Source organism: Bacillus sp. AFS023182 (genome assembly GCF_002560575.1).
Lineage (GTDB): Bacteria > Bacillota > Bacilli > Bacillales > Bacillaceae_G > Bacillus_A > Bacillus_A arachidis.
Genome location: NZ_NTRO01000075.1, coordinates 1 through 51,749, shown reverse-complemented (window position 1 = coordinate 51,749; position 51,749 = coordinate 1). Strand labels below are relative to the sequence as shown.

General features: G+C 36.2%; 48 protein-coding genes, 7 tRNA genes, 1 pseudogene and 1 riboswitch. Of the genes and pseudogenes, 13 read left to right on the top strand and 43 right to left on the bottom strand.

Annotated elements, in window-relative coordinates; genetic code table 11:
- Nucleotides 1–38 precede the first annotated feature (38 nt).
- The 3 genes from CN288_RS24605 to CN288_RS24595 are packed head-to-tail and all read right to left on the bottom strand — an operon-like array spanning nt 39 to nt 2,435.
- Nucleotides 39–206, bottom strand: coding sequence for a FeoB-associated Cys-rich membrane protein (locus CN288_RS24605; protein WP_026593847.1), 168 nt, complete (start codon nt 204–206; stop codon nt 39–41).
- Between the two features lie 16 nt (nt 207–222).
- Nucleotides 223–2,211, bottom strand: coding sequence for a ferrous iron transport protein B (gene feoB / locus CN288_RS24600; protein ID WP_090688162.1), 1,989 nt, complete (start codon nt 2,209–2,211; stop codon nt 223–225).
- Nucleotides 2,208–2,435 (bottom strand): FeoA family protein, encoded by a 228-nt coding sequence (locus CN288_RS24595; protein WP_026593849.1) that lies wholly within the window; start codon nt 2,433–2,435, stop codon nt 2,208–2,210. The genes feoB and CN288_RS24595 overlap by 4 nt, the downstream gene beginning before the upstream one ends.
- Before the next feature lie 191 nt (nt 2,436–2,626).
- A riboswitch (TPP riboswitch) is annotated at nt 2,627–2,728 on the top strand.
- Between the two features lie 95 nt (nt 2,729–2,823).
- Here CN288_RS24595 and thiT point away from each other — a divergent pair.
- On the top strand, nt 2,824–3,426 hold the full coding sequence (thiT, locus tag CN288_RS24590; protein ID WP_026593850.1) for an energy-coupled thiamine transporter ThiT: 603 nt from the start codon (nt 2,824–2,826) through the stop codon (nt 3,424–3,426).
- 223 nt (nt 3,427–3,649) lie between these two features.
- Here the strand turns inward: thiT and CN288_RS24585 are convergent, their stop codons facing one another.
- The 5 genes from CN288_RS24585 to CN288_RS24565 all read right to left on the bottom strand — a co-directional run bounded on the left by CN288_RS24585 (nt 3,650) and on the right by CN288_RS24565 (nt 7,915).
- On the bottom strand, nt 3,650–5,449 hold the full coding sequence (locus CN288_RS24585; RefSeq protein ID WP_098303313.1) for a sensor histidine kinase: 1,800 nt from the start codon (nt 5,447–5,449) through the stop codon (nt 3,650–3,652).
- Nucleotides 5,446–6,135 (bottom strand): response regulator transcription factor, encoded by a 690-nt coding sequence (locus CN288_RS24580; protein WP_026593852.1) that lies wholly within the window; start codon nt 6,133–6,135, stop codon nt 5,446–5,448. Before CN288_RS24580 ends, CN288_RS24585 begins: the two co-directional genes overlap by 4 nt.
- 52 nt (nt 6,136–6,187) lie before the next feature.
- On the bottom strand, nt 6,188–6,808 hold the full coding sequence (locus CN288_RS24575) for a class D sortase (RefSeq protein ID WP_098303312.1): 621 nt from the start codon (nt 6,806–6,808) through the stop codon (nt 6,188–6,190).
- A 94-nt stretch (nt 6,809–6,902) separates the two neighbouring features.
- Nucleotides 6,903–7,352, bottom strand: coding sequence for an LPXTG cell wall anchor domain-containing protein (locus tag CN288_RS24570; RefSeq protein ID WP_098303311.1), 450 nt, complete (start codon nt 7,350–7,352; stop codon nt 6,903–6,905).
- 230 nt (nt 7,353–7,582) lie between these two features.
- The gene (locus CN288_RS24565) at nt 7,583–7,915 is read right to left on the bottom strand and encodes a hypothetical protein (RefSeq protein WP_098303310.1); all 333 of its coding nucleotides are present in this window, start codon (nt 7,913–7,915) and stop codon (nt 7,583–7,585) included.
- Between the two features lie 247 nt (nt 7,916–8,162).
- Here CN288_RS24565 and hpt point away from each other — a divergent pair, with 247 nt between their 5' ends.
- Nucleotides 8,163–8,693 (top strand): hypoxanthine phosphoribosyltransferase, encoded by a 531-nt coding sequence (gene hpt / locus CN288_RS24560; RefSeq protein ID WP_026593856.1) that lies wholly within the window; start codon nt 8,163–8,165, stop codon nt 8,691–8,693.
- Nucleotides 8,694–8,895: 202 nt separating this feature from the next.
- Here the strand turns inward: hpt and CN288_RS24555 are convergent, their stop codons facing one another.
- From CN288_RS24555 to CN288_RS24520, 8 genes are all read right to left on the bottom strand, one after another.
- Nucleotides 8,896–9,495 carry a DedA family protein gene (locus CN288_RS24555; RefSeq protein ID WP_098303309.1) on the bottom strand — a complete coding sequence of 200 codons (600 nt, stop codon included), beginning with the start codon at nt 9,493–9,495 and terminating at the stop codon, nt 8,896–8,898.
- Entirely contained in the window at nt 9,495–10,061 is a 567-nt protein-coding gene (locus CN288_RS24550) for a class I SAM-dependent methyltransferase (RefSeq protein ID WP_090688176.1), read from the bottom strand. Before CN288_RS24550 ends, CN288_RS24555 begins: the two co-directional genes overlap by 1 nt.
- Before the next feature lie 161 nt (nt 10,062–10,222).
- Nucleotides 10,223–12,172: an ABC transporter permease gene (locus CN288_RS24545; protein ID WP_098303308.1), complete on the bottom strand. Its 1,950-nt coding sequence runs from the start codon at nt 12,170–12,172 to the stop codon at nt 10,223–10,225.
- On the bottom strand, nt 12,159–12,929 hold the full coding sequence (locus CN288_RS24540; protein WP_026593860.1) for an ABC transporter ATP-binding protein: 771 nt from the start codon (nt 12,927–12,929) through the stop codon (nt 12,159–12,161). Before CN288_RS24540 ends, CN288_RS24545 begins: the two co-directional genes overlap by 14 nt.
- Before the next feature lie 266 nt (nt 12,930–13,195).
- Nucleotides 13,196–14,770 (bottom strand): putative ABC transporter permease subunit, encoded by a 1,575-nt coding sequence (locus CN288_RS24535; RefSeq protein WP_098303307.1) that lies wholly within the window; start codon nt 14,768–14,770, stop codon nt 13,196–13,198.
- A complete protein-coding gene (locus CN288_RS24530) occupies nt 14,760–15,476 on the bottom strand; it encodes an ABC transporter ATP-binding protein (RefSeq protein ID WP_026593862.1) in 717 nt (238 codons plus the stop codon). The genes CN288_RS24535 and CN288_RS24530 overlap by 11 nt, the downstream gene beginning before the upstream one ends.
- Before the next feature lie 122 nt (nt 15,477–15,598).
- Entirely contained in the window at nt 15,599–16,231 is a 633-nt protein-coding gene (locus tag CN288_RS24525) for an SdpI family protein (protein ID WP_098303306.1), read from the bottom strand.
- Nucleotides 16,228–16,500, bottom strand: coding sequence for an autorepressor SdpR family transcription factor (locus CN288_RS24520; protein WP_016116817.1), 273 nt, complete (start codon nt 16,498–16,500; stop codon nt 16,228–16,230). The genes CN288_RS24525 and CN288_RS24520 overlap by 4 nt, the downstream gene beginning before the upstream one ends.
- 206 nt (nt 16,501–16,706) lie before the next feature.
- Here CN288_RS24520 and CN288_RS24515 point away from each other — a divergent pair, with 206 nt between their 5' ends.
- The 5 genes from CN288_RS24515 (at nt 16,707) to CN288_RS24495 (ending at nt 23,235) form a co-directional block, all read left to right on the top strand.
- On the top strand, nt 16,707–17,402 hold the full coding sequence (locus tag CN288_RS24515) for a response regulator transcription factor (protein ID WP_026593864.1): 696 nt from the start codon (nt 16,707–16,709) through the stop codon (nt 17,400–17,402).
- Nucleotides 17,403–17,404: 2 nt separating this feature from the next.
- On the top strand, nt 17,405–18,427 hold the full coding sequence (locus CN288_RS24510; protein WP_090688185.1) for a sensor histidine kinase: 1,023 nt from the start codon (nt 17,405–17,407) through the stop codon (nt 18,425–18,427).
- Nucleotides 18,428–18,521: 94 nt separating this feature from the next.
- Nucleotides 18,522–20,492, top strand: coding sequence for an ABC transporter permease (locus tag CN288_RS24505; RefSeq protein WP_098303305.1), 1,971 nt, complete (start codon nt 18,522–18,524; stop codon nt 20,490–20,492).
- A gap of 20 nt (nt 20,493–20,512) precedes the next feature.
- Nucleotides 20,513–21,265: an ABC transporter ATP-binding protein gene (locus tag CN288_RS24500; RefSeq protein WP_026593867.1), complete on the top strand. Its 753-nt coding sequence runs from the start codon at nt 20,513–20,515 to the stop codon at nt 21,263–21,265.
- The gene (locus CN288_RS24495; RefSeq protein ID WP_090688190.1) at nt 21,262–23,235 is read left to right on the top strand and encodes an FtsX-like permease family protein; all 1,974 of its coding nucleotides are present in this window, start codon (nt 21,262–21,264) and stop codon (nt 23,233–23,235) included. Before CN288_RS24500 ends, CN288_RS24495 begins: the two co-directional genes overlap by 4 nt.
- Nucleotides 23,236–23,283: 48 nt before the next feature.
- On the opposite strand, the gene CN288_RS24490 is transcribed toward CN288_RS24495, so the two are convergent.
- The 8 genes from CN288_RS24490 to CN288_RS24450 form a co-directional block, all read right to left on the bottom strand.
- Nucleotides 23,284–23,484: a YjcZ family sporulation protein gene (locus CN288_RS24490; protein WP_026593869.1), complete on the bottom strand. Its 201-nt coding sequence runs from the start codon at nt 23,482–23,484 to the stop codon at nt 23,284–23,286.
- A gap of 283 nt (nt 23,485–23,767) precedes the next feature.
- Nucleotides 23,768–24,013, bottom strand: a complete 246-nt coding sequence (locus CN288_RS24485) for a hypothetical protein (RefSeq protein ID WP_255260054.1) — start codon at nt 24,011–24,013, stop codon at nt 23,768–23,770.
- A gap of 4 nt (nt 24,014–24,017) precedes the next feature.
- Complete coding sequence (gene menC, locus CN288_RS24480; RefSeq protein ID WP_098303304.1) at nt 24,018–25,124, bottom strand: o-succinylbenzoate synthase; 1,107 nt, start codon at nt 25,122–25,124, stop codon at nt 24,018–24,020.
- Nucleotides 25,125–26,570, bottom strand: a complete 1,446-nt coding sequence (locus tag CN288_RS24475; protein WP_098303303.1) for an o-succinylbenzoate--CoA ligase — start codon at nt 26,568–26,570, stop codon at nt 25,125–25,127.
- A 194-nt stretch (nt 26,571–26,764) separates the two neighbouring features.
- The gene (gene menB, locus CN288_RS24465; protein ID WP_026593873.1) at nt 26,765–27,583 is read right to left on the bottom strand and encodes a 1,4-dihydroxy-2-naphthoyl-CoA synthase; all 819 of its coding nucleotides are present in this window, start codon (nt 27,581–27,583) and stop codon (nt 26,765–26,767) included.
- Nucleotides 27,584–27,675: 92 nt separating this feature from the next.
- Nucleotides 27,676–28,488: a 2-succinyl-6-hydroxy-2,4-cyclohexadiene-1-carboxylate synthase gene (gene menH, locus CN288_RS24460; RefSeq protein ID WP_026593874.1), complete on the bottom strand. Its 813-nt coding sequence runs from the start codon at nt 28,486–28,488 to the stop codon at nt 27,676–27,678.
- A complete protein-coding gene (menD, locus tag CN288_RS24455) occupies nt 28,485–30,239 on the bottom strand; it encodes a 2-succinyl-5-enolpyruvyl-6-hydroxy-3-cyclohexene-1-carboxylic-acid synthase (protein ID WP_026593875.1) in 1,755 nt (584 codons plus the stop codon). Before menD ends, menH begins: the two co-directional genes overlap by 4 nt.
- Entirely contained in the window at nt 30,236–31,630 is a 1,395-nt protein-coding gene (locus tag CN288_RS24450; RefSeq protein ID WP_026593876.1) for an isochorismate synthase, read from the bottom strand. The genes menD and CN288_RS24450 overlap by 4 nt, the downstream gene beginning before the upstream one ends.
- Before the next feature lie 191 nt (nt 31,631–31,821).
- Between CN288_RS24450 and CN288_RS24445 the strand changes: the two genes are divergently transcribed.
- Both CN288_RS24445 and CN288_RS24440 read left to right on the top strand, forming a co-directional pair.
- On the top strand, nt 31,822–32,775 hold the full coding sequence (locus CN288_RS24445; protein ID WP_026593877.1) for a 1,4-dihydroxy-2-naphthoate polyprenyltransferase: 954 nt from the start codon (nt 31,822–31,824) through the stop codon (nt 32,773–32,775).
- A gap of 158 nt (nt 32,776–32,933) precedes the next feature.
- Nucleotides 32,934–33,665 (top strand): TraR/DksA C4-type zinc finger protein, encoded by a 732-nt coding sequence (locus CN288_RS24440; protein WP_026593878.1) that lies wholly within the window; start codon nt 32,934–32,936, stop codon nt 33,663–33,665.
- Nucleotides 33,666–33,708: 43 nt separating this feature from the next.
- On the opposite strand, the gene cspD is transcribed toward CN288_RS24440, so the two are convergent.
- Nucleotides 33,709–33,909, bottom strand: coding sequence for a cold-shock protein CspD (gene cspD, locus CN288_RS24435; protein WP_001193054.1), 201 nt, complete (start codon nt 33,907–33,909; stop codon nt 33,709–33,711).
- A 485-nt stretch (nt 33,910–34,394) separates the two neighbouring features.
- Here cspD and CN288_RS24430 point away from each other — a divergent pair, with 485 nt between their 5' ends.
- Nucleotides 34,395–35,177 carry a TIGR00266 family protein gene (locus tag CN288_RS24430; RefSeq protein ID WP_026593879.1) on the top strand — a complete coding sequence of 261 codons (783 nt, stop codon included), beginning with the start codon at nt 34,395–34,397 and terminating at the stop codon, nt 35,175–35,177.
- A 40-nt stretch (nt 35,178–35,217) separates the two neighbouring features.
- On the opposite strand, the gene CN288_RS24425 is transcribed toward CN288_RS24430, so the two are convergent.
- A complete protein-coding gene (locus CN288_RS24425; protein ID WP_098303302.1) occupies nt 35,218–36,000 on the bottom strand; it encodes a MerR family transcriptional regulator in 783 nt (260 codons plus the stop codon).
- A gap of 166 nt (nt 36,001–36,166) precedes the next feature.
- Between CN288_RS24425 and CN288_RS24420 the strand changes: the two genes are divergently transcribed.
- Nucleotides 36,167–36,889: a lipase family protein gene (locus CN288_RS24420; protein WP_026593881.1), complete on the top strand. Its 723-nt coding sequence runs from the start codon at nt 36,167–36,169 to the stop codon at nt 36,887–36,889.
- Nucleotides 36,890–36,965: 76 nt separating this feature from the next.
- On the top strand, nt 36,966–37,109 hold the full coding sequence (locus CN288_RS29060; protein ID WP_090688218.1) for a hypothetical protein: 144 nt from the start codon (nt 36,966–36,968) through the stop codon (nt 37,107–37,109).
- Nucleotides 37,110–37,427: 318 nt separating this feature from the next.
- Here the strand turns inward: CN288_RS29060 and CN288_RS29055 are convergent, their stop codons facing one another.
- The gene (locus CN288_RS29055; RefSeq protein ID WP_176527733.1) at nt 37,428–37,658 is read right to left on the bottom strand and encodes a hypothetical protein; all 231 of its coding nucleotides are present in this window, start codon (nt 37,656–37,658) and stop codon (nt 37,428–37,430) included.
- A gap of 232 nt (nt 37,659–37,890) precedes the next feature.
- Between CN288_RS29055 and CN288_RS24405 the strand changes: the two genes are divergently transcribed.
- Nucleotides 37,891–38,172, top strand: a complete 282-nt coding sequence (locus CN288_RS24405; RefSeq protein WP_098303300.1) for a hypothetical protein — start codon at nt 37,891–37,893, stop codon at nt 38,170–38,172.
- Between the two features lie 412 nt (nt 38,173–38,584).
- Here the strand turns inward: CN288_RS24405 and CN288_RS24395 are convergent, their stop codons facing one another.
- The 16 genes and pseudogenes from CN288_RS24395 to CN288_RS24315 all read right to left on the bottom strand — a co-directional run bounded on the left by CN288_RS24395 (nt 38,585) and on the right by CN288_RS24315 (nt 51,725).
- Nucleotides 38,585–40,993 (bottom strand): glycogen/starch/alpha-glucan phosphorylase, encoded by a 2,409-nt coding sequence (locus CN288_RS24395; RefSeq protein ID WP_026593882.1) that lies wholly within the window; start codon nt 40,991–40,993, stop codon nt 38,585–38,587.
- A gap of 11 nt (nt 40,994–41,004) precedes the next feature.
- Nucleotides 41,005–42,441 (bottom strand): glycogen synthase GlgA, encoded by a 1,437-nt coding sequence (gene glgA / locus CN288_RS24390; protein WP_098303314.1) that lies wholly within the window; start codon nt 42,439–42,441, stop codon nt 41,005–41,007.
- Nucleotides 42,442–42,750: 309 nt separating this feature from the next.
- Nucleotides 42,751–43,785: a sugar phosphate nucleotidyltransferase gene (locus CN288_RS24385; RefSeq protein WP_098303299.1), complete on the bottom strand. Its 1,035-nt coding sequence runs from the start codon at nt 43,783–43,785 to the stop codon at nt 42,751–42,753.
- 18 nt (nt 43,786–43,803) lie between these two features.
- Nucleotides 43,804–44,934, bottom strand: coding sequence for a glucose-1-phosphate adenylyltransferase (locus CN288_RS24380; protein ID WP_026593885.1), 1,131 nt, complete (start codon nt 44,932–44,934; stop codon nt 43,804–43,806).
- The gene (gene glgB, locus CN288_RS24375; protein WP_098303298.1) at nt 44,882–46,819 is read right to left on the bottom strand and encodes a 1,4-alpha-glucan branching protein GlgB; all 1,938 of its coding nucleotides are present in this window, start codon (nt 46,817–46,819) and stop codon (nt 44,882–44,884) included. Before glgB ends, CN288_RS24380 begins: the two co-directional genes overlap by 53 nt.
- 365 nt (nt 46,820–47,184) lie before the next feature.
- Entirely contained in the window at nt 47,185–48,129 is a 945-nt protein-coding gene (locus tag CN288_RS24370; RefSeq protein ID WP_098303297.1) for an L-lactate dehydrogenase, read from the bottom strand.
- A 345-nt stretch (nt 48,130–48,474) separates the two neighbouring features.
- Complete coding sequence (locus tag CN288_RS24365) at nt 48,475–48,918, bottom strand: carboxymuconolactone decarboxylase family protein (RefSeq protein WP_098303296.1); 444 nt, start codon at nt 48,916–48,918, stop codon at nt 48,475–48,477.
- 232 nt (nt 48,919–49,150) lie between these two features.
- Nucleotides 49,151–50,023: an RNA polymerase sigma-70 factor gene (locus tag CN288_RS24360; RefSeq protein WP_098303295.1), complete on the bottom strand. Its 873-nt coding sequence runs from the start codon at nt 50,021–50,023 to the stop codon at nt 49,151–49,153.
- A 271-nt stretch (nt 50,024–50,294) separates the two neighbouring features.
- A pseudogene (locus CN288_RS29050) lies at nt 50,295–50,501 on the bottom strand (hypothetical protein); the annotation flags it as partial.
- A 589-nt stretch (nt 50,502–51,090) separates the two neighbouring features.
- Nucleotides 51,091–51,162 (bottom strand) — tRNA-Glu (locus tag CN288_RS24345).
- 56 nt (nt 51,163–51,218) lie between these two features.
- Nucleotides 51,219–51,293: transfer RNA gene (locus CN288_RS24340), tRNA-Asn, on the bottom strand.
- A 4-nt stretch (nt 51,294–51,297) separates the two neighbouring features.
- Nucleotides 51,298–51,374: transfer RNA gene (locus CN288_RS24335), tRNA-Ile, on the bottom strand.
- A 10-nt stretch (nt 51,375–51,384) separates the two neighbouring features.
- Nucleotides 51,385–51,455: transfer RNA gene (locus CN288_RS24330), tRNA-Gly, on the bottom strand.
- An 18-nt stretch (nt 51,456–51,473) separates the two neighbouring features.
- Nucleotides 51,474–51,549 (bottom strand) — tRNA-Lys (locus CN288_RS24325).
- Between the two features lie 10 nt (nt 51,550–51,559).
- Nucleotides 51,560–51,635: transfer RNA gene (locus CN288_RS24320), tRNA-Thr, on the bottom strand.
- Between the two features lie 14 nt (nt 51,636–51,649).
- Nucleotides 51,650–51,725, bottom strand: a tRNA-Phe gene (locus CN288_RS24315).
- Nucleotides 51,726–51,749 lie beyond the last annotated feature (24 nt).

The following is a 51,749-nucleotide window of genomic DNA, read 5'->3' as shown; positions in this document are numbered from 1 at the left end:
AACTTTTAGGGGTCACTTCAATTTCGCAAAGCTTTTTTCTATTTATTAACTACTTGCTCCATATCAGGACTACAACTATTCGACTGACATGACTTATTTAAGGAACATGCTGCGCACTTCCCTTTTTTACTTCTCTTCACAAAATTGAATAATGTATATCCTGCATAACCAAAAATAACAGCTCCAATGACAATATTGATTATCATTATGATACATCTCCTTCTAGAATCCGAGTAAAGATCCAACTTGGTATATAACGAGCGTTAATAGATAAGCAACAATAAGTGGATAAACAACAGAGAAAATTGTCCACTTTATAGATCCTGTTTCACGGCGAATAACAGCTACTGTTGCCAAGCACGGAACGTATAACAAAATGAAGAACATGAATGCATATGCTGATAACGCAGTATAGTGCGCTCCCATTACATTTCCTAATACATCTTCTTTCACCGCATAAATAATGGCCATTGTGGAAACAACAACTTCTTTTGCTAAAAATCCTGTTAATAAAGATGCCGCAGCTTGCCATGTTCCAAAACCGAGCGGTGCTAAAATCGGTGCCACAAAACCACCAATCATCGCTAAGAAACTATCTCCCATATCTACGCCAAATCCTGATGGACCTGCATAATTTAATAACCAAATCACAACGGAACCACCAAAGATAAATGTACCCGCTTTACGAACGAAACCTTTTCCTTTTTCCCACGTACTAAGCCATAATGTTTTTGCTTGGGGCACACGATAAGGTGGAAGTTCAATAACAAAAATTGATTTTTCTTCTTTTAAAACAGTAAGAGACATTACCTTTGTAACAAGCAAAGCAAGAACAATACCAACAATATATAAAGAAAATACAACAGTCGCTTGGTTATGAGGGAAAAAGACTCCCGCAAATAATGCATATACCGGTAAACGTGCTGAACAAGACATAAACGGCGTTACTAAAATTGTAAGTAGCCTCTCTTTCTCTTGTTCAATCGTTCTTGCCGCCATAATCCCTGGAACGTTACAACCAAAACCGATAATCATTGGAATAAATGCTTTCCCGTTTAAACCAAAGAATTCCATAATACGATCCATCACAACTGCAATACGAGCCATATATCCTGAGTCTTCTAATAACGAAATAAAGAAAAATAATGCAAAGATTTGTGGAACGAATACTAATACAGCACCAACACCGGCAATAATTCCTTCTGTAACGAGCGCTTGAATAAAATCAGAGGCCCCAATAGTTGTTAAACCCGCTGTTACCCAATCGGTGAGTTGACCGCTGAAAAATTCATCCAGCATATCCGATAAAGGTGTTCCAATCCACGTAAACGTAACCTGAAAAATAAAAAACATAACAGCTAAAAAGATTGGAAGTCCTAAAACTTTATGTGTGATTAACTGATCAATTTTTTCTGAAAAAGGAATTTTCCCTTCCTTCTCATGCTGAATCACATTTGTTTTTAACTTTTCAATATACGCTGCACGTGAACGATAAATATGTTGTTCCAGCGTTACATCAATTTCTTCCTCTAATTCTGATCGAATCGCTATAAGTTTTTCATACACCGGCAATTTCTTTACTTCTTGTTCTACTACTCCATTATTGCTTAAAAATTGAAGTGCAAGCCACCTTGGATTCTCATAATTTTCCTTAGTTAAAAACTCCATGATATCTGCAATTCCTGCATCTATTTGTTTACCATATGAAATACTGAAGGGCTTTTGCTCTTTTTGCTCACTCTCATGTAGGGTTGCAAGTAACTCTTTGCAGCCTTTTCCACTTCTCGCAACAACAGGAACAACTGTTACTCCTAATATTTCTGATAACCTGTTCACATCGATAATAATTCCACGCTGCTTTGCTACATCAATCATATTTAAACCGATGGAAACTGGTTTACCAAATTCTAATAGTTGCAATGTTAAATGCATATTGCGCTCAAATTGAGAAGAGTCAACAATATTTAACATATGATGAAATTCTTCTGTTAGTAGAAAATTTGTAACAACACCTTCATCACGAGAAACCGGATTTAAATCATATATACCTGGTAAATCAATTAATGTCCCTTGCTTATCTTTTAACTTACCGACCTTCTTTTCTACTGTTACCCCGCTCCAGTTTCCTACATATTCATAAGAACCTGTTAGCGCATTAAATAATGATGTTTTCCCCGTATTCGGATTCCCTAGCAATGCAACTTTATTCACGCTAATTCCACCTTTATCATTTTCGCGTCACAATGACGAATACTAATTAATTGTCCACGGCACTCTAGCGTACACGGTCCCTTAAACATTGCTTTTTGTTTCATACGAAGTTCACTTCCTTCTGAAAGACCAAACGCAGCTAATCTACGCTTTAATAACTTATCTAACGATTGTATATTTTTTACAAGTACTGTTTCACCTATTTTAATATCAACTAAACTCATAATCTTCCCCCTCGAAGAGAATGATAATTATTTTCATGAAAATTATATCATATTCTATGAATCAAGTACTATAGCTTTCCCTTCATAGTTATTAACATTTTTGCACAATTATATTTAAATAATTGTCATAACAGATTCATTTGCCATTCTCATCCATTTCGATTACACTGAACCTAACAAATAAAGAATCTCGTTATCACAGGGGGAGCCTCGTTGCTGAGAGGGAACAATTCGTTCCGACCCTTAGAACCTGTTAGTTAATGCTAACGTAGGAATTGTGCAAGCGTCGAAATACATATACCTCATCATTTTCTACTTACGTATTTCATATCTCCCTATGGTAAATTATTCTTTTTTTGTGCAACTAAGATTTAGGGGGAATAAGAACATGCGTAACACCAATTTACAAGCGATGATTGAATCTGCAATCCTTGCAGCCTTCGCCTTAATCATCGACATTTTACCAATCTCGATTAAACTTCCAACAGGCGGTTCCATTTCATTTGCTATGATTCCTATTTTTATTATCGCATACCGCTGGGGATTTAAAACGGCTTTCTTCGGTGGCTTAATTTGGGGACTACTGCAAATTGTATTCGGAGATGCTTATATTTTAACGCCAGTTCAAGCGTTTATTGAGTACTTCGTTGCATTTGCTTTTATCGGTTTTGCTGGATTATTTTATCAACCTATTCAGCAATCAATGGCGAATAATCAAGGTAAGAAAGCAATGGTCTATATTGTTATTGCTACACTCATTGGTAGCTTAGCACGTTATTTCTGTCATTTTATTGCCGGGGTTATCTTTTTTGGGAAATACGCACCGCCTGGACAATCGGCTGTTCTTTATTCATTGATTGTGAACGGTAGTACAATGCTTGGTTCTTTCGCTTTATGTACAGCTTTACTAATGCTTCTATTTACAACAGCTCCACGCTTATTTAAAAGTATTGGTGCACATAATTTGAATTCAAAAAATACGGTTGCCTAAATGGCAATCTTATTTTTTATTTAATGAGTTATGTCAATAATAAAAACAATAAATACACATAAGAATATAAATACCATTACACTTAGTAAATTACTATTCATGGCTAATCTACTCCTTGTAAACCTTATTTTTTATATAAATTATACGTGTAGAATATAAAGATAAAGTAAAGATGCTATCAAAATAAAATTAAGAAATAATAAAAAAGTGTAGAATTTCGTTTCTACACTTTTTTATGTAAATAAAAGTAAAACAGTACACCATCTACTGTATTATCTACACCATATTCCACACCATGAAGTTCTAAAATATTTTTAGAAATGGCGAGCCCTAGTCCTGTTCCACCTTTTGAGCGCTGACGAGCTGTATCGATCCGATAAAACCGATCCCAAATCTTATCTAATTGTTCCGCTTCAATATGAGCGCCTTTATTTTCTATACAAATCTTTATTCGATTCAGTTCATCTCTTATAGAAATAATAATATCCTTTTTTTCAGGTGTATAACGGATTGCATTCGTTACAAAATTTATAATTACTTGTTCGATACGATGTTGATTTGCAACAACTTCGATTGGCAAAAGGCATTTATGAACATTCAATTCTTTTTTCGCTATTTCTAATGATAGTTGTTCACATATATGCTCAATAACTCCATCAATATAAAAAATATCCATTTTCATTTTATACGTACCAGACTCAAATTTAGCTAACTCCAGCATATCCAAAATTAACATATCCATCTTATCGACTTCTTTTTCCATTGCCTGAAAATAATACTCTTTCTTATGCTCTGCCACCCCATCTTTTAAAATAGAAATGCAACTTTTCATAATGCTTAGCGGAGTTTTCAATTCATGCGAGACACCCGAAATAAATTCTTTTCGTGTGTTTTCTAACTTTCTTTCTTTTTCGATGTCTTGTTCCAATTGTTCAATATGTGAATGGAGCGTATTAGACAACATATTAATATTTTGTGATAAATCACCAATCTCATCTTTTGAAGTAATGGGGATTCTTTCAGTGAAATCTAAATTTGCGATTTTTTTCGTTGTGTCGTTTATTCGTAATAATGGTTTGGCAATTTGTTTTGAATAATAGAAAGAAGCTAGAAAAATAAGTACTAATACAAATGCAATGATATATATATAATAATCCTTCACCATTTGCACCGCTTCATCTACTGGCTGCAAGGAAGCCATTGCGAATATATATGTTAACGAACCATCTTTTTCTTTTATTGGTTTAATTAATAATTTATATTTTATATCATTTTTTTCATAGTCATTTACTCTTAAGGTATCATTATTATCTTCATTTTCATTTAACAGTAATTCTGCTTGAAATTCTTTTATACTTTCCAAAAACAAAGTATTTTTATAAATTGGATTCACTACCCCTTTACTATCAGGCAGTTGCACTTTTGTAATGGTTCCCCCAAAAACAGTACTAGGAAATTGTGCAGCACTTTTTCTTTCCTCTTTCAGCTTAAGAGCCATTTCATTTACTTTCTTATCTAAAGGCTTGTTGGACCAATTTATACTTCCCTTGCTTACATTTAATACAGCAGGGACAAATGTAGAATCTTTATCTATCCCATAAATTGAAATTTGCAACCCTGAAAAATACGGGAGTTTTTCATTTTCAACCTCTTCTATCGCCATCAGATAATAGAGAGGGATTGTAATGTTTGTTTTTCCAAGTTCCTTCTGCGATAGCCGATCCAACTTTACCTCTAAATAAAAATCATCTGCATGTTTTAAATTGCCATCACTATCTAACGTCGTAATCCATGTATTATTTTCTCGATAAAAATCTTGTTCCAGTTTCTGAATAGCTTCAGTGTTACTATTATTCAAATAATCTCTCTCAAAAGAGCTTATATTCGTTTTAATATCGTTCACCTTTCGGTTTGCATAATATTGTTTGAAAAATATTGTTTGTCCAATAAATATTGTTGCTAGAATTAGCATACATAAAGCCGCTGTAAGAATAAATAATTTGAGTACAATCCCTTTTCTCATACATTCCCCTCAAATTTATACCCCATCCGAACAACAGTTGTAATATGCTTTGCTTTATCACCTAATTTATTTCGTAAATTACGAATATGGCTATTCACAGTCCGATCATCACCAGCAAATTCATATCCCCAAATTCTTGAAATCAACTGCTCTCTCGTAAGAACAATCCCCTGATTTTGCATAAAATACGTTAATATTTCAAACTCTGTATGTGTTAAATTAATATCCATTCCATCTATCATAACAACGCGAGAAGGAAAATGAACATAAATTCCATGAATAGATAATGTATCATTTTCATTGTCCGAAGACTTACTTATAGTTGCCCTACTTTCCAGCAATCGTTTCGCCCTTGCCAATAAAATAGGCGGACTATATGGCTTTGTTACATAATCATCTGCCCCTAGCTCAAATCCAAGTAATGTATCATCCTCATCTACACGTGCTGTCAGCATAATAATTGGCACTTGAGACGTCTTACGGATCCTTCGACAAACAGACCAACCATCTAATTCTGGTAACATAATATCAAGAATAACTAAATGAACTTCCTCTTCTTCAAACAAGAATAAAGCTTCTTTTCCATCTCTTGCCTCAAGTACTTGGTATTGCTCATTTAAAAAATAATCTTTCAAAATTTCACGTAAAATATCTTCATCCTCAACAATCAAAATTGTTTTTGACATATTCTTCTCCCTCTCTCGTTACTAAATACCAAAAGATAAGAATACTGTAATCTCATCTTGAATCAGTAGCAATCAACTTTGCCTCAATAATATATCGATCCGGTGCATCTCCTATATAATTGAATGGATAGCAGGTCGTTAGCGTTAATGTTGGCTCTTCTTTCTTCACAATGACTGTGCGATCATCCGCATGTGTAATCCATGTTTTTTGAATCTCATAACTATAAATTTTATTATCATATCCTATAATAAGTTTATCTTTTTCTTTCAGCTCTGCTAACTCTGTAAAAACAGTATCACGATGTCCGCTCAACACTGTATGGCCTCGTTCAGAAGGGACTGTTGTAATATCACTAACAAACATACCTACTCCTTTTTTCAAAATGGTATCATTAGATCCCCAATATACAGAGAACTTCTTCTTTATTTTCGGGATATTTAATAGAGCTACTTTCTCACCTTCTTTATATGACATCTGAGAAGAAGACACTTGAGAATTTACAGGTACTTCAGTAGAATGCTCTTTTGATTGTATTTTTTCAAAATCCTTTATCTCTTCTGTCGTTAAATCTTGCGCAGAACTTTTCCCCTTATACCATTCAAAAGAATAATAACCTCCAATAAGAATACCAATTATTATAAGGGCGAATCCAATACGATTAAGAAGTGTCACTTTTAATCCCTCCATGCAAAAAATGGTAGGGATATCCTACCATTTTTAATATATGAAATTACCCCATGTTTTATAGACCAATGAACATTTCGTTTTACGATTTAACCTTACGACGATTCAATCCAAACAATGTCCCTAACGCCATAAGGCATGCACTTAATGCTATCATTGCTACACTATTTGATGCTGTATTTGGTAATTTTTCACCTTTTACTGCCTGCTTTTCTATTTCTTTTTTCCCAATTCCATCCTTTTGCTGTGCTTGAATTGCTGCTTCTTTTCTTGCCATATCTTGCTTTTCTTGTGTCTGTACTGCTTCTTCCTTCTTGGCTATCTCATTTTTTTGCTGTACTTGCGCTACTGCCTCTTTCTTTGCTACCTCATTTTTATGTTGTTCCTGAATCGCTGCTTCTTTTTTCGCCATATCTTGCTGTACTTGCGTTACTTCTTCTTTTGTCATTGTGCCAGTAGACGCACTAGCCACTGACGAATACCCTACTGATAAAAGTGCCATCGCACAGATTGGTAAAAATTTCTTTTTCATTTTATTTCTCTCCTTGTATGCTTTTTCACATCGCATCAGATGTATTTATAGGATATATCCGTTATGTAAATATGAGATGCAGATAAAATGGATTTCTGTTAAAGATTGAATCAATATCAGAAATACAATCCCCCGCATATCTGAACGTTTAAAGTGCATCCAAAAAGAACAAAAAAAGCATTGTAGATTCCCTCTACAATGCTTTTTTATGTGTCTCATTATTTCAGTGCCTAATTGTTACTTTCACGTGAATGTAAAGTAAAAGGGTCTGAAGTGATAACTAATTGTCTCGGCTCAGTTTTCTTTAAGTGATTAGTGACGTTACACTTACGACGTTGAACACCCCATGCCTTTATAGGGTTTGTGAAAATGACTCTTCGCTCTTCATTAGGGGTCTCTTCTTCAAACTTACAACTTTCGCTCCGTTTACACCATTCCATTGTAAATATGGAAGAAGAATGATCTTTTTCTCGATCAAACAAATACGAAAAACTCATATCTCCAGCTAATACAACTGTGTTACTAGCTGATAACAAAGCAAAGGTTGTCCAACGTTTCTTCATTCCCTTCTACTCCTTCTTCACATAGAGTGCCTATAGCTTACTTTACCTAAAATGTGCTTGCCTTTTACCTTACATTCATAAGTTTATCCAAAAGACAACTATGTAACTATCGATTTTCCTTACAAATCACCTTACATTTTTGTAAGAAATAAACCTTTATCAAATATGTACTTCTCATTTTTGACTTTTTCCTCTCAATCCTTTACAGTCGAAATGTTCACCAGTTTTACAATCTAGGAGGATTATTATGAACATTGAAATAAAAGACACTTTAATTTCTACAGAATCGTTACAAGCAAAAGTAAAAGAACTAGCACTACAAATTGAACGCGACTTTGAAGGCGAAGAAATCGTTGTAATCGCTGTATTAAAAGGTTCTTTCGTATTTGCTGCTGATTTAATTCGTCACATTAAAAATGAAGTAACTATCGATTTTATTTCTGCATCTAGTTACGGAAACCAAACGGAAACAACAGGAAAAGTTAAGTTATTAAAAGATATCGATGTCAACATTACAGGCAAAAATGTAATTGTTGTAGAAGACATCATTGATTCAGGCTTAACACTTCACTTCTTAAAAGATCACTTCCTTATGCATAAGCCAAAAGCATTGAAATTCTGTACATTACTTGATAAACCAGAACGTCGTAAAGTTGACTTAAAAGCAGAATACGTTGGCTTCCAAATCCCAGACGAGTTTATCGTCGGCTATGGTATTGACTGTGCTGAAAAATATCGTAATTTACCATATATCGCATCGGTTGTTACAGAAAAATAAAACCAAATATAACTTCCATCGATTTCTGATGGAAGTTTATTTATATCGGTTACTAAAGGTTGTTACCTAAAACATTAACAACCTTTTATTTTTTTATAAAACATTTCTAAGAAATATTTACACTGTACGTAAAAAGCCCCATGCATCTAGGGGAAACTTTAAAGCCATTGCCATGTACGAAGACAACTTCATTTTAGATTATTTATGTATTTACTATTCGCTTCTTCTTTTGTAGGTACAAATAAAAAATACTACCTATGACGACAACTACTCCCCCTAAATAAATACCATACTTCGTTGCCAGTTCTACAATCATTTTGATATGTTTTCCAAACAAAGATCCAAGTACGAAATAAAGCAATGTCCAAACAAATCCTGTCGTATAGGAATACAAAGCATACGTTTGAAATCTCATGTTACTCATCCCAACTAAATAGGGTACGATATGTCTAACGACAGGTATAAAGTAGCTTGTTACTAATGCATACTGTCCGTATTTACCAATCATTTCTTGTGATTTCAGCAAGTACTTCGCTTTTTTCTTTTCCAACAATTTATCAAGTACTTTAGCACCAAATATCCTTCCAAGTATATACCCTAAAGAGAGGCCTGACACAACGCCCAAATAGGTTAACAAAAAGGCCGGAATTATATTTAGTATGTCCAGCGACGATACAAAGCCACCACTCATCACAATCATTTCATCTGGAACTGGCATACCTACAATCCCAAGCCATAAACAAAAAAATAAAGCCCCGTAACCATACGTCTCAATATAAGATAACAATTCATGTAATTCCATTACGTGCATGCCTTTCTACAACTAAAAACATGCGCTGGAGGAAGGTTCAACCAAACTTTTTTTAGTGAAATTTCCTGAAAAAAGTTTTGGATAAATGCTTTCTTTGCAAGCGAATATTGAAATGTAATGAACTCGCCGTCCTCACTTAATGATTCTATTACGCTGGATAAAATACGAGAAGATACTTCCGTTGGTAAAGATGTAAAGGGTAATCCTGATAATACGTAATCAACCTTCTCTATTTGAAACTCCTTTATATACTTCTTTAGATTCTCCGCTGATCCATGTATGACTAAAACGTTTGGATCATCCTTAAACTGCTCCTGTAACTTTTTGAAAAAAACTTCATTAATTTCAATTAAGATAAATATCGTGTGTTCTTTTTTTCTTTTTATAATCTCTCGTGTAAATGCTCCTGTTCCAGGCCCCAATTCTAGAATATACTTTGCTTCTTCAAAATTAATTGCGCCTACCATCTTTTTGGTTAATCTATTCGAACTAGGTGCAATTGCCCCAGTATTCTTTGGATGCTTCACAAATTCGGTTAAGAATGTAATAAATTGCATTTCTAACCTCTCCCTTTCATTCGGTATCATCTAATATAGCTCCAAGTATAACTATCATTTTTTAAAAAATAGCATGGAAATTTCTTAAGATTTTATGAAGAAATGAACAGGATAGAAAATATAAAAGCAGCTACCGCCTATAGCGATAGCTGCTTTCTTCATTACTTCGCACTCACAATCTTGTAATAAGAACGAACTGTTAAGAAGTAATATCCAATATAAATAACACTATATACACCGATACTCATTAATAATGGGATCAATATTTCAAATGGTAACAAGTTTGATAAGCCTTTTAGCGCAAATAAGCTGTGTAAAATCCCAATTATTAATGGAATTGCAAATATAAAACCTACTTGTTTTGCAATCGCCTTTTTCATTTCTCGCTTTGTAACTCCAACTTTACGAAGTACAACATAACGATCGCGATCTGCACTTGCTTCTGTTAACTGCTTGAAATAAATAATAGAACCTGTTGCAAGCAAGAACACTAAACCTAAGAATAGTCCAATAAACATCATTAACCCTGTCGCTTCAAGTCCTGCTTGGAAACCAGTATAGAAGTCTCTGAATGGTGTTTCAATTTCAGATTTTCCAGCCGGCATGACTTTCGCTAATTTTTCTGTTAGAACTTTACTGTTTCTTTCATCTTTAACATCAATATTTTTCACAACGCGTGTTCCAACTACTTTTTTAGCTTGTTCATATACTTGATCTGGAACAATTACAAATAATTCACCTAAGTTTGTGACATTATTACTTCCTGTACCTTTAATTGCTAGAGTCTTTGTTTCTTTTCCAATTGGAAATACGGCTTTATGTCCTTTATAGTCAGCGTTAAACTCATATTCCTCAATATATGAACCATCATATACAAAGGCCTCATCAGCCCCTATATCCACTGTATCTATATTCATCTTTTTCGCAAGGGTATTAAAAGATGATTTCGAGATAAGTTGGTATTGCTCAGTAATTCGATAATGAGTATTTCCAAGCATATCTGCTTGTTTTCCTTCAAACTTTCCTTTCACAGGAACCATCTCAACTTCAAATTGATTTGTAACTGGATGGTTTTTCTTTTCCTCATTAAAAATAGATTCTATTTTATTATCTAATGCTGCATCTTTTTTCTCATACGAATAACTATACGGTGCAAATTCCTTCGCCTGCTTAAATGTGTTGTAATACATCGTAACCGACGTACCGACCGCTGTTAATGTTACCGCACTTAATATCGCAATTGTTGCGAGGGATTTTGCATTTCCTTTAATACGGTACAGTAGTTGGGACGTCGTTACCATGTTCATACCGTTATAGAAAGATGATTTCTTGTTTCTTGCTCGTTTTAATACAAATACTGTAAAGAACATAAATAGTAAGTACGTACCAAGTACTGTTGCAAGTAAAATATAAAGCGCGACTGTCATAAAGTCTGCATATTTAATTGCTTTAATATACATCAGTGATAAGAAATAACCTGAACCGATTAAACAAACTGAAAGTAATGCCATAATCACGGATCCTTTTGGCATCTCTTCCCCTTCACGCTCCGCACGGAAAAGTTCAATTAATTTAAAGCGATAGATTAAACGATACCCTTGCAGTGATGTATAAAGAATGATCACAAAAAAGATAATTGCCGTATCAATAATTGCAGCCATTGGTAATTCAAAATGTACATTTAAATTTAATCCCATCATGCTTACTAATAATTCAAGGAATAACTTTGAAAGTACACTACCAATCGCGATTCCGACTACTAATGACATCAAGCCCATCAGCATATTTTCATAAAATAACATTTTACCAATTTGTCTTTTTCGAATTCCTAGTAGAGAATATAAACCAACTTCTTTTTTACGCTTACGTGTAAAGAATCCATTAGAGTATATAATAAATACCGCTACGAAAATAATCAGCATCACACTTGATACTTGGAATGCTCCACTAATTTTCTTAGAACCTTCCGCTGCTTTTTCCATTTGTGAGTTATACTCAAGCGCCTTAAATGTAAAATAAATGACGATGCTAAAGATCATAGATGCAAAATATAAAAAGTAATCCTTAAAATTCCGCTGTATGTTGCGGAGGGCAATACTAGATAATGTCATCTGTCATCCCCCCAGAAATTGCGGACATTACGTCGACTACTTGTTGGAAAAATTGTTTACGTGTTAAGTCCCCGCGATGCAATTCTTTATATAGCTCACCATCTTTAATGAAGATAACACGTTTACAATAACTCGCGGCAAATGCATCATGCGTTACCATTAAAATTGTTGAATTATCATATTCATTTAATGCCTTCATACTTTCTAATAAATCTGTTGCTGATTTGGAATCAAGTGCCCCTGTTGGCTCATCCCCAAAAATCATACTTGGATTTGTAACGATTGCTCGTGATGCCGCGCAGCGCTGCTTTTGTCCACCAGATACTTGGTACGGGAATTGACTTAAAATATGATCAATACCAAATTTCTTCGCAATCTCCAGAACGCGACGATCAATTTCGCTTGCTTTCACTTTTGATAACGCAAGTGGCAATGCAATGTTTTCTTTCACCGTTAACGTATCTAACAAGTTATAATCTTGGAAAATGAAACCTAAATGATCGCGGCGGAACAATGCTAATTTATCATCATTCATTTTCACAATGTCTTTCCCATCAATTAAGATTTCACCGCTCGTTGCATTATCGATTGTAGAAAGAACATTCAAAAGAGTCGTTTTACCAGATCCAGAAGGTCCCATAATTCCAACGAATTCCCCTTCTTGTACTTGTAAGTTAATACCTTTTAGCGCTTCGAATGTATTTCCGCCTGTATCGTATACTTTTTTAATATTTTTCGCTTCTAATACCGTCTTCATCTCTATATCCCTCACTTCTTCTATTCTCTATTTTCACTATATCTTAACTTCCACTCTTGCCACTATCGATGTTTCTTACACAAACATGACAGTTATGTAAGGGCACTTAGCAGAAGAAAACAAAATTTAACCTTGTGAAATAACTACTTTGCTACTATAACACTGGGACAAAGAGCTATCTATTCATTCTCCTTACAGAAACATTACAATTCTGTAAGGTGGAAAAAAGCGCTCATCTTATCGATGGCGCTTTTTAGACTAACGTTTCACTTTATACTTCTTTTAGATTCATTGTTATACAATGTTGCAGTGATAATCGAGATCATTACAACAACTACAAAAGTAAACAACCTATAGTTTGATATCACAGCTGTACCTACTAGCAAAGCAGGTACGACAGCCATAATCATACCTCCAAACATACCAAGAACAGATCCCATACTCTGTTTCACCACTTGTGTTTCTGACACCCAGTCATAATTGACAAATCGATTATTAATAAAAACACCCCATACTGCTGAAAAAAATGAATATGCAATAGGAGTTATTATGATTAACATAGAAGTCCAAATATCCGCCTTTAAACCTATCATCATAAGGATGCCACTAATAATCGAGGTAGGGATGCTGAGTGAAAGATTCATGAGAATCTTACTGTCATAAATCATTTTAGGTGTTAGGGGCAATGATTTGATAATCCATACGTTTTTTCCCTCTAACGACAATGATACGCATGTTGTACATGTCATAGCAATCATTGCTGAGACAGCAAATGGCGCTACTTTTTGTAAAATCGTTTCGATGCCTGGATATCCGGTGAATTGATTTGGTCCTACTATAACCACCGCAAGTGAGAAAATAGCTGCCATGACAACTCCCATACCAATATTAATCACATATACGGTAGAAGAAAAGAAACGCTTCCGTTCTTTTTTGTATAATGCAATCAATACTGTTTCTTTCTTCATACGATCAATCTTGTAATTTGAAAGCATATGGTACGTAGAGATACCTGTGTTGATTTGTTTATATTTAAAGGCTAGTATTTTTACAAAAAGATAATACCAAATAACTGATATACCAACAAAAAGGATAAAAGCTACAATATTAGCATCGACAATTGCTTTTTGAAAAATGTTAGCTAATGGATACACCTTCACTAACCCCTCTGGAACAATTGCTCCAATCCCCTCTAAATCTGCAAAACTATATTTCGTATTTCCTTGTTTGAACATAAAGTAACCAAAAATAATGATTGCCACCAAGCTTAAAATGGTAGTGACTCTATTTGCATATCTAAATTTGGAGGCAATTGCCGTAATACCTGCCCCAAAAACTGCCGCAATTGTTGTCGGAATTAAAGATACTGTAAACAGGGTTATGAACCACATCAAGTAAAAAGAAGCTAATGGCCTCTCGTATATACAATAAACAATGCCCATCGGCAGCATGATTATCATTGAAAACAACGTATTTAATACATACAAATACAAAAATCTACTAGCGATAATCGTATCTACACGAATCGGTAAAGACATGACAAAATCATAATCCTTAAAAGCAAAAATCTCACCATTCGCTTTAAACATCGTGAAAAACAAAACTAATACACTACTAATAACAAATGCGTAAACTGGAATTACTTCACCTATCCCCAGTTTTACCAATCCATATGCCGCGCTTCCACAATATAACATCAACATAACAGCCACGAAAGCAATTGATACCGAAATTAAAATTTTATTTTGCTTCTTTTTCCTATCTTTTTCATACTTAAAAGTATTTAGTCCAAGCTGCGTTATCAGACGGATTTTTAAAAGAGCTAGCGAATTATTCTTCATCGGCAAGCACCTTCATAAAGAGCTCTTCTAATGAATGTTCCCTTGTCAAAGACTTTACTTCCCCCGAGATTGCTAGTTTTCCTTTATTAATCATCGCTATCTTGTTACATAATTTTTCTGCTACATCTAATACATGAGTAGAAAAGAAAATGGCACTGCCTGATTCACAAAGTTCCTTCATAACCCCCTTAAGTACAAGAGCCGCCTTTGGATCAAGACCGACAAAAGGTTCATCTAAAACCAATAATTTCGGATGATGCACAACTGCTGATATAATCGCTACTTTTTGTTTCATGCCGTGTGAATAAGAGGATATTAAATCTCCCAAATATGGCGTAATCTCAAAAGCATCCCCATATTCTTGTATCCGTTCCTCTCTGTCTTTTGCCGATACCCCAAAAACATCAGCGACAAAGTTCAAATATTGAATTCCTGTTAATTGCTCATATAAATCTGGATTATCAGGAATATATGCCATTACTTTTTTACACGCAATAGGATCTTTTTTTACTGATTTTCCATCAACAAAAATCTCTCCCTCTTCGAAGTCTATAACACCTACAAGCGACTTAATCGTTGTACTTTTCCCTGCACCGTTGTGACCGATAAATCCAAAGATATCTCCCGCTTGAACAGTTAAACTCAAATCATCTACTGCTCTTTTACCACCTTTGTATGTTTTGCTAAAATTTATGATTTCTAACATAGGCTCTCCTCCAATCGATTTAAACTGGCGCGCAATAAGACCGAATATTCAGACTTCAAAAACTAAAATGACACGCAATAAGCCTTCATCCTTACCACATATCATTAAGTCGTATCTACTATTTATGGTTGTTCCTTTTTATATAAAATATAAGAATATCCATTCGTTAGCACCACAGCAATTAATATCATTGCAAGCATGATATATGATCTCCACTCAGCTGGTACAACAATACTTACAATCATAAGGAGTCCCAAAGCTACAAATACCTTTCCACTAAAACGATGTGTTTTACGCCATACTTCCTCATTACTGAGTGTCCATGGATTACGCATACCCACAAAGAAGTTAGGTTTACACTGTGGTAAATAATTCCCTATCACTAAAAATAAAATACCAACTAATAATTCTGGGATTCGATTTATAAATAAGTTATATCCTAATCCACTGGTGATAATATCTATATTCCCTACAAAAAGCAAAACAAGTATCCCATTATTCATCACCATAAAGCCTTTAGAGAATTTCTCGTAATTTGTTCTCTTTGGATCAATTTTGGGTAAAACATTTAGAAATATATATAAGCCAATCATAATCCCGACCATAGAAATCATTCCGTATAGTTTAGAAGAATAACCATCTACCTTACCACCATTCCAATGCGTTGCAATTGTATCCGGCAGATATGGCCAAGCAATCGTCCATGCTACACAAGTTATAAGAATTAATATGATTGCAAAAAGATGTTTTCTCATTTCCCTTCTCCCCCTTTATTCGTAAACGTAAATACCCATGTTAATAAATCTTGAAATACCGTTGTATTTAAAGAATACACAACAAATTGCCCTCTTTTTTCATCTTGAATGAGTTCAGCGTTTTTAAGTGCACTTAAATGATGCGAAATGCTTGGCTTTGTCATATTGAAGTGTTCGGCAATTTCACCAGCCGTTAAATCACCTTCTTTTAATAAATCTAAAATCTTTCGCCTTGTTGGGTCTGCTAATGCTTTAAATGCTTGGTTCAATGTCTTTCTTCCTTTCACTAATTAGACATTTAGATATTTATCTAAATGTTAAAATAAAAACTATAAATTGTCAATTATATCCACATCCCTTTTTACTTTTTCCACTTTTGCCCTATACTGTTTACTAACGCTTGTTGCAAGATAATGAAAAGACTAGAAACACATGTTACACTATAGCTACAATTGTTTTTTGAGGAGGAATATATATGTATAAAGTTTTAATCGTTGAAGACGATCCAAATATCTCATCTTTACTTCAGTCTCACATTCAAAAATATGGTTATGAAGCGGTTGTTGCTGATAACTTTGATGATATTATGGATTCTTTTAATAGAGTGAAACCACACCTAGTGCTTCTAGATGTAAACTTACCGAAGTTCGATGGCTTCTACTGGTGCCGTCAAATTCGTCATGAATCAACTTGCCCAATTATTTTCATTTCTGCACGTGCTGGTGAGATGGAACAAATTATGGCAATTGAAAATGGTGCGGATGATTATATTACAAAACCATTCCACTACGATGTTGTCATGGCAAAAATTAAAGGACAATTACGCCGCATTTACGGTGACTATGCACCAAACATTTCAGAACGTATTGTGGAAGTGGAAGGTTTAAAACTATATCCAGAACGTCCAGAGATTCACTTTAAAACGGAACAAGTTTTACTAACAAAAAAAGAAGCAATATTAGCGGAAATGCTACTATCAAAACACCCACGTACAGCAAGCCGCGAAGATTTATTAGCTGCACTTTGGGATGATGAAAGCTTCGTTGAAGAGAATACATTAAACGTAAACATTACACGCCTTCGTAAGAAATTCAATGAACTTGGTATTGAGAATGCAATTGAAACAGTACGCGGATTAGGGTATCGTTTTAACGCAACTTGGAGTGAATAAGAATGAAGTTATTTTTGCGTGATCATTTTGCATTTTTTCTTCTTTATGCATTAAACTTCGGTATCATTTTCATTCTCTATGATGCAATAGATGGATTCCAAAGCAACAAGTTCTACTTTATTGTATTAAGTTTATATTTATTTATTTGCTTCCTTGCTTATCGCTATGTTCGCAACCGCAGAATGTATCATAGGTTAAGTGAGCCACCAGAAAAAATGGAAGATGCGTTTATTGAAAGAGCGACTGCACCGATGCCGCACGGCGTAAATGAACTTGTTCGTACGCAGTATCGCCTCTTCCAAAAAGAGCTACAAACATATGAAGTAAAACAACAAGAACATCAATTGTTTATTAACCACTGGGTGCATCAAATGAAAACACCCGTTTCTGTTATGCAACTTATGGTACTCGAAATGGAAGATGAACACCTCATTCCTAAATTTAAAAAAGAATTAGAAAGATTAAATCAAGGACTTGATATGGCTTTATATATGGCAAGACTTAATAACTTCCACGAAGACTTCCATGTAGAAACGATTTCACTCAAGGATGCCGTAACAAAAAATATTAATGGCTTAAAAGAACTCTTTATTCGCAATGGGGTTTTCCCCGTTTTAGAAGTCCACTCTGACCTTACGGTTGCTTCTGATGCAAAGTGGCTTAAATTCATTATCTATCAGTTAATGACCAATGCAGTTCGCTATTCTGGCGAGCGTGGCAAGAAAGTCTTCTTGTCCGCTTATCGAAACGGAAAAGACATTATTCTAGAAATTCGTGATGAAGGTGTTGGTATCCCACAAGAAGATATTCGAAGAGTATTCGAACCATTCTATACTGGAAAAAATGGTCGTGCATTTGGAGAGTCAACTGGTATGGGACTTTATATTGTAAGTAAAATTTGCTCTTATTTAGGACATTCTGTGAAATTAGATTCTGAGGTTGGTAAAGGAACAAGCATCAAAATCATCTTCCATAACGCTGCGAATACACAAGCCGATGAACCTAGGAAGGTGACAGAGCAATGAACATAACACATTTCAGCAAAATGTATGAGAATTCACTCTCATACATTTTTTGCAACACGACTCAAACTATATCTTCTATTCGGAGGTATACAGCATGACATTTTGGCAGTTTGCATTTAAAAACGTAACCCGAAATTCAAGGGCTTATTTCGCCTATTTCATAAGTAGTGCATTTTCCATTGCCGTTTTCTTTTCATTTGCGGTGTATTTATTTCATCCTCGATTACAAGGGTCTAACTTGGTTGATGGAATTTCAGGATTAATGATATTTTCGGAAGTAGTTATCGTGTTCTTCTCGTTCTTTTTCTTACTTTACTCCATCGGTACATTCTTAAAGGTTCGAAAAAAACAATTTGGTATTTTAACTGTTTTAGGAATATCCAGAAAGCAATTAAAACGACTTATTTTCTTAGAAAATATGTTAATTGGAGTATTATCTATCTTTTTTGGCATTCAATTCGGACTTGTATTTTCTCAGTTTTTCTTATTAGTAACAGCGAAAATTACATATGCCCCAGGACTATATTTATATTGGCCAACAGAAGCCATCATTTTAACAGCTGTAATCTTTCTTGGACTCTTTATCGTCGTATCAGCATTCACTCCTATACTCATTCGAACAAGAAAAGCGGTGCGACTTCTAAAGGAAGGGAAAGTGAAACAAAAAGAACGAAAGCCATCTATACTTATTTCTCTATTCGGTGCTATATGTTTATTCTCCGGTTATGTGCTAGCTGGAAATCCAAAATACTTTGTATCACTTGGTACTGAAATAGGGTCTATATACATTGTTTCTAGTATTTTCGTTATTCCATCATTAGTTGCAATGGGAACCTATTTTTTCTTTTCACAAATTAGCTTCCTGCTCATTCGTATTTTAAAAGCAAGACGGAAGTTTTATATGAAACGAATTAATATGCTTTGGATTTCAGATTTAGCAAACCGCATTCGGACAAATATTAATATGCTGTTTATTGTAGCAATGCTATCTACCCTTGCATTTACAATGATTACATTTATATATGGATTTGGGAAGTTTATAAAACTCGATGTTACCAACAATAGTCCATTTCCATTTACCTATCTTTCATACGACAACAATCCACTTGTCACGCAGCATATGGACTGGTTAGAAAAGCGACTTAGCGAAGAGCAATTTTCATATAAAAAGTTCGAAACGGACTTATATGCAATTTCATTACAAAAGGATGAAACGACTACTTATGAACAAGAGGCATATGTATTAAAGAAAAGTGACTATAATAAGCTTGCAACTGCTTTACATCGTAAGCAACTTTCTGTAAAGACGGATGAAACATATATATTACCTGGGTACGGGTATCAAAACGTATTGGTACCCATGCAAGAAGAGTACATGCAAAAAAGCATCAAACTTTCTCAAAGTGGACATACATTACATGTAAAAGGTTACGAACTTATTAGCGTGATACCAACTGGATGGACATCACAAATATTGATTTTATCTGATGATACAGTAAATGCTTTATCAAATAACATGAGACATATGACGCTTTATAATTTTCAAGTAAAAGACTGGGAAAAGACACATGAAATCGCTGCAGAGTATTTTGAAAAATTAACAAAAGAGCGACACAACATCTCATCTACAGAGCCTTTATATATGATGGAGGAAGCAAGTAATACACTATACGAAATTAAATTAAGTACCGCTTCATTCTTTTTAATTGGCACATTCCTTGGTGTTATTTTCTTCATTGGAGCTGGAAGTGTACTTTACTTCCGAATGTATACGGATTTAACAAACGAGCAAGAAAAATATATTACCGTTACGAAGATTGGTTTAACGGAGTCTGAGATGAAGCGCTCAGCAACCATTCAGCTTGCAATTTTATTCTTTGTTCCATATATTATAGCTTCCATTCATACAATCTTTGCTACAAAAATGTTGCAAGAAATCATAAATCTGTCGTTATTTGCTGAGATTACAGTGGTTCTTACAATCTTTGGAACGATTGAAATTATCTTTTTCTTGTTAATCCGTTCCTTATATATGCAAAAATTATCGCATCATATTAAGCTTTAAAAAATAGAAAGGTGAGTTTTATGGAAGAAGTATTACACATTAAAAATGTCTCAAAAGTGTATGAGGGGAAAGTTCCTCATACTGCTTTAAAAAATATTAATTTGCATGTGGATAAAGGTGAGTTTGTCGCAATTATGGGACCTTCAGGGAGCGGTAAATCTACTTTCTTAAATGTAATTTCAACAATTGATTCTCCTACTGCTGGAGAGGTTTTTATTAATGGAAAACAGCCTCACACATTCCGCAGAGAAAAACTAGCCGTTTTCCGCCGTCAGGAATTAGGCTTTGTTTTTCAAAACTTTAACTTATTAGATACGTTAACAATCGGTGAGAATATTGTATTACCATTAACCTTAGATAACGTTCCTCTTAAAGAAATGGATGAAAAACTTGATAACATCTCAAAAAAACTTGGAATTGATCATATTTTAAATAAGCGGATTTTTGAAGTTTCTGGTGGACAAGCGCAGCGCACCGCAGTAGCTCGTGCTGTTATTCATCATCCATCGCTCTTGCTTGCTGATGAGCCAACAGGAAATCTAGACTCTAAAGCAGCAATTGATGTAATGGAGTTATTTACAAAATTGAATAAAGAAGAGCAAGCTACCATTTTAATGGTGACACATGATCCATTTGCAGCTAGTTACTGCAATCGCGTGATTTTTATTAAAGATGGGGAACTTTACAATGAGTTACACCGCGGTCTATATCGTGAAAAGTTTTATCAAGAAATCTTAGATGTACTGGCATTACTCGGAGGAAGACGCGGATGACATTTTGGCAGTTTGCATTTAAAAATGTCTCTCGTAATTCAAAAGCATACTTTGCCTATTTTGTAAGCAGTGTATTTTCAATTACGGTTTTCTTTTCATTTACTGTGTATTCGTATCACCCGCATTTACAAGGCTTACAAGAGCGAGGACCACTGATGAATTTAATTGGGATGGCCCAATTTGTCATCATTATGTTTTCGTTCTTTTTTCTCCTTTATTCTGTCGGATCATTTTTAAAAGTACGTAAAAAACAATTCGGTATTTTGACCATTCTTGGCATTTCAAAGAAACAATTAAAACGACTTGTGTTTATGGAAAATATGATGATTGGAATATTAGCAATTTTTGTTGGCATTCAAATTGGCCTTGTGTTTTCTAACTTTTTTCTACTAGTGACTTCTAAATTAACGGGTGTAAAAGGACTTTATTTATATTGGCCAACAAAAGCGATTATCATAACAACCATAACATTTATCATTTTATTTTTGATTGTTTCTACTTTCACACCTATATTAATTCGCACGCGCAAAACAATGCGTTTAATAAAAGATGAAGGTCTACAAAAAAAAGAGAGACGCCCATCTATTCTCATTTCACTTTTTGGAGTGGCTTGTTTAGTAGGATGCTATTATATTGCTGGTGTTCCGGAAAGTTATGTATCAGAGAAAACGATTCGAAGCGGCTTTGCTATTGTTCCACCATTATCAATCATTCCACTTGTAACAATTGGAACCTATTTACTGTTTTCACAAACACTGTTTCTTTTCATTTGGTTATTAAAAAAGAGACGTCGTTTTTATATGAAAAAAATTAACATGCTTTGGATCTCGGATTTAGCAACACGTACACGTGGTAATATTACTATGCTGTTTATCGTTACTATGCTATCTGCGCTTACATTCACGATTATCACGTCACTTTTTGCAATGAATAATTACACAAAAGCGGCAATTTTAGCAGATTATCCGTTTCCTTTCACCTATATATCTGATGAGAAAAATCCTTTTGAAAAAAAGCATACGGATATAATCGAAAGAGAGTTAACAAATTACGAATTTCAGTATAAAAAAAACAAATTCACCGTGTTAAAAGATCAAGCTTTTAATATCGATATTGCCATTATGAAAGAAAGTGATTATAACCAGCTTTCAACACTATTAAACAGACCGACGATTCAGCTGGATAAATCCGAAACCTATATTGTTTCGGATTACTCAAAAGCTGTCAGAAGCTTAACCATGCATCCTTTTGAAAAGCGAGAAAATATTACGATCGCATCTAACAAAAAAACATTTCATATAAATGGCTTTTCTGAACAAGCAATTGGGCCAAAGTTTGCTCTTCCTTATATTCTGGTTATGCAAGATTATGTAGTGGAAATGATGATTCCTCATATCGAAACGATGACAATTTATAATTATATAGTGGAAAACTGGGAACAGGCCATTTTACCAACAACAAATATTTTAAAAGTAACGAACGAGGATAGAGACAATATTTCTAAATCTAAAGAACAAAATAATAACACACAAACGCCCATCCCATTCTCTATTTTTACGGCTAGTGACGAACTGTCTTATAGTAAACAAAATAATGTTTCCGGTTTCTTTATCGGTGCATTTCTCGGCGTCATCTTCTTTATGGGTGCAGCTAGCGTTTTATACTTCCGAATGTATAACGATTTAACAAGGGAAGAACAGAAATATATTACCATTACAAAAATTGGGTTAACAGAAACGGAAATGTTCCATTCTGCAACCATTCAATTGGCAATCCTATTTTTTGTACCTTATATCGTTGCTACTGTGCATACGATATTCGCTATTCAATTTTTACAATTTATACACTCATTTTCATTATTAAAAGAATTACTATTCGTATTAACTCTATTTGGCACCATCGAGATTATTTTCTTTTTCCTAATCCGTTCCTTTTACATTAATAAATTATCACAACGTCTTAAAATTTGAATAAAATAGCCTTGTGCGCATGCACAAGGCTATTTTCAATAGTTTTTGTTAGCAGTAACCGCCGCCGTAACCACCAAAGCCACCATAACCGCCATAGCCACCGTAACCGCATCCACCACCGAAGCAGCTAGCACCGATGATGATCAATAAAATAAACAGTACAATTAGAAGCGCAAAGCCGCCTCCGCAGCCGTGTCTTATATGCTGATGGTGGTGATGGTCATGATTGTGATCGCACTTTTCACTCATTACTCTATTCCTCCTTTAGTATCATTCGTAACAACAAGGGGATCCTATCATGTTCTAAATGAGCGGATTCCATTTATATTATGTTTACATGGGAAATCAGGAGCTTGTTTTTCCCAAAAACAGGCTTGTTTTACGAAAAGATGCAATTGAACCATGAATTTATAGATAACCGTGAATGAGTACGAACTGCTCATTTATCACAAAAAGGCCTACGATAATCGAATCATCGTAGGCCCTTATATACGCTGTACAAATAGCTTTCCTTCTTGAAGGATACGCTTTTTTAATTGTGGATTGGGGAGCGTACCACATCAAATTTCTCGCTTCCCTCTAGCTCTTCTGTCAACTCAAAGCATAGCCACTGAAATTGTTTATACGAGGCATTCTTCGTTTCAATTGCAATATGATAACTATACTGATTGAACACTTCTTTCCTTACTTGAGACCCAAAAATATATGCAACTTTTACAATTGGCACCTCTAATAAATATACCTGTATGGCTTGCAATATATCTTCTTGCTGCCTCATGCATTCACCTCTCACATACAATCCGTTTTTTCGTAATCTCTTCTAATCTTTCCCGGTTTACTTCATATCCAAACCCAGGTTCATTCGGAACAAATACTTTTCCGTCTTGCAATATTACTTCTGGTAAAATAATATCTCGCTTCCAATGTCTACTCGAAGCTGAAATATCACCTGGAATTGTAAAGTTCGGAAGTGATGCTAACGCAATATTTTGCGCACGCGAAATCCCCATTTCAACCATACCACCGCACCAAACAGGAATGCCGCGCTCCTGACAATAATCATGAATTTGAATCGACTCAGTTAATCCACCAACTCGTCCCGGTTTAATATTTACGATGCGGCAGCTTCCAAGTGTAATCGCTACTCTTGTATCTTCTAAGCTATGAATACTCTCGTCCAAACAAATAGGTGTCTCAATCTGTTGTTGGAGCTTAGCGTGATCAAGAAAATCATTATCTGCTAAAGGCTGCTCAATCATCATTAACTGGAATTCATCTAATCTTTTTAACTGCTCAGCATCAGCTAACGTATACGCTGAGTTTGCATCGGCCATTAATGGAATCTTGGGGAAGGCTCTTCGTATTTCTTTCAGCAGCTCATAATCAAGTTTTGGTTTAATTTTCACTTTAAAGCGCTCATAACCTTCTTCTGCATACATCTCAATTCTCTTTAACATATTAGGAATCGTATCTATCCCAACTACAACACCGACTCCAATTTTTGGCTGCGTTCCTCCAAGTAAAGTCGCTAATGGCTTGTTTTGACGTCTCGCATATAAATCCCATACAGCGCCTTCTATCCCTGCTTTTGCCATGTGATTTCGTTTTATATGCTGAAAGAGGCCCGGAATTTCATTCGGATGCGTAATTTCCACTTTCAGTAAATCTGGTAATAAAAAATCTTGAAGCATATGAAGCGCCGTTATTACAGTTTCTTCTGTGTACCATGGCTCAGAAAAAGCGACGACTTCTCCAAAACCGATATATCCGTCAGCATCCTCAAGTTCAATGACGATACTTTCGCGCTTTTTATACGTTCCGTAACTTGCAGCAAAAGGCACGACAAGAGGCATTTCTGTTATATAAAGCGTCACCTTTTTAAACTTCATCTATATTTCCTCCAACAAATGCCTTAATTCACGTCTTAACAATTTTTTCGAAGCATTACGTGGTAATTCTGATAAGAAATACACTTCTTTTGGTACTTTATACTTCGCTAATTTTTCTTCACAAAAACGAATGATTTCTTCTTCAGTTACATGATCTGTTTTTACGATAAATGCAGCTGGTACTTGTCCCCACTTAGCATCCATTTTTCCAACAACGCCAGCTTCTACAACTTTCGGATGCGCAAGCAACACCTCTTCAATTTGCGCTGGATAAATATTTTCACCTCCTGAAATAATTAAATCACTACGGCGATCTAGTACATATAAAAATCCTTCTTCGTCCAAATACCCAAGGTCACCAGTACGAAGCCAACCATCCTTTATTGCTTCACGTGTTGCATCTTCCCGTTTAAAATAGCCATGTGTCACATTCGGCCCTTTTACAACAATCTCACCTTCAACATTTGGTGGCATAACCCTACCATCCTTCTCAATTCGAAGCTGACATGGGAAAAGAGGTTTTCCTGCTGAACCGACTTTCGTTAACATATAATCCGCTGATAGTGTACAAATTTGTGAAGAAGTTTCCGTCATTCCATATGTTTGATACACAGGAATCCCTTTTGTTACACATGTTTCTAATAGAGGCTTTGGCGCAGGCCCTCCGCCTAATAGCATACAGCGTAAAGCGTTTGGGTATGTTTCTCCTTCAAGTCTTTCTAATAAGTCCGTCAGCATTTTAGAGACGACCGATATGATTGTTACTCCTCTTGTTTTAATCGCTTCATGAATAAAACCAGGATCATATTTTGGAACGAGCAAAACTCGCATACCGTACATAATATTTTTCATTAGAAGGGATAAACCGCCTACGTGGAACATCGGCATACACGCTAACCAACAATCATCATCACGGAGTCCTAAGTTCAGCGATGATCCAACGGCACTCGCCCAGTGATTACCATATGTTAAGATAACTCCTTTCGGCTTTCCAGTTGTTCCTGACGTATAAATAATTGTCATCGCTTCTTCTAAAGAAAACTCTTCTTGAATCATTGCGGGTTGCTTCGGTCCATTCACCACTTCTTCAAATTTGTAAACCGGTACCTGCTCCGTTTCAAATTCTTGGTCTGTTAGTAAGCAAACAACTTCAGCATCTTCCATTTGCCAAAGTAGCTCTTCTCTTGAAAGACGTGTATTTAGAAGTACGGCTACTGCCCCTATATAAGACAAGGCATGAATTACCGTAATCATCTCCGTACCATTTTTCATCAGAACAGCCACTTTTTGACCTTTTTCTATCTGTAAGTAGGAAAGGTGCTTACAAACAGATAATACTTTTTCATGTAATTCTGCAAAGCTTATTTTCTCTTCCTTTGTCTCAATCGCAGTACGATTTGGCGTTAAAAAAGCACGCTGCATTAACCAATTGGGCATCGTCTTCATTACACATTCTCCTTCCATGAAAGAAAGAGACTTGATGTAGAATCAAGTCTCTTTTTTGCTGCCGCTTTTAATCTATCCGGCTACAGCGGCTAGAATATTCGGTGGCTTCGCTTCTGCGCCCATGAGGCAAACTGTGCCTCTACGTCAGAAGCTCCATCTCCCTCATACTCTAAACGAGCCGCTTCCGCTTTTGATCAAGGAAAACGAGGGAATTGTCCGAAGTCTGGACGACGTTTTTCTTTGAACGCGTCACGGCCCTCTTTTGCTTCGTCAGTTGTGTAGTACAATAACGTTGCGTCTCCCGCTAGTTGCTGGATACCAGCTAATCCGTCTGTATCTGCATTGAATGCAGCTTTTAAGAAGCGAAGTGCCATTGGGCTGTTTGCTAAGATTTCTTGTGCCCATTGTACTGTTTCTGCTTCTAACTCTTCTAATGGTACAACTGTATTTACTAAGCCCATATCAAGTGCTTCTTGTGCACTATATTGACGGCACAGGTACCAAATTTCACGAGCTTTCTTATGACCTACCATACGAGCTAAATAACCAGCACCGTATCCGCCATCAAAGCTACCTACTTTAGGACCAGTTTGTCCAAATACAGCGTTGTCTGCTGCAATTGTTAAGTCACATACGATATGAAGTACGTGCCCACCACCGATTGCATAACCTGCTACCATTGCGATAACTGGTTTCGGGATTGCGCGAATTAAACGTTGTAAGTCTAATACGTTTAAGCGTGGGATTTGGTCCTCACCTACATATCCGCCATGACCGCGAACTTTTTGGTCGCCGCCAGAACAGAATGCACGTCCACCTTCACCAGTTAAAATGATAACGCCAACATTCGCATCATCACGTGCATATGCAAAAGCATCGATTAACTCCATTACCGTTTTAGGGCGGAATGCGTTATGTACTTCAGGGCGGTTAATCGAAATTTTTGCGATACCATTGTATGTGGAATAAATAATATCTTCGTAATTGCCTTCTTTTACCCATTCAATAGCCATTACTATTACCTCCTTTTTTATCGTGCTAATAGTCAATTTAACTTGTCCATTAGCTAATCTATAAGTTCTACTCTCTTCAAAAGAAAAAAGTGTCACTGCATAGTTTTTAGAAATCCCTTTACTATTGTATCAAACTTTTGCGGTTGTTCCACATGAATTGCATGGCCAGCTCCATCAATTTTGACAAATTCCGCGTGCGGAATGCATTTTTTTATGTTTTTTAAGATCTGAAAGAATTTTGGATCGCTCTCTCCGTTCATTAACAAGACAGGCATTGCGAGCTCTTCAAGCTGATTCCACCATGAAGGCTGAGCACCTGTTCCCATACCCCTAAGACTATTTGCAAGTCCTCTTGGGTGATTAGCAAGTCTCTCGGTTCTTACCGCCTCTTGTACATCTCGTGACAACCTTTTTTGCGTTGCAAACAGCGGTATATTTTCCCACCTGCTTACGAAGGCGTCTATTCCTTCCAATTCAATTCGATCTGCAAGCTGTTCATCTTTCGCGCGGCGTTCTTGTCGGTCCGATTCCATTTCAAGTCCAGCTGTGCAATTTTCTAATAAAAGAGACTTCACACGGTTTGGATATAAGCATGCTATCGTAATCGCCAGTCTTCCACCCATTGAATAACCAAGTATATGTGCTTTTTCAATATGCAAATGATCGAGTAGTGCCGTCATTTGTCGTGATACATTTTGAATATCATAATGCGTAATTTCCTCGGGACTCTCTGTTTTTCCATGTCCAACAAGATCCACTAAGATAACTTGAAATTGCTTACTCCATGAAGAAATAAAAGAACGCCATGTCTCCATGCTACCCGTAAAACCATGAAGAAGTAGGAGCGGTTCTCCACTTCCGACCACTTCATATTCATACGTTACACCTTCTAGCATGACTTTCATTTCACTTCACCTTGCAAAATTTCGGTAACTATTTTCGATGTACTTGCCCATAGATCACGGTGCATCTTTAAGTTCTCATCACGATTCGTACAAATTTCTACAACGTGTAATCCTCGTTCAGTTGTTCCTTTTTGTACTTCTTCACGAAATGCTTCCCAACCATTTACACGCGCAAATGAACCACCATACATCTTTACAATATGTTCATAATCAAGTCCAAGCGGCGTTCCGAATAATGATTCAAAATGCTCTTTTGATTCATATTGCGGTAAGAATGAGAAGATGCCACCACCATCATTATTTACAATAACAATTGTTATGTTTAAATCATATAATTTTGCTGCTAATAGTCCGTTTAAATCATGATAAAATGATAAATCACCGATTACTAATACAAGGGGCTCACAAACAGTACTCGCACCTAGAGCTGTTGAAATAATTCCATCAATCCCATTCACACCACGGTTTGCCACTACATTGATTCTTTTATCTGTTGTAAAGAAGAACGTATCTGTATCACGAATTGGCATACTGTTGCTGGCAAATAAAGTTGCTTCCTCTGGTAACACATGAACAATATCAGTAATCACTTTTCCTTCAAATGCTGTTTCATATGTTTCGATTTCACGAAGCTTTTCCTTCGTCGCATCGTTTATATGTTTCCACATCCCGTACCAATCATTCTGTTCTCTCTTTTGCATATTATCTGTAAGTTCTTTACAAAATGAGATATCACTTGCACATACAACTTCCGTCGCTGCAAGAGCCGGGTCTCTCCATTTTCCTGACTCATCTACAACGATATGAACAGCTGTCTTTTGTTTCTTTATATATTGCGTTAAAGCTTTCGATACAGGCATACCACCGAAACGAATGATAACTTCCGGCTTCCAAGTATCCTTTAACAATTCATTTCGTAAAAATGTATCATAACAATCCATTACCATTGATTTATCATGTTCACCGCTTCTGAGACCTGAAAGGGGATCTGCTAAAATTGGATATCCGGTTTTAGCAGCAAACTGTATGATAGGTTCAGCAATCCCTGGATGACTATCGTCTCCACAAACAATAAGCCCCTTTTCCATACTTGAAAGGCGCTCTGTAAGAGAACTTACATATTCACTGGCCATCGTCATGTTTCCTTGGTGAACTGCCCCTGTATATTCACCACGACCTTTTTCCCATAAATCTGCTAAAGAGAAATTAGGAATGAGTGGTTCCCGAAGTGGGAAGTTAATATGGACAGGTCCCTTTGGCTCAAGGGACGCACTTGCAATAGCACGTCCAACTGTCATACGAGCATAATGATACATAGGCTCTCTAGCTTCTGGCAGTGCCATCTCCATAAATTGTTTCACAAAAGAACCATATAAATTTAATTGATTCATTGCCTGCGGTGCCCCAACATCTCGTAGTTCATGTGGTCTGTCTGCTGTTAAAACAAGCAATGGTACACGTGAATGAAAGGCTTCACAAATTGCCGGATAATAGTTTGCTGCCGCTGTTCCTGATGTGCACAAAATCGCTACAGGACGCTTCTTCATTTTCGCAATACCGAGCGCAAAAAAGGCAGCTGATCGTTCATCTACATGCAAATACGTTTTTATCTGTTCATGTTGCTCCATTAGTAAGGCTAACGGCGTTGATCGTGAACCTGGACTAATGACAACATCATATACATTTAGACGCGCCATTTCGTCCACAAACGCGCCTAAATAATATGATAATGCTTCTATATGATTATTCATTTCATTAATTCCTCCAAAGCACCAAGCATCGGTCTAAACTTCAAACTTGTTTCTTCATATTCAAGTTGCGGCACAGAATCAATCACAATACCGCAACCAGCAAATAAGGATGCCTTATCACCATTTAATAATCCGCAGCGTAAGGCTACCGCAAATTCACCGTTCCCTTTGTCATCTATCCAGCCGATTGGTGCTCCGTACAATCCGCGGTCTAATAATTCTACATCACGAATCAGTTTCATCGCTACGTGGCGAGGCGTGCCGCCAAGTGCTGGCGTTGGATGTAATTCTTCCACCATCGAAAGAAGTGATGCATCACCTTTCGCTTCAACTGGTGTATATAAATGTAGTAAATTTTTTGTTGTTAATAATCCTGGTTGCTGCGGAATATTAACAGACTCGCAATGCTCATTTAATACGCCTCGAATCATATTTACTACATAACCATGCTCTGCCAAATTCTTTTCATCATGAAGAAGCATCGCACCATTTTGTTTACTTTCTTCTATAGAATTACCATGACCAATCGAACCAGCAAGACACATGGATGTAAATTTCTTTCCTTCTTTTCGAATTAATCTCTCAGGCGTTGCTCCTAAGAAGCATGCCCCTTTATAATCAAAGGAAAATACGTAACAATCTGGCTGACCAATGCGGAGTGCTTCTAAAACACGAGCAGAATCAATATTTTGGTTCATCGTTAGTTTTAATTCCCGTGCTAATACAACCTTTTGTACGCTTCCTTTTTTCATTTCATCCTGTACTTTTACAATTGCATTCATCCAGCCCTTTGGGTCAACTTCTACTTTAGAAGTTACTGTTAACTTCTCCTCTGTAAGCTGGCCTTTGCATTCTTGTAAAATTCTTTCTTCCAAAGAAACAATTTCTTCATAAATTATCTGTGCCGAATCTTCAGCTGAAATAAATGTATTTATCGTTAACCATGCTTTTTCATTTTTGACTGTTAAAAGAAAAGCTGGTAACGACAATGTTGTATCTTTAAATTCTTTCCAAAGATCCGTTTGTTCTTTTTCTGGATCAAATGAAAAGCCACCAAATAAAAGTGGTCCTGTCCCAAATTCATACTCTTCTCTTTGAACAATTGCATTCTTCTGCACTTTACTCCACTCTTCGCGAGCATCTTGAAAGCGTTTGTCAGAAGAATTTGCTATAGTGAAAACAGAGCCAATTCCAGCAAATATCACATGCTGAGCCGGATCTGCAAAATAACATCTATTTTCGGATGCAATCCTTTTTCCTGCTGCATAAAAAAGAAGTGGATCCATCCAATCTATTTGCTTTACAAAACTGACCAATGTTTTTTCATTCGTCGCACGTGTAATAGCTGTAATTAGTACTTCTTGTAAATCTTTTTGTTTCGTCTGAATCACAGAATCTCCCCCCTATGGGCGAAAAATAGTCATAAATACGCTTGATTTTAAGATACACCTCAAACGAAAGCCCTGTCAACGTTTAGCATTTCTGAGAAATTCCCCTTCTCTTCCTAGAAAATAAACGTTGACACTAAATGCTGCTTTTCCTACACTTAATTGTGTATATTATGTGACAAGGAGGATTCAACATGGAAATGAAAGTCGAAACGAATTCCCCTTCTATGTCGCCAAAACCAAGTAAACAAACGGGTTGGCGCATTTGGTGGAGTTTATTACGTCCTCATACATTAACAGCAGCTTTTGTTCCTGTTTTTATCGGAACAGCTTATGCAATGCAAGTAGGGGGTATTAATCAAATACATCTCCCTCTTTTCTTTATCATGCTTCTTGCCTGTCTTCTCATTCAAGCAGCAACAAACATGTTCAATGAATACTTTGATTATAAAAGAGGATTAGATCATGAAGGTTCAGTTGGTATCGGCGGTGCAATTGTTCGCGACGGGATTCCGCCAAAAACAGTATTGAACTTAGCATTTGGATTTTTCGGTATCGCAATGCTATTGGGCGTTTATATTTGTATGAATTCTAGCTGGTGGCTTGCTGCAATCGGTCTTGTTTGTATGGCCGTTGCCTACCTTTATACAGGCGGCCCCCTTCCAATTGCCTATACACCATTTGGAGAATTAACAGCAGGATTATTTATGGGTGTTATTATTATTGGTATTTCTTTCTTCATTCAGACTGGCACTGTAACATCAGAAATTATTTTAGTATCTATTCCAAATTCGATTTTAATTGGTGCAATTTTACTTTCTAACAACATTCGTGATTTAGATGGTGATAAAGAAAACGGTCGTAACACCTTAGCAATTATCGTTGGACGTGAAAACGCAATTGGTGTCCTTGCATCTATGTTTATCGTTTCATACATTTGGACGATTGCCCTAATGATTGTCGGAATCGTCTCTCCATGGATGCTAATCGTATTCCTAAGTGCACCGAAAGCATTTAAAGCAACAAAAGGATTTATCGGAAAAAGTATTCCAATGGAAATGGCACCTGCAATGATTGCAACTGCAAAAACAAATACAATCTTTGGATTTTTAATGGGAATGGGCCTATTGCTTGGATATTTTCTATAGAAGAGGAGCTGCTAGTTAGCTCCTTTTTTCAATTTCAAAATATATCGGTGCTTTTTCAATATATGGGCGATGTCATTACCTTCCTAAATTCCTCCTCATATTTCCTGTAATCCAGCTCATACTACATAAAGAAACCGAATTGTAGGAAGGTGGATACTATGTTAACTCCACAACAAATCAATCATTTTAAGTCTATTTTAGAAAAGCAACAACAAGAGTTAGAACAAACGCTGCAAAATCATGAAGGGACAGACCGTGCTTCTGAACGGGAATCTGTTGGAGAATTATCGGCTTATGATAATCACCCTGGCGATATGGCTACCGAATTATATGAACGCGAAAAAGACTTTGGACTTATTGAATTTTGGCATAAGCAACTGCAAGATACAAAGGATGCCCTGCAAAAAATTGAAGCTGGCACATACGGGGTTTGCGAAGTTTCTGGTGAAGAAATCCCGCTGGAAAGATTAGAAGCCATGCCGACTGCTACAACTTGTATTGAACATACGACAAATAAATTAAACCTAGGTGCACGTCCCATTGAAGAAGAATTGGTAGAGCCACCGTTTGGCAAATACGATATGGACAGTGCCGTTGGATATGATGCAGAGGATGCTTGGCAAGATGTTGCTTTATATGGAACATCAGAAACGCCATCTGATTTAGAACGCCGCGACTCGAAGAATTTTGATGAGATGTATATGGATGCCGAAGAGCCACGCGGTTACGTAGAAGACTTTGAAAACTTCATCGGAACAGATATGTATGGGAAGAACCCACAGGTGTATGCGACAGAAGAACATGAAGAATATGAGCAGATGCTTGATGATTTTGAAGAGCGCACCTTTAAAGGGGAATTATCTCCGAATGAATCTAGTTCAAAAGAATAAAAAAAGCATTCCGAAATTCGGAATGCTTTTTCTCGCTAGCTAATTAGTTTTTTGTAACGTTAGCAGCTTGTGGTCCACGGTTACCTTCAACGATTTCGAAAGAAACTTCTTGACCTTCTTCTAAAGTTTTGAAGCCGTCGCCTTGGATAGCTGAGAAATGTACGAATACATCGTCTCCACCTTCAACTTCGATGAAACCGAAACCTTTTTCGCTGTTAAACCATTTAACTTTACCTGTTTGCATGTCATGTACCTCCTAAATAAAAATGAAACTATGAATCCACATGAAAAGGTGGATATAAAGGACATGAATGTATCTCAGACCTAACGCCTTGAATTAAACACGCTTTATTTCCGTACCACATTATGTAGCTCAATAGTGATTTCACTATATCACGCTCTATCAAAAACGTCAAATGAGAACACTTTCATTTCAGTATTTTTTTAAAACTTCACAAAATATGTAAACTATATAAACTAGTAGAAAACCTTTTTTGAGGCGGGAGAGAGCATCCAGCCTTGCATAGAAACGTTCAGACTCTTTTTAGCCCCTGCCCTGTAAAAAACAAAAGGAGAATGCAAGTAAATGTCACCTTTTGTTCTTCGTAGCAGCAACTTACATGTCGAAAAATTAAAATGACTTTTTGTTAAAAATTAGCAAAATGATTGTTTTCTAATCTCTTTAAATTCTGTACAATATGAGTATCCACTACATATGAGGTGAAAATAATGAAAGCACATGAAATTGAGTATAAATTATACGGCGATGATATGCAGTTCGTTGAAATTGAATTAGATCCAGAAGAAAGCGTAATTGCAGAAGCTGGCGCAATGATGATGATGGAAGACTATATTGAAATGGAAACCATCTTCGGCGACGGTGGCGGAAAGTCTAGTGGCCTATTCGGTAAACTAATGGGAGCTGGAAAACGTCTTGTTACGGGTGAAAGTATGTTTATGACTGTATTTACAAATACAGGTCATGGCAAACGTCATGTATCATTTGCTGCACCGTATCCTGGGAAAATCGTTCCAGTTGATTTAAGAGAGTATCAAGGCAAAGTAGTTTGCCAAAAAGATGCATTCCTTTGCGCTGCAAAAGGTGTTTCTATCGGAATTGAATTCACGAAAAAAATTGGTAGCGGCTTCTTCGGCGGAGAAGGCTTCATCATGCAGAAACTTGAAGGTGATGGACTCGCTTTCATGCATGCAGGTGGCACTGTGTACAAACGTGAACTAAAGCCTGGCGAAAAACTGCGCATCGATACAGGTTGTCTTGTTGCAATGACAAGAGATGTTGACTATGATATTCAATTTGTAGGCAATGTAAAAACTGCTTTATTTGGCGGAGAAGGGTTATTCTTCGCAACGTTAGAAGGACCAGGAACAGTTTGGCTTCAATCCTTAACACTTAGCCGTTTAGCAGCGCGTCTTACAAATCCTGCAGCTCAAAGCAGCGGGGAAGGTAGCGTTTTAGGTGGACTTGGTCGACTTCTAGATGGGAAAGAATAAAAAACAAATCGCTACGTCATAAGGCGTAGCGATTGTTTTTTCACTTATCTTCTTCTCTTGCGGGACTGTACATCCCATTTTGAATCATATAATACTCCATCGCTTCATTTAACCACGCCTCTTCTTCCTTTGTATACGGGGACGGAATCATATCCTCATACTGATCTTCTATATTTTCTAAGTTACCCAAAGTGTGTAAAGCATCCTTTCCTACATATTGAAGCGTTGCCTTCATATGTTCATTAACAAGCTTTTGCACCTCTGGGTTATGGACTGGCTTCCCAAATAATCTTTTCACTTCTTTCGACAACTGAATAAATTCTTTATCCAATGCGACCATCTCTTCTTCAGATTTATCGTATAATCGATCAACGGCTTTCTTATCCATGTATTCCTCAAGCCATAGGCGTTGTTCACTTTCTTTTTGTATATTACGAATTAAACTCATTAAAATATTACTATCTACTTGCCCTTCATCTTCTAATAACGTAATTGTCCGATTAATGGCTTTCAAAGAAGTTTCAATATGTTCCTTTTTTTCTTCAAAGGCTGTTTTTTGGCGTTGTAATGTTTCTTTTAAGCTTTCATTAAAGCTAGACATATTGATCATTACACATATTTCCTCTAGACTATATCCTAAAAATTTAAGACTCACTATCTTTTGCAACGTTAAGATATCTTTATTTACATATATTCGATGCCCAGACCTAGGATGTTTTTCCGGTTTAAGTAATCCGATGTCATCATAATAATGTAGCGTTCGTATTGATGTGCCTGTTCTTTTAGAAAACTCTCCAATTGAATAATTTTCATTGTTACTCATCCGTTATTCCCCCCTACATTGTTTTACCGATATGGTTACTCAAATCATACTACCTCACGTAACTGTAGGTTCAAGTATTAAATTGCTTCAAATTTCCTCAAAGAATGATTATTCCCTTTCACTCATATATTGAACTATTACTATTTCTTAAGGAGGGGCTTCCTTGATACGTGCTCCTTTATCTTTTGATAAAGATACTGCCATATTATTAGCTTCATGCTGTGAATTAACATATGATCAATATAAACAAAATGGCGTTTTTCAAATACCGGATGGATTTCAATATGTACAAGGCTTTCAAGCAAAGGTCATTCAAACAACAGAATGGTTTGGCTTCATATTAGAATCTGAGGATACCATCGTCGTTGCCTTTCGGGGAACACAAACTGATTTAGAGTGGATTATTGATTCACTTGTGAACCAAAAACCTTATCCATACGCCTTAAATAGCGGAAATGTTCATAACGGATTTCTCTCTATTTATGAATCTTGCCGTGATCCAATTATGGATATGCTTGTCTCCTTACCATCACATAAAAAACTGCTTGCCACAGGACATAGTCTCGGCGGAGCACTTGCCACACTACACATATTAGACGCGCGAGTGAACACTGCGTTTGCACAATACGGTCTCTATACCTTCGCTTCTCCAAAAGTCGGTGATATTACTTTTCGAAACTATTACAACATGCAAGTCGCAAGCAGCTTTCGCTTCGTTAATTTATTCGATGTCGTCCCGCTTCTTCCCCCGCGCAAAGTGCATTTTAATGACCGTGACTGGGAGTATACACATGTTCATCACAACATGACATTTACGAAAAATACAAAATCTATCGCCAACAATCACGCCATGACAACATACAAAACATGTCTGACTTCTCATTTTTGATACGGAAACATTTGGAAACAACATACCGGTATACTATAATAATCTATGTAACTACTTCTGGATGAGGGGACCAAACATGCTAAAATATTTCTTTGCACTTTTTCTAGTATTATTGTTTGCAGTTACAGGTTTCTTTACATTCTCATACTTTGCTACAGGCGAATATGGTGGGACTGGTATGTTATACTCGGTGACACCTTATATCTCTATAGTGAAATAATCAAAAACGGCTTGGAAGTTTCCAAGCCGTTTTTGATTTACCTACCTTTACTTTATGAATTCAACTCATTCTCCTTCATAAAGTGACACTTTAATCAGCGTTTTTTTCTTCATCCCCACTGATTATTGGCCCTCATCAATCAGGTTTTTACAAGCAGTTTAACTATCTAGTTTAATAATGATACATCACTAAATCTGCAAAAGAAAAGAAGTACTTTATACGAACGGATCTGTTACCCTATAATTCTATAAATCGTATGAATTTTATTTATGCTAGCAGTTAGTAAAACGGTAATATCAATCACCGTTCATTATTATTCTAAATATGAATCCATCCAAATAGCGTATTCAATAATGTGATACATATCAGCCAAACAAAAAGCCCCACATTAATTAGTAAATTTAAAATACCGATAAAAGCTGTTTTACCACTCCGTACTCCTTGTAAACCTATCATACTTATGATAAAAGATCCAAACAGCACACCAATCGCAAAATACTCTGGAGGTATCCCTGTAAACTTCCCGAAATAATAACTAAAAGGAGTCAAAGAAAATATAAAAATAAATACTATACAAGTCCAGCAACTAATTAAAGACCAGAATAAAGTTTTTTGCATTCTATCGCTACTTATATGATATATACAGCTAAAATTTCTATGTAAAATATTATATCCTTATTGCAGACTATTTTTTCAGAAAGAAGGTAATATATTGAAAAAAAAGAACATTTCCCTTTCTGTTTTCATCACACTACTTATTATTATAGGAGGAGTATATATCATGAAAGAAAAGCAAAAAAACGAAGCTAAAGAACAAGAACAAAAAAAAGAAGCAATGATACAAAAATCAAAGGAAGTAGCTATTGCTACAATAAAAAAAGACTTAGGTGTTGAAATGGTTGTAACTAGTTATCAATTAGAACCTACTATACAAATTATTTTTATTAATGGTCATCCAAACGACGATAAAAATAATAAACTAAGTGTATCCATTTCATATGAAGAAAATTACTTAGTTACTTCAATTGGATATGATTACTTACCACAAAAGACTAATATCTAGTTGTTTCATTACGAGATAATTATAAGAAAGAATTGACTGAAAACTTACTTTTTCTCGTTCTATTATTTGTAGTCTCATACTTTGCTACAGAGGAATACAGTGAAATTGATATGTTATATTTAGTAGCAAGCTAAAAAAAATCAAAAAGCTTGGAGGTTTCCAAGCTTTTTGATTCTCCTGAAATATAACGGACCAAACAAAAGACTTACCTTCCTTTGTTGTTTCCATCGTCTTTGCTAATAAGCTACCAGTTTCTTCTTTATTTTTTCGAACATTTCGAGAGACCTATGTAATCGTTTAATAAAGGCCCCTCCGCATCTTCGCAAGGGACCTTATCTTATTTCTATCAGATTTTACCGAAAGAGTACCCCTACTTCAAACAAAGTTGAGTGGGGGAGTATTCATATTCAGTTCACGAAAGCTTAACCATATCACCAATACCCCAAATCTCATTACTATATTGTAAAATCGTACGGTCACTCGCAAAGTGCCCAGATTGTGCAATATTGATGATCGACATCTCTAACCACTTTCTTCTGTTTTCGTATGCTCTCCCTACATCTTCTTGGCGCTCTGCATATGGACTAAAATCACGAAGAACAAAATACTCATCATTTTGGATAACAAGAGAATCATAAATTGCTTCAAATTCAGCGCCAGCATTTGTGAAGAAACCATTTGTTAATTGGTCAACTACTTTTTTAATATGCATATTGTGATGATAGTAGTCGTTCGCACGATATCCACCATTTTGATAATAATGCAGTACTTCTTCCGCCGTTAATCCGAAGATAAAACAGGCTTCGTCCCCAACTCTTTCTCTTATTTCAATATTAGCACCATCCAGCGTTCCGAGTGTAATGGCACCGTTCATCATAAACTTCATATTTCCTGTTCCTGATGCTTCTTTACTTGCTGTTGAGATTTGCTCACTTACATCTGCTGCTGGGAATATATCTTCCGCAAGTGAAACACGATAGTTTTCTAGAAAGATAACTTTCATATATTGACTCACATACGGATCTTCATTTACTTTTCTGGCAAGTTCATTTATTAATTTAATAATTTTTTTCGCATAATAATAGCCTGGTGATGCTTTCGCGCCGAAAATAAATGTGCGCGGATAAAATGAAAAGCTTGTGTCGTCTTTTAAACGATTGTACAAATATAAAATATGTAATACGTTTAATAATTGTCTTTTATAAGCGTGCAATCGTTTTACCTGTACATCAAAAATAGAATTTGGATCCACAACAATTCCCATCTTATTTGCAATTCTCTCAGCCAAAATACTTTTACGGTGCTGCTTTACAGAGTGTAACTTGTCTTGAAAAACAGTATCATACCGATAATCTTGCAACAATTGTAACTTTTCAGGTTGCTTCTTCCACTCCGTTCCAATCGCTTCTGAAATGAGATTCGTAAGCTGTGGGTTTGCTTTCATGAGCCATCGTCTATGAGCAATTCCATTTGTTTTATTATTAAATTTGTCTGGGAAAAACTCGTAAAACAACCGCATTTCACGTTGTTTTAGGATTTCCGTATGAATTTTTGCAACACCATTTACACTATAGCTTCCGACAATTGCTAAATGTGCCATTTTGACAAGATTATGCGCGATAATCGCCATATCTTCAATCCGCTTCCAATCATACGGATAACGCTCCCACAATTCATGACAAAAGCGTTCATTAATCTCTTCAATAATCATATAAATCCGTGGTAATAACGGTTTAAAAATATGAATCGGCCACTTCTCAAGCGCTTCTGATAAAGTCGTATGATTCGTATAAGAAATCGTATGAGTTGTAATATACCAAGCCTCTTCCCAAGCAAGCTTTTCTTCATCTAATAAAATGCGCATCAGTTCAGGAATCGCAAGAACTGGATGTGTATCATTGATATGAATCGCAATTTTCTCATGTAAATTGCGAAGCGTTCCGTTGCGTTCACGATGCAAACGAACGATATTTTGCAAGCTCGCTGATACGAGAAAATATTGTTGTTTTAACCGAAGTATTTTCCCTTCATCATGCGTATCATCAGGATATAAAAGTTCTGATACCACTTCTGTTTCACGTTTATATTTCAAAATATCCTTGCAGTTTTGCGGGAAGGAAACTGGCTCTGCGTTCCAAAGCCGAAGTGTATTCACAGTATCTGTTTCATATCCAACAACCGGAACATCATAAGGAACAGCCATAATAACTTCTGCGTCAGTATGTCGAAACTCTAAGCGCCCATTAATTTGTACGGCTTCCACTTGTCCAAAATAACTCACTTCCACTGCTTGATCATGCCTTCTTACTTCCCAAACATTTTCATGAAGAAGCCACTGTTCAGGCAATTCTACTTGATATCCATCGACAATTTTTTGATCAAACAAGCCATGCTTATACCGAATACCACATCCGTGTCCTGGAAGATTTAACGATGCAAGTGAATCAAGAAAACAGGCTGCTAAGCGGCCTAGTCCTCCGTTTCCAAGCCCTGCGTCCGCTTCGCTTTCCTCCAATTCCTTCAATGAAACCCCAAGTTCTGAAATACCTTTTTCACATACATCACGTATTCCTAGATTCAGCAAGTTACTACCAAGCAAACGACCGAGTAAGAATTCAATAGATAAGTAATACATTTGCTTTTGATTCCCGGTCCGGTACCTTTCATTTGTTGCAATCCAGTGCTGATTCATATACTCACGTACCATATGACCAAGCGTATTATACTGATCACGACTTGTAGAATCTTTGAAACTTTTTCCATACATCGTTTCTAGTTTTTCTAAAAAAGCTGCTTTAAAGCTTTCAACATGAGTAAACATCTTTTCACCACCTAAGAGTGTTTCAGCAAACTTTTATATAGTTCCTTGTATGCGAGAGCCGAATTTTTCCAGCTATAATCTTCTGTCATCGCCTGTTTGACAAGCTGATCCCATACCGGTTTATTATGATAGTACGTAAGCGCACGACGAACCGTATATAACATGTCATGAGCATTAAAATTTCTAAAGCTGAAACCATTTCCGGTCTCCGTTTTCTCATTATAAGACTGAACTGTATCATTCAATCCCCCTGTTTCCCTTACAATTGGGATTACACCGTATGCCAGTGCAATAAGCTGCCCAAGACCACACGGTTCAAATAATGACGGCATTAAAAATAAATCGCTGCCTGCATATACTTGATGTGCTAACTCCTCATTAAATCCGATATACACTTTCACTTTTTCTGGATACTCATATGCCATCCATTCGAAAAACTGCTCATATTCAGAATCTCCTGATCCTAAAATGATGCATTGTACATCATCTTCCATCATTTCATGAAATACCGTACGTACTAAGTCAAGGCCTTTTTGCTTTGTTAACCTTGTTACCATCGAAATAATTGGCGTATCTTCTTTTTCTGGCAAACCAAAGTAGCGCTGCAGTGCACGTTTATTTTCTTGCTTATCACATAGCGACTCTGCATCATACTGCGCAGTTATAAATGCATCTGTTTTCGGATTATATACGCTCGTATCAATACCATTTACAATCCCACTCAGCTTATCATTATATTTACGCAGTAAACCATCTAGCTTTTCGCCAAAAAATTCATATTGAATCTCTTCTTTATACGTAGGGCTAACCGCTGTAATACGATCGGAAGCGATGATGCCCCCTTTCATAAAGTTAACGTTCCCATAAAATTCAAGCTGTTCACTATGAAAATATTCGTCACCAAGCTCCAATAAATCATGCATAACCTCACGAGAAAATACACCTTGAAACTGCAAATTATGAATCGTATAAACGGTTTTAATATGTTGATATAACGGGTTGTCCCCATACTTTTCACGCAGTAAAAAATTCGCCATCGCGGTATGCCAATCATGACTATGAAGGATATCCACTTCAAAATCCAGGTGCGGCATACACTCTAATACTGCTTTAGAAAAGAACGAAAAACGTTCTCCATCATCATAATGACCATAAAGAGAATCCCTTTTAAAATAATATTCATTGTCGATTAAATAATACGTAATCCCGTCTTGCTCTCCTTTTAAAATCCCGCAATATTGATTTCGCCAACCGAGCTGAACATGGATTACTTTGTGAAGCGTACATGCTTCTCGCAAGTGCGCAGGAATAAGACTATAGTTCGGAAGTATAATGCGAACGTTCACTCCTAATTTTTTGAGTTCCTTTGGAAGTGCACCCGCTACATCTGCTAGGCCTCCTGATTTAATAAACGGTACGCATTCTGATACTGCAAATAAAATATTCACGTGTTGTTCCACTGCCTGAAAAGCGTGTACACTCTGTGCCGCCCTTCTTACAGCTTCCTCCCTTCGAATTTTAAATTCATATCATGATGAGCCAGTGAATCCCTATTAGATAGGATTTCACCGGCTATATAAATTCATTTTCATTTTTCAACATATAATCCACGCCATAAAAAAACAAAAGATACCCTCTATTTGCTTGCTTCTTTCGTTTTAACTTAGCATGGGGCCAAAAAAGGTACTGCCCACTTCTATGCAAGGCAGGACACTCTCTTCACCTAAAAAAAGAATGTTTTCATTTATATTGAGATTTCAAGAATAACTCGTAATATTTTGACTTCGGACACTACCTTTTTCCAAAACATGTGGTTGTTCAGGCGTTCCTGTTAAAACTACACCATCCTCAATCTTAACATCTTTATCAATAATAACACCATCTAATATACAATTATCTCCAATTTGGCTCTTTTGCATAATAATGCTATTGCGAATCACTGAACCTTCTCCAACCTTTACAGAACGGAAGACAACGCTATTCTCAACCTTCCCTGCAATGACGCTGCCATTTGCGATCATTGTATTTTGTACATTTGCTCCCTTTATATAACGCGTTGGTGGCTCATCTTTTACTTTTGTAAAAATTGGTGCTTCTTTCGTAAATAACTGCTTCCAAATAGAAGGCTGCAAAATTTCTAAACTATGCTTATAATAGCTTTCAATCGAATCAATGACAGCTACGTATCCTGTATGTTCATATGTTCCAATGTACAATGATTTCCCCTGTTTTTCTCTAACAACATCAAATAAACTATAATGCTCCATATCTTTATATGTTTCAAATAAATCTAATAATAGCTGTTTCTTAAGCACATAGGTTTGCAGGGGAACTCCTTCATGGCACACTTCCGTAACATCTGCTTCCGTATGTATATGTCTCTCTAATACTGCTTGAAAATTTATCGCTGTAACAAGATGACTATTTGTAATGACAACATACTCTTGTTTGCTGCGCAGAAAATAGTCAATATGTCTTCTAAAATGAGCAAAAGAACCAAACTCATCTTGATCGCATTGGCAATTCGGAGGAAATAAAAATAAGCCATCGCGTTTTCTATCTAAATCCCATTGCTTTCCTGATCCGAGGTGATCCATCAAGGAACGATTTTTATGACTTGTAAAAATCGCTACACTATGAATATGAGAATTAACCATATTCGAAAGCATAAAATCAATGAGACGATAACGTCCTCCAAATGGTAGTGCTGCCAGTGAACGATGCCCTGTTACTTTCTTTAAGGAAGGAAAACTCCCTGTTGCATTAATAATTCCTAACATTGATTCTCCCATTCATCTCATCCCCCTTTTCTATTTCCCCTCAGCTATTAGTACGACATCATCGATATTTTTTTCTGGACGAATAATTGTCCCATCTTCAATGACCATACCTGATCCAACAATTGCTCTTTCCACGATAACATTTTTACCAATGCATGCATCCGGCATAATGACCGAATCGATCACCATACTTCCCTCTCCAACCGTCACGCCTTGGAATAAAACTGAGTGTTTTACATCCCCTTCAATAACGCATCCTTCATTAATTAATGATTCTTCCACCTTCGCCCCTTCAGCAATATACTGTGGTGGTTCATTCGGATTAACTGAATAAATACGCCAACTATGATCATTTAAATGTAAAGACGATTCTTCACGAAGCAAGTCCATATTTGCTTCCCACAAGCTTTTTACAGTTCCAACATCTTTCCAATACCCTTCAAATGGGTAAGCCACGAGCTTTTTCTCTTCATCTAATAAAAGCGGGATGACATCTTTTCCAAAATCATTACTAGATTCTGGATTTCTTGCATCCATCTCTAAATATTCTTTTAACACGGCCCAATTAAAAATATAAATACCCATCGAGGCAAGATTACTTTTTGGAAACTGTGGTTTTTCCTCAAACTCAACAATTTCCATGTCTTCGTTCGTATTCATAATTCCAAATCGACTTGCTTCATCCCAAGGTACTTCAATAACAGAAATCGAAACGTCTGCTTCTTTTTCAATGTGGTAATCTAGCATTTTACTGTAATCCATTTTATAAATATGATCCCCTGATAAAATCAGAACATATTCTGGATCATACTGATGTAAGTAATTTAAATTTTGATAAATTGCACTTGCTGTTCCTGTATACCATTTCACGCCTGAAGATTCCGAGTACGGGGGCAATACAGTCACGCCGCCATTCACACGATCTAAATCCCAAGCATTACCGATTCCAATATAGCTATGAAGCTCAAGTGGCTGATACTGGGTTAAAATCCCAACGGTTTCAATACCAGAATTTGCACAATTACTTAATGTGAAATCGATAATTCGGTACTTACCACCAAACGGAACAGCTGGCTTGGCTAAATTCTTTGTTAAAGCACTTAAACGACTACCCTTTCCTCCTGCTAGTAACATTGCTACGCACGTCTGCTTTTGTACCATTTTGTTTTTTGCTCCCCTTTCTCGTTTTCACTGGTCTTAAAATAGATACACCAAATGGTGGAATTGTTATTTCTACATGAACAGACTGGTTATGATACGGCTCGCCTATTGCCTTCAGCCGTTTTTTATTCACCTGCCCTGAGCCGCCGTATATTTCATCATCACTATTTAAAATTTCGTTATAATATTGGAATTCTGGTACGCCCACTTTATAATTTTCGTACACAATGTTTGTAAAATTGCATACAACAACAAGAACGTCTTCCTCTTTATCTCCTTTACGAATAAACGAAAATATACTTTGCTCATTATTGTCAGCATCGATCCATTGAAAGCCTTCCTGTGAGTGATCAAGCTGCCAAAGTGGTTTTGATCGCTTATACAATGCTATGAGCTCTTTAAAGTAATCATGCATATAACAATGCATTTCAAAATCATGTAAATTCCAATCTAGATCCTCGAGATCTTTCCATTCATCAAATTGACCAAATTCTCCGCCCATAAAGAGCAATTTCTTCCCTGGATGTGCAAAGAAATACCCGTATAATAAGCGAAGCTGCGCAAACTTTTCCCAGTAGTCTCCCGGCATTTTATTTAACAATGATTTTTTCCCGTGAACGACTTCATCATGAGAAAGCGGTAATATAAAGTTTTCGGAGTAAGCATAGAGCAAAGAAAATGTCATTTTCTCATGAATATATTTCCGATATTCCGGTGCACACTCCATATATTTCAACACATCATTCATCCAGCCCATATTCCACTTATAATTAAATCCTAATCCCCCTTCATAAGTTGGAGCGGTCACAAGTGGCCAAGCTGTCGAATCTTCTGCAGTCATCAGAAATTCTTCGTCCTCTGCAAATACTGCCTCGTTTAACTCTCGTAAAAAGGAAACCGCATACTCATTACTTTGCTGCCTTCCTTCTTTTTCCCAATACAGCATATTTGCAACTGCATCGACGCGAAAGCCGTCAATATGGTAATATTTCATCCAAAACAATGCATTTGAAATTAAAAAATTTCGCACTTCCTGTTTTCCTAAATCAAAATTCACTGTTCCCCAAATACGATTTTCCCTTACATCCAAATCTTTATATTCATAAGTTGGTGCCCCATCAAATAAATACAAACCGTGAGCATCCTTACAAAAATGACCTGGTACCCAATCTAAAATGACACCGATTCCATATTTATGACATTCATCGACAAAATACATGAAATCATGAGGCGTACCAAATCGACTTGTCACTGCATAATATCCGGTTCCCTGATATCCCCATGAACGGTCATATGGATGTTCGACAAGCGGCATAATTTCAATGTGTGTAAATTGATGTTCTGCTACATAAGGAATGAGCTCATCTGCCATTTCTCTATATGAATACAAAGAGCCATCTTCTTTCTTTTTCCATGAACCAAAATGCAACTCATAAATTGCCATTGCTTCCTTATAACTTACTTTTCGTTTCTTCTTTCGGAACCAATTTCTATCATTCCATTTATATCCCCTTATATCAAAAATAACAGATGCCGTGTTTGGTCTTACTTCTGCATATGTTGCATAAGGATCTGCTTTTAAAATTGTTTCGCCACCTTTGGTTTCAATCGCATACTTGTATATCTCTTTTTCCTCCAAATGTGGTATAAACAATGACCAAATACCCTCTTCTGTCATTTTTCGCATCTTATGCTCGTCAATATTCCAATCATTAAAATCGCCAACTACACTCAAAGCTTTCGCATGAGGAGCCCATACTGTAAATCGTACGCCTTGTATTTCATCCTCTACTACAGGATGCGCGCCAAATATGTTATAGCTCTCATAACACTGTTTTGTGTGAAATTCATACACACTTTCTTCCATACAATTTGTTACACTCAATATGTTCACCTCACTAAGATGACAGAATTTTTATTACTTTGTAAACATTCGTTAAAATACTGAAATATCCTTGTGCATTTTTAAATAAATATACGTTTTTTCGCGGAAATTAAAGGGAACATTTTAATTTTCCGTTAAATATATCGAATTTTGACGAATATTCATTGAAAGCGGTTTATTTTAAAAAATAACAAAAAGCACTCTATGGGCAATAGAATGCTTTTTGTTATAAACGCCCCTTATCCAGTAAAGGAGGTATACTTTTGGGATATACAAGGGAACTGGAAAAGGAATTTGTATGAGGTTATATATAAAATTCAGAAGCAGGAAGCAGTTTCCCGCTTCTAAATCATTTATCAATTATCTTAAAGTACTGGTGCCATTGTTTCTTTTAATACTTTTACTGAGTGAGCGAACTTCGCTTTTTCTTCTTCATTTAACTCAAGTTCAACGATTTCACGTACACCTTCTCGGTTAATAACAGCTGGAACACCTACATAAGCGTCTTTCTCACCATATTGACCTTCAAGGTATGCAGATACAGTTAGTACACTGTTCTCGTTGTTTAAGATTGCCTTTGTTACACGAAGTAGTGACATACCGATTCCGTAGTAAGTTGCACCTTTACGTTCGATAATGTGGTAAGCAGCATCACGTACATTTACAAAGATTTTATCTAAATCATCTTGGTTATACTGTTCGTTGTTCGCTAAGATTGTTTCTAATTTTTGTACACCTATAGTTGCATGACTCCATACTGGAAGTTCAGTATCACCGTGTTCACCAATGATGTATGCATGAACGTTGCGTGGATCTACCTCTAAGTAATCACCTAGCATATAACGGAAACGAGCAGAGTCAAGAGTTGTACCAGAACCGATTATGCGTTCTTTTGGTAATCCAGATTCTTTCCAAGTTACATAAGTTAAGATGTCAACTGGGTTAGTTGCGATTAAGAAAATACCATCAAATCCAGTATCCATAATACCGCGAACGATTTGCTTAAAGATTTTTGTATTTTTCTCAACTAAGTCTAGGCGAGTTTCACCTGGCTTTTGTGGTAATCCAGCAGTGATAACAACTAAATCTGCATCTTTACAATCTGCATAACTACCGCTCCAAACCTTTGTTGGTGATGGAGAGAATGGTACTGCATGGCTTAAGTCCATTGCTTCTCCTTCTGCTTTCGCTTCATTTACGTCAACAAGTACGAATTCTTCAGCTACACCTTGGTTAATCATTGAGTAAGCATAACTACAACCTACAGCACCTGTTCCTACTAATACTACGCGATTGATACCTTTTTTCATGGTAATTTCCCCTCTCTATTGTTCACATTTATCATGATTGTTTAAGTAATTAATTAAAATACTAATTTAATGTTGTTTAACTTCCTTACATTCATATTGTAGCATAAGTTATTGTGAATTCATTCACAAATTATGACCTATTTGTGAACTTTTTCACACACAGTAGAAAGTTATTATATCAGGCTTGGAATCCATCAAAATGAAAGCCTTTTCTTTAGATTGTGAAAAGGCTGCTTTACTGTGTTGCTATCGTTTTGTCTATTAAAAATTAAAATAACACCTAATAAAAAAGCTATCCTTTCAACAACATTTCCAGAAAGAATAGCTTTCTCTTGGATCAAAGTTTTAACTTTTTTCTGGCATTAAGCGAGTGGCAACTCCAATCCTGTTCCATGCATTAATAGCAACAATCTGCATAATAAATTCAGCAATTTGTTCTTCTTCAAAGAATTTCCTTACTTCTTCATATACCTCATCAGGAATATGCGTTTCCGCTACTAGTGTAATCGCCTCTGTCAAAGCAAGCACAGCACGTTCTGCCTCTGTAAAGAACGGTGTCTCACGCCAAGCATTAAGAGCATAAATACGCTGCTCTGTTTCCCCTAGTTTTCGTGCATCTTTCGTATGGAGATCAATGCAATACGCACATCCATTGATTTGAGAAGCCCGGATTTTAATTAGCTCTTTCAATGTCTCATCAATGCTTGTAGTCATCAAATATTTTTCTAATCCCGCCATTGCCTTATAACCTTCTGGATTTACCTTTCCCATTAAAAACCTTGTTTCCATTGTATAGTCCCTCCATAAAATAAAATTAATTTATACTTTGGCGTCAGGATATTGAATAATGTCTTTCATAAATCTTTTCATATCATGATTGTAGTTCATGACAGACCTTCTAAAAGAAAACATATATAGCATCCCTTTCATACCCTGTCACTTATAAGACAAATTAGCTTTTCAATTTGTGACAAAATAAAAAGAAATCTTAAAAAAATAAAGATTTCTTTTCATTTTTATACTATAGAACTGAAATATGCTTTAATTTATCGGGATTGACTACAATGTAGATTCTTCTAATTAATTCTCGGCTTTCATCCCACTCAAAACATATAGCTTTCTCTGCACATCCCTTATTCCTTGCTAAGATACCAATTTGACCATTTATGATAGTTGGAAGAAGTTCGACTTGAAAGAATCCCTTTGAAACAATTGCCTCCAAAAATGTCTGGATACGCTGTTTGCCCAAAATCGGAAATATGGCTGCACGCACTTTACCTCCTCCATCAGTGACAAGAGCTACGTCCTCTCTCAACAGATTAATAAACGCCTCAAAATTCCCTGTTTCTGAACCTTGGATAAAGGTATGTACCATTTTTTCTGTATGAATCGATTGCTGCGGATGTACTGACACTTCATACTGTATCTTCTCTTTGCAACGGCTGTAAATCTTTCGGCAATTTACTTCTGATTTATTTAAAAGCTCAGCTATTTCACGATAATTGTACCCAAGTGCTTTCCTTAAAACGAATATGGCTCTTTCAACAGGAGTTAAATTCTCTAACAATACAAGGAATGCATAGGATACTCTTTCGCTTTGAATTATAGTTTCCATAGGATTTAATTTCGCTGTATCTATTTCCGGCTCAGGAAGCCATTCTCCTGTATATATTTCTCTTTTTTTCCGTGCTGATTGTAGTATATTCAAACAATGGTTCGTCGTCATCTTAATTAAATACGCTTTCATATTTCTAACTGGCTCTTGGTTCACATGTTGACTTTTCATAAGTATATCCTGTGCAACATCCTCCGCATCACTAACAGAGCCAAGCATTCGATATGCGACAGAGTATACTAAAGGTTGATAGGTTCGATACAAAGTTTCAAAATCCATATTATCACTCCATTCTATAGCGTGTCTCAATATAAAAATATATGATTTGTTATAATGAAAAGATTATTTTTCTGCTACGGAAGGCTTGTATAATTATCTCTTCCATTTTTTCATATTCCATCGCTCTCTCCTTTCTATTAGTCAGACGCTCAAAGCATAAAAAAGTATACTAAAAAACAGACGTATCAAAGTCTGTTTTTTCCCTGAATAACTATCCACTTAAATAAGAATGAAACAAAATATTTGAATTTCATGCAGGCTTGCTTTCTCTTTACGAGTTTTTGATACTCCCGTTATTTTGTTCCGAATGAAATATGTTATTTTCACTTGTAGCAACAATCTTTACCTTGTATGGCAGTTTGTTAATCCCAATATACATAACCGGATTCTTATCTTTTCCCTTACCCTTTTCAGGATTTAAATCAATAACGGACGTATCTTTTTCATCTTTCACTTCTTTTACCGTAATTTTATCATTTTAGTGCCTTTCACTACCACTGGTCATCTATTTCTAGAAGGATTGAACATTCTCTTTTTTAATGCTATTTTGTTTAAAAACAAGTGAAAAAGCATTACAACTTGTTTTTTAGCGTTCATATTTGTCTTATTTATTATGGCAAAACAAATTCACTTGCTTCGCTCTTCTTAATTCAGCGTGTAATGAAACAGAAATATTATATAATTTAGGAAAGTGGAAAGAGGTGATATTATGGAGGATAACATGCGGGAAAGCAGAAAAATAGCTACGCCCATTCTTTGGACTATTTCTTTACTTGTCGCTACACTATTAGTTTTTGTAATCACACGATTATATCCAAATACCAATTTACAGATTAGCATTGTTTTATTCTCTATCATAGACATTGGATTTATAGTCGCTTTGATATTGGGAATTAAGACAAAAAACGCTAGTATAATGATCTTCAGTGTTATATCTAACGGCATATTTTTTATACTACTATCCATTTTTATTTTTTTACTATTAGTTGCTAATGGTATTTCAGAACCGTAACAAAATCATTGATAAATAAAAAAAGAGATAGCAGATTATGCTATCTCTTTAAGTATGACCCGTACGGGATTCGAACCCGTGTTACCGCCGTGAAAGGGCGGTGTCTTAACCACTTGACCAACGGGCCAATTTCTGGCAGAGAAGAAGGGATTCNNAGCCACTTGGGTACTTCTCTATATTATATGGCTCCGCAGGTAGGACTCGAACCTACGACCGATCGGTTAACAGCCGATAGCTCTACCACTGAGCTACTGCGGAATAATGGTGGGCCTAAATGGACTCGAACCATCGACCTCACGCTTATCAGGCGTGCGCTCTAACCAGCTGAGCTATAGGCCCCCAATAGAAAAGCGGGTGAAGAGAATCGAACTCTCGACCAGAGCTTGGAAGGCTCTTGTTTTACCACTAAACTACACCCGCATAAAATTATAAAATAAATGGTGAGCCATGAAGGACTCGAACCTTCGACCCTCTGATTAAAAGTCAGATGCTCTACCAACTGAGCTAATGGCTCATTTTGAAAGTGGTGCCGGCTAGAGGACTTGAACCCCCAACCTACTGATTACAAGTCAGTTGCTCTACCAATTGAGCTAAGCCGGCTTGTGATTTCAAAATGGTGGCTCGGGACGGAATCGAACCGCCGACACGAGGATTTTCAGTCCTCTGCTCTACCGACTGAGCTACCGAGCCAGAAATAAATGGCGGTCCCGACCG

Coding starts and splice junctions, on each gene's coding strand:
- CN288_RS24605 (WP_026593847.1), bottom strand. CDS start 206: ATGATAATCAATATTGTCATTGGAGCTGTTATTTTTGGTTATGCAGGA.
- CN288_RS24595 (WP_026593849.1), bottom strand. CDS start 2,435: ATGAGTTTAGTTGATATTAAAATAGGTGAAACAGTACTTGTAAAAAAT.
- thiT (WP_026593850.1), top strand. CDS start 2,824: ATGCGTAACACCAATTTACAAGCGATGATTGAATCTGCAATCCTTGCA.
- CN288_RS24585 (WP_098303313.1), bottom strand. CDS start 5,449: ATGAGAAAAGGGATTGTACTCAAATTATTTATTCTTACAGCGGCTTTA.
- CN288_RS24580 (WP_026593852.1), bottom strand. CDS start 6,135: ATGTCAAAAACAATTTTGATTGTTGAGGATGAAGATATTTTACGTGAA.
- CN288_RS24570 (WP_098303311.1), bottom strand. CDS start 7,352: ATGAAAAAGAAATTTTTACCAATCTGTGCGATGGCACTTTTATCAGTA.
- CN288_RS24565 (WP_098303310.1), bottom strand. CDS start 7,915: ATGAAGAAACGTTGGACAACCTTTGCTTTGTTATCAGCTAGTAACACA.
- hpt (WP_026593856.1), top strand. CDS start 8,163: ATGAACATTGAAATAAAAGACACTTTAATTTCTACAGAATCGTTACAA.
- CN288_RS24555 (WP_098303309.1), bottom strand. CDS start 9,495: ATGGAATTACATGAATTGTTATCTTATATTGAGACGTATGGTTACGGG.
- CN288_RS24550 (WP_090688176.1), bottom strand. CDS start 10,061: ATGCAATTTATTACATTCTTAACCGAATTTGTGAAGCATCCAAAGAAT.
- CN288_RS24545 (WP_098303308.1), bottom strand. CDS start 12,172: ATGACATTATCTAGTATTGCCCTCCGCAACATACAGCGGAATTTTAAG.
- CN288_RS24540 (WP_026593860.1), bottom strand. CDS start 12,929: ATGAAGACGGTATTAGAAGCGAAAAATATTAAAAAAGTATACGATACA.
- CN288_RS24535 (WP_098303307.1), bottom strand. CDS start 14,770: ATGAAGAATAATTCGCTAGCTCTTTTAAAAATCCGTCTGATAACGCAG.
- CN288_RS24530 (WP_026593862.1), bottom strand. CDS start 15,476: ATGTTAGAAATCATAAATTTTAGCAAAACATACAAAGGTGGTAAAAGA.
- CN288_RS24525 (WP_098303306.1), bottom strand. CDS start 16,231: ATGAGAAAACATCTTTTTGCAATCATATTAATTCTTATAACTTGTGTA.
- CN288_RS24515 (WP_026593864.1), top strand. CDS start 16,707: ATGTATAAAGTTTTAATCGTTGAAGACGATCCAAATATCTCATCTTTA.
- CN288_RS24510 (WP_090688185.1), top strand. CDS start 17,405: ATGAAGTTATTTTTGCGTGATCATTTTGCATTTTTTCTTCTTTATGCA.
- CN288_RS24505 (WP_098303305.1), top strand. CDS start 18,522: ATGACATTTTGGCAGTTTGCATTTAAAAACGTAACCCGAAATTCAAGG.
- CN288_RS24500 (WP_026593867.1), top strand. CDS start 20,513: ATGGAAGAAGTATTACACATTAAAAATGTCTCAAAAGTGTATGAGGGG.
- CN288_RS24495 (WP_090688190.1), top strand. CDS start 21,262: ATGACATTTTGGCAGTTTGCATTTAAAAATGTCTCTCGTAATTCAAAA.
- CN288_RS24490 (WP_026593869.1), bottom strand. CDS start 23,484: ATGAGTGAAAAGTGCGATCACAATCATGACCATCACCACCATCAGCAT.
- CN288_RS24485 (WP_255260054.1), bottom strand. CDS start 24,013: ATGAGGCAGCAAGAAGATATATTGCAAGCCATACAGGTATATTTATTA.
- menC (WP_098303304.1), bottom strand. CDS start 25,124: ATGAAGTTTAAAAAGGTGACGCTTTATATAACAGAAATGCCTCTTGTC.
- CN288_RS24475 (WP_098303303.1), bottom strand. CDS start 26,570: ATGAAGACGATGCCCAATTGGTTAATGCAGCGTGCTTTTTTAACGCCA.
- menB (WP_026593873.1), bottom strand. CDS start 27,583: ATGGCTATTGAATGGGTAAAAGAAGGCAATTACGAAGATATTATTTAT.
- menH (WP_026593874.1), bottom strand. CDS start 28,488: ATGAAAGTCATGCTAGAAGGTGTAACGTATGAATATGAAGTGGTCGGA.
- menD (WP_026593875.1), bottom strand. CDS start 30,239: ATGAATAATCATATAGAAGCATTATCATATTATTTAGGCGCGTTTGTG.
- CN288_RS24445 (WP_026593877.1), top strand. CDS start 31,822: ATGGAAATGAAAGTCGAAACGAATTCCCCTTCTATGTCGCCAAAACCA.
- CN288_RS24440 (WP_026593878.1), top strand. CDS start 32,934: ATGTTAACTCCACAACAAATCAATCATTTTAAGTCTATTTTAGAAAAG.
- cspD (WP_001193054.1), bottom strand. CDS start 33,909: ATGCAAACAGGTAAAGTTAAATGGTTTAACAGCGAAAAAGGTTTCGGT.
- CN288_RS24430 (WP_026593879.1), top strand. CDS start 34,395: ATGAAAGCACATGAAATTGAGTATAAATTATACGGCGATGATATGCAG.
- CN288_RS24425 (WP_098303302.1), bottom strand. CDS start 36,000: ATGAGTAACAATGAAAATTATTCAATTGGAGAGTTTTCTAAAAGAACA.
- CN288_RS29060 (WP_090688218.1), top strand. CDS start 36,966: ATGCTAAAATATTTCTTTGCACTTTTTCTAGTATTATTGTTTGCAGTT.
- CN288_RS24405 (WP_098303300.1), top strand. CDS start 37,891: ATGAAAGAAAAGCAAAAAAACGAAGCTAAAGAACAAGAACAAAAAAAA.
- CN288_RS24395 (WP_026593882.1), bottom strand. CDS start 40,993: ATGTTTACTCATGTTGAAAGCTTTAAAGCAGCTTTTTTAGAAAAACTA.
- CN288_RS24385 (WP_098303299.1), bottom strand. CDS start 43,785: ATGGGAGAATCAATGTTAGGAATTATTAATGCAACAGGGAGTTTTCCT.
- CN288_RS24380 (WP_026593885.1), bottom strand. CDS start 44,934: ATGGTACAAAAGCAGACGTGCGTAGCAATGTTACTAGCAGGAGGAAAG.
- CN288_RS24370 (WP_098303297.1), bottom strand. CDS start 48,129: ATGAAAAAAGGTATCAATCGCGTAGTATTAGTAGGAACAGGTGCTGTA.
- CN288_RS24365 (WP_098303296.1), bottom strand. CDS start 48,918: ATGGAAACAAGGTTTTTAATGGGAAAGGTAAATCCAGAAGGTTATAAG.
- CN288_RS24360 (WP_098303295.1), bottom strand. CDS start 50,023: ATGGATTTTGAAACTTTGTATCGAACCTATCAACCTTTAGTATACTCT.